Annotated in this window: 56 protein-coding genes and 1 tRNA gene (2 of these 57 cut by a window edge); 23 read left to right on the plus strand and 34 right to left on the minus strand. The window is 56.8% G+C overall.

Features of this window, described 5'->3' with window-relative positions:
• The 6 genes from O2N63_RS13220 to O2N63_RS13245 form a co-directional block, all read right to left on the minus strand.
• Positions 1-656 carry the 5' portion of a DMT family transporter gene (locus O2N63_RS13220; RefSeq protein ID WP_271054753.1) on the minus strand. 232 nt of this gene lie to the left of the window's left edge, so only the first 656 of its 888 coding nucleotides appear in the window; its start codon is at positions 654-656; its stop codon lies beyond the left edge, outside the window.
• A gap of 120 nt (positions 657-776) precedes the next feature.
• Complete coding sequence (locus O2N63_RS13225) at positions 777-1,685, minus strand: DMT family transporter (RefSeq protein ID WP_271054754.1); 909 nt, start codon at positions 1,683-1,685, stop codon at positions 777-779.
• A gap of 158 nt (positions 1,686-1,843) precedes the next feature.
• Positions 1,844-2,131 (minus strand): HU family DNA-binding protein, encoded by a 288-nt coding sequence (locus O2N63_RS13230; protein ID WP_271054755.1) that lies wholly within the window; start codon positions 2,129-2,131, stop codon positions 1,844-1,846.
• Between the two features lie 249 nt (positions 2,132-2,380).
• A complete protein-coding gene (locus O2N63_RS13235) occupies positions 2,381-3,859 on the minus strand; it encodes an AMP nucleosidase (RefSeq protein WP_271054756.1) in 1,479 nt (492 codons plus the stop codon).
• A gap of 9 nt (positions 3,860-3,868) precedes the next feature.
• Positions 3,869-5,692, minus strand: coding sequence for an adenine deaminase (gene ade, locus O2N63_RS13240; RefSeq protein ID WP_271054757.1), 1,824 nt, complete (start codon positions 5,690-5,692; stop codon positions 3,869-3,871).
• Positions 5,693-5,756: 64 nt separating this feature from the next.
• Positions 5,757-6,671: a GlxA family transcriptional regulator gene (locus O2N63_RS13245; RefSeq protein ID WP_271054758.1), complete on the minus strand. Its 915-nt coding sequence runs from the start codon at positions 6,669-6,671 to the stop codon at positions 5,757-5,759.
• Positions 6,672-6,775: 104 nt separating this feature from the next.
• On the opposite strand from O2N63_RS13245, the gene O2N63_RS13250 reads away from it, so the two are divergent.
• The 5 genes from O2N63_RS13250 to O2N63_RS13270 all read left to right on the plus strand — a co-directional run bounded on the left by O2N63_RS13250 (position 6,776) and on the right by O2N63_RS13270 (position 12,252).
• Positions 6,776-7,936 carry an acyl-CoA dehydrogenase family protein gene (locus O2N63_RS13250; protein ID WP_271054759.1) on the plus strand — a complete coding sequence of 387 codons (1,161 nt, stop codon included), beginning with the start codon at positions 6,776-6,778 and terminating at the stop codon, positions 7,934-7,936.
• 15 nt (positions 7,937-7,951) lie between these two features.
• Complete coding sequence (locus O2N63_RS13255) at positions 7,952-8,260, plus strand: SelT/SelW/SelH family protein (RefSeq protein WP_271054760.1); 309 nt, start codon at positions 7,952-7,954, stop codon at positions 8,258-8,260.
• 260 nt (positions 8,261-8,520) lie between these two features.
• On the plus strand, positions 8,521-10,548 hold the full coding sequence (locus O2N63_RS13260; protein ID WP_271054761.1) for an acetate--CoA ligase family protein: 2,028 nt from the start codon (positions 8,521-8,523) through the stop codon (positions 10,546-10,548).
• Complete coding sequence (locus O2N63_RS13265) at positions 10,535-11,350, plus strand: carnitinyl-CoA dehydratase (RefSeq protein ID WP_271054762.1); 816 nt, start codon at positions 10,535-10,537, stop codon at positions 11,348-11,350. Before O2N63_RS13260 ends, O2N63_RS13265 begins: the two co-directional genes overlap by 14 nt.
• 65 nt (positions 11,351-11,415) lie before the next feature.
• Complete coding sequence (locus O2N63_RS13270; protein ID WP_271054763.1) at positions 11,416-12,252, plus strand: SDR family oxidoreductase; 837 nt, start codon at positions 11,416-11,418, stop codon at positions 12,250-12,252.
• A 144-nt stretch (positions 12,253-12,396) separates the two neighbouring features.
• Here the strand turns inward: O2N63_RS13270 and dxs are convergent, their stop codons facing one another.
• The 6 genes from dxs to O2N63_RS13300 all read right to left on the minus strand — a co-directional run bounded on the left by dxs (position 12,397) and on the right by O2N63_RS13300 (position 17,785).
• On the minus strand, positions 12,397-14,325 hold the full coding sequence (gene dxs / locus O2N63_RS13275; protein ID WP_271054764.1) for a 1-deoxy-D-xylulose-5-phosphate synthase: 1,929 nt from the start codon (positions 14,323-14,325) through the stop codon (positions 12,397-12,399).
• Positions 14,326-14,349: 24 nt separating this feature from the next.
• Positions 14,350-15,204: a polyprenyl synthetase family protein gene (locus tag O2N63_RS13280; RefSeq protein WP_271054765.1), complete on the minus strand. Its 855-nt coding sequence runs from the start codon at positions 15,202-15,204 to the stop codon at positions 14,350-14,352.
• Positions 15,205-15,447, minus strand: coding sequence for an exodeoxyribonuclease VII small subunit (locus O2N63_RS13285; protein ID WP_271054766.1), 243 nt, complete (start codon positions 15,445-15,447; stop codon positions 15,205-15,207). It abuts the gene before it with no gap.
• Positions 15,444-16,379 carry a histone deacetylase family protein gene (locus O2N63_RS13290; RefSeq protein WP_271054767.1) on the minus strand — a complete coding sequence of 312 codons (936 nt, stop codon included), beginning with the start codon at positions 16,377-16,379 and terminating at the stop codon, positions 15,444-15,446. The genes O2N63_RS13285 and O2N63_RS13290 overlap by 4 nt, the downstream gene beginning before the upstream one ends.
• A gap of 199 nt (positions 16,380-16,578) precedes the next feature.
• On the minus strand, positions 16,579-17,277 hold the full coding sequence (locus tag O2N63_RS13295; RefSeq protein WP_271054768.1) for a response regulator: 699 nt from the start codon (positions 17,275-17,277) through the stop codon (positions 16,579-16,581).
• Positions 17,270-17,785 carry a MarR family winged helix-turn-helix transcriptional regulator gene (locus O2N63_RS13300; RefSeq protein WP_271054769.1) on the minus strand — a complete coding sequence of 172 codons (516 nt, stop codon included), beginning with the start codon at positions 17,783-17,785 and terminating at the stop codon, positions 17,270-17,272. Before O2N63_RS13300 ends, O2N63_RS13295 begins: the two co-directional genes overlap by 8 nt.
• Before the next feature lie 250 nt (positions 17,786-18,035).
• Between O2N63_RS13300 and O2N63_RS13305 the strand changes: the two genes are divergently transcribed.
• The 3 genes from O2N63_RS13305 (at position 18,036) to O2N63_RS13315 (ending at position 19,901) form a co-directional block, all read left to right on the plus strand.
• Positions 18,036-18,902: a branched-chain amino acid aminotransferase gene (locus tag O2N63_RS13305; RefSeq protein ID WP_271054770.1), complete on the plus strand. Its 867-nt coding sequence runs from the start codon at positions 18,036-18,038 to the stop codon at positions 18,900-18,902.
• Positions 18,903-19,040: 138 nt separating this feature from the next.
• A complete protein-coding gene (locus O2N63_RS13310; protein WP_271054771.1) occupies positions 19,041-19,469 on the plus strand; it encodes a hypothetical protein in 429 nt (142 codons plus the stop codon).
• A 3-nt stretch (positions 19,470-19,472) separates the two neighbouring features.
• A complete protein-coding gene (locus tag O2N63_RS13315; protein WP_271054772.1) occupies positions 19,473-19,901 on the plus strand; it encodes a hypothetical protein in 429 nt (142 codons plus the stop codon).
• Between the two features lie 2 nt (positions 19,902-19,903).
• Here O2N63_RS13315 and queG read toward each other — a convergent pair whose 3' ends face one another.
• The 5 genes from queG to O2N63_RS13340 form a co-directional block, all read right to left on the minus strand.
• The gene (gene queG, locus O2N63_RS13320) at positions 19,904-20,986 is read right to left on the minus strand and encodes a tRNA epoxyqueuosine(34) reductase QueG (RefSeq protein ID WP_271054835.1); all 1,083 of its coding nucleotides are present in this window, start codon (positions 20,984-20,986) and stop codon (positions 19,904-19,906) included.
• A gap of 14 nt (positions 20,987-21,000) precedes the next feature.
• Positions 21,001-21,666: an FtsZ-binding protein FzlA gene (gene fzlA / locus O2N63_RS13325; RefSeq protein ID WP_271054773.1), complete on the minus strand. Its 666-nt coding sequence runs from the start codon at positions 21,664-21,666 to the stop codon at positions 21,001-21,003.
• A gap of 60 nt (positions 21,667-21,726) precedes the next feature.
• Entirely contained in the window at positions 21,727-22,401 is a 675-nt protein-coding gene (mtgA, locus tag O2N63_RS13330; RefSeq protein WP_271054836.1) for a monofunctional biosynthetic peptidoglycan transglycosylase, read from the minus strand.
• A gap of 237 nt (positions 22,402-22,638) precedes the next feature.
• On the minus strand, positions 22,639-27,177 hold the full coding sequence (gene gltB, locus O2N63_RS13335) for a glutamate synthase large subunit (protein WP_271054774.1): 4,539 nt from the start codon (positions 27,175-27,177) through the stop codon (positions 22,639-22,641).
• Between the two features lie 70 nt (positions 27,178-27,247).
• Positions 27,248-28,681 carry an NAD(P)-dependent oxidoreductase gene (locus O2N63_RS13340; RefSeq protein WP_271054775.1) on the minus strand — a complete coding sequence of 478 codons (1,434 nt, stop codon included), beginning with the start codon at positions 28,679-28,681 and terminating at the stop codon, positions 27,248-27,250.
• A gap of 244 nt (positions 28,682-28,925) precedes the next feature.
• Here O2N63_RS13340 and O2N63_RS13345 point away from each other — a divergent pair, with 244 nt between their 5' ends.
• Complete coding sequence (locus tag O2N63_RS13345; protein WP_271054837.1) at positions 28,926-29,729, plus strand: undecaprenyl-diphosphate phosphatase; 804 nt, start codon at positions 28,926-28,928, stop codon at positions 29,727-29,729.
• 66 nt (positions 29,730-29,795) lie between these two features.
• On the opposite strand, the gene O2N63_RS13350 is transcribed toward O2N63_RS13345, so the two are convergent.
• Positions 29,796-30,776, minus strand: a complete 981-nt coding sequence (locus O2N63_RS13350; protein ID WP_271054776.1) for a complex I NDUFA9 subunit family protein — start codon at positions 30,774-30,776, stop codon at positions 29,796-29,798.
• Between the two features lie 164 nt (positions 30,777-30,940).
• Between O2N63_RS13350 and O2N63_RS13355 the strand changes: the two genes are divergently transcribed.
• From O2N63_RS13355 to O2N63_RS13380, 7 genes are all read left to right on the plus strand, one after another.
• Positions 30,941-31,027: transfer RNA gene (locus tag O2N63_RS13355), tRNA-Leu, on the plus strand.
• A gap of 97 nt (positions 31,028-31,124) precedes the next feature.
• The gene (locus O2N63_RS17580; RefSeq protein ID WP_408629819.1) at positions 31,125-31,460 is read left to right on the plus strand and encodes a DUF6538 domain-containing protein; all 336 of its coding nucleotides are present in this window, start codon (positions 31,125-31,127) and stop codon (positions 31,458-31,460) included.
• A complete protein-coding gene (locus O2N63_RS13360; protein ID WP_271054777.1) occupies positions 31,447-31,983 on the plus strand; it encodes a hypothetical protein in 537 nt (178 codons plus the stop codon). Before O2N63_RS17580 ends, O2N63_RS13360 begins: the two co-directional genes overlap by 14 nt.
• 285 nt (positions 31,984-32,268) lie before the next feature.
• Positions 32,269-32,916 carry an RluA family pseudouridine synthase gene (locus O2N63_RS13365; RefSeq protein WP_271054778.1) on the plus strand — a complete coding sequence of 216 codons (648 nt, stop codon included), beginning with the start codon at positions 32,269-32,271 and terminating at the stop codon, positions 32,914-32,916.
• A 155-nt stretch (positions 32,917-33,071) separates the two neighbouring features.
• Complete coding sequence (locus O2N63_RS13370) at positions 33,072-34,199, plus strand: beta-ketoacyl-ACP synthase III (protein WP_271054779.1); 1,128 nt, start codon at positions 33,072-33,074, stop codon at positions 34,197-34,199.
• A 61-nt stretch (positions 34,200-34,260) separates the two neighbouring features.
• Positions 34,261-34,602, plus strand: coding sequence for a hypothetical protein (locus O2N63_RS13375; protein WP_271054780.1), 342 nt, complete (start codon positions 34,261-34,263; stop codon positions 34,600-34,602).
• A gap of 296 nt (positions 34,603-34,898) precedes the next feature.
• On the plus strand, positions 34,899-35,324 hold the full coding sequence (locus O2N63_RS13380; protein ID WP_271054781.1) for a hypothetical protein: 426 nt from the start codon (positions 34,899-34,901) through the stop codon (positions 35,322-35,324).
• Between the two features lie 87 nt (positions 35,325-35,411).
• Here the strand turns inward: O2N63_RS13380 and O2N63_RS13385 are convergent, their stop codons facing one another.
• The gene (locus tag O2N63_RS13385; RefSeq protein ID WP_271054782.1) at positions 35,412-36,305 is read right to left on the minus strand and encodes a LysR family transcriptional regulator; all 894 of its coding nucleotides are present in this window, start codon (positions 36,303-36,305) and stop codon (positions 35,412-35,414) included.
• A 156-nt stretch (positions 36,306-36,461) separates the two neighbouring features.
• Between O2N63_RS13385 and O2N63_RS13390 the strand changes: the two genes are divergently transcribed.
• Positions 36,462-36,932 (plus strand): ester cyclase, encoded by a 471-nt coding sequence (locus O2N63_RS13390; RefSeq protein ID WP_271054783.1) that lies wholly within the window; start codon positions 36,462-36,464, stop codon positions 36,930-36,932.
• 207 nt (positions 36,933-37,139) lie between these two features.
• Here O2N63_RS13390 and O2N63_RS13395 read toward each other — a convergent pair whose 3' ends face one another.
• From O2N63_RS13395 to O2N63_RS13410, 4 genes are all read right to left on the minus strand, one after another.
• Entirely contained in the window at positions 37,140-38,579 is a 1,440-nt protein-coding gene (locus tag O2N63_RS13395; RefSeq protein WP_271054784.1) for an aldehyde dehydrogenase family protein, read from the minus strand.
• Positions 38,580-38,878: 299 nt separating this feature from the next.
• Positions 38,879-39,076, minus strand: a complete 198-nt coding sequence (locus O2N63_RS13400; protein ID WP_271054785.1) for a DUF2783 domain-containing protein — start codon at positions 39,074-39,076, stop codon at positions 38,879-38,881.
• A 5-nt stretch (positions 39,077-39,081) separates the two neighbouring features.
• Positions 39,082-40,692, minus strand: coding sequence for an FAD-dependent oxidoreductase (locus O2N63_RS13405; RefSeq protein ID WP_271054786.1), 1,611 nt, complete (start codon positions 40,690-40,692; stop codon positions 39,082-39,084).
• Between the two features lie 158 nt (positions 40,693-40,850).
• Positions 40,851-41,801, minus strand: coding sequence for an MBL fold metallo-hydrolase (locus O2N63_RS13410; RefSeq protein ID WP_271054787.1), 951 nt, complete (start codon positions 41,799-41,801; stop codon positions 40,851-40,853).
• 52 nt (positions 41,802-41,853) lie between these two features.
• On the opposite strand from O2N63_RS13410, the gene O2N63_RS13415 reads away from it, so the two are divergent.
• Complete coding sequence (locus O2N63_RS13415; RefSeq protein ID WP_271054788.1) at positions 41,854-42,420, plus strand: DUF2585 family protein; 567 nt, start codon at positions 41,854-41,856, stop codon at positions 42,418-42,420.
• A 43-nt stretch (positions 42,421-42,463) separates the two neighbouring features.
• On the opposite strand, the gene fahA is transcribed toward O2N63_RS13415, so the two are convergent.
• From fahA to hmgA, 3 genes are read right to left on the minus strand one after another with little or no spacing between them, the layout of a single operon-like run.
• Positions 42,464-43,723, minus strand: coding sequence for a fumarylacetoacetase (gene fahA / locus O2N63_RS13420; RefSeq protein WP_271054789.1), 1,260 nt, complete (start codon positions 43,721-43,723; stop codon positions 42,464-42,466).
• Positions 43,724-43,729: 6 nt separating this feature from the next.
• Positions 43,730-44,368 (minus strand): maleylacetoacetate isomerase, encoded by a 639-nt coding sequence (gene maiA / locus O2N63_RS13425; RefSeq protein ID WP_271054790.1) that lies wholly within the window; start codon positions 44,366-44,368, stop codon positions 43,730-43,732.
• A 16-nt stretch (positions 44,369-44,384) separates the two neighbouring features.
• The gene (gene hmgA, locus O2N63_RS13430; RefSeq protein ID WP_408629820.1) at positions 44,385-45,737 is read right to left on the minus strand and encodes a homogentisate 1,2-dioxygenase; all 1,353 of its coding nucleotides are present in this window, start codon (positions 45,735-45,737) and stop codon (positions 44,385-44,387) included.
• Between the two features lie 209 nt (positions 45,738-45,946).
• On the opposite strand from hmgA, the gene O2N63_RS13435 reads away from it, so the two are divergent.
• The 5 genes from O2N63_RS13435 (at position 45,947) to O2N63_RS13455 (ending at position 51,826) form a co-directional block, all read left to right on the plus strand.
• On the plus strand, positions 45,947-46,783 hold the full coding sequence (locus O2N63_RS13435; RefSeq protein ID WP_271054791.1) for an OmpA/MotB family protein: 837 nt from the start codon (positions 45,947-45,949) through the stop codon (positions 46,781-46,783).
• A gap of 122 nt (positions 46,784-46,905) precedes the next feature.
• Positions 46,906-48,219, plus strand: a complete 1,314-nt coding sequence (locus O2N63_RS13440; protein WP_271054792.1) for a flagellar hook protein FlgE — start codon at positions 46,906-46,908, stop codon at positions 48,217-48,219.
• A 47-nt stretch (positions 48,220-48,266) separates the two neighbouring features.
• Positions 48,267-49,706 carry a flagellar hook-associated protein FlgK gene (flgK, locus tag O2N63_RS13445; RefSeq protein WP_271054839.1) on the plus strand — a complete coding sequence of 480 codons (1,440 nt, stop codon included), beginning with the start codon at positions 48,267-48,269 and terminating at the stop codon, positions 49,704-49,706.
• A 12-nt stretch (positions 49,707-49,718) separates the two neighbouring features.
• On the plus strand, positions 49,719-50,726 hold the full coding sequence (locus O2N63_RS13450) for a flagellin (RefSeq protein WP_271054793.1): 1,008 nt from the start codon (positions 49,719-49,721) through the stop codon (positions 50,724-50,726).
• Positions 50,723-51,826, plus strand: a complete 1,104-nt coding sequence (locus O2N63_RS13455; protein ID WP_271054794.1) for a flagellar basal body P-ring protein FlgI — start codon at positions 50,723-50,725, stop codon at positions 51,824-51,826. Before O2N63_RS13450 ends, O2N63_RS13455 begins: the two co-directional genes overlap by 4 nt.
• Positions 51,827-52,094: 268 nt before the next feature.
• Here O2N63_RS13455 and O2N63_RS13460 read toward each other — a convergent pair whose 3' ends face one another.
• The 8 genes in view from O2N63_RS13460 to flgC are tightly spaced (at most 13 nt apart) and all read right to left on the minus strand, a layout consistent with a single transcriptional unit that may run on beyond the window.
• The gene (locus O2N63_RS13460; RefSeq protein WP_271054795.1) at positions 52,095-52,601 is read right to left on the minus strand and encodes a flagellar basal body-associated FliL family protein; all 507 of its coding nucleotides are present in this window, start codon (positions 52,599-52,601) and stop codon (positions 52,095-52,097) included.
• A 13-nt stretch (positions 52,602-52,614) separates the two neighbouring features.
• A complete protein-coding gene (gene flgH / locus O2N63_RS13465) occupies positions 52,615-53,343 on the minus strand; it encodes a flagellar basal body L-ring protein FlgH (protein ID WP_271054796.1) in 729 nt (242 codons plus the stop codon).
• Between the two features lie 8 nt (positions 53,344-53,351).
• Positions 53,352-53,789 carry a flagellar basal body P-ring formation chaperone FlgA gene (flgA, locus tag O2N63_RS13470; RefSeq protein ID WP_271054797.1) on the minus strand — a complete coding sequence of 146 codons (438 nt, stop codon included), beginning with the start codon at positions 53,787-53,789 and terminating at the stop codon, positions 53,352-53,354.
• Positions 53,789-54,574 (minus strand): flagellar basal-body rod protein FlgG, encoded by a 786-nt coding sequence (gene flgG / locus O2N63_RS13475; RefSeq protein ID WP_271054798.1) that lies wholly within the window; start codon positions 54,572-54,574, stop codon positions 53,789-53,791. Before flgG ends, flgA begins: the two co-directional genes overlap by 1 nt.
• Positions 54,575-54,583: 9 nt before the next feature.
• Positions 54,584-55,303, minus strand: coding sequence for a flagellar hook-basal body complex protein (locus O2N63_RS13480; RefSeq protein ID WP_271054799.1), 720 nt, complete (start codon positions 55,301-55,303; stop codon positions 54,584-54,586).
• A gap of 1 nt (position 55,304) precedes the next feature.
• Positions 55,305-55,574 carry a flagellar biosynthetic protein FliQ gene (locus tag O2N63_RS13485; protein ID WP_271054800.1) on the minus strand — a complete coding sequence of 90 codons (270 nt, stop codon included), beginning with the start codon at positions 55,572-55,574 and terminating at the stop codon, positions 55,305-55,307.
• Complete coding sequence (fliE, locus tag O2N63_RS13490) at positions 55,571-55,861, minus strand: flagellar hook-basal body complex protein FliE (protein ID WP_271054801.1); 291 nt, start codon at positions 55,859-55,861, stop codon at positions 55,571-55,573. The genes O2N63_RS13485 and fliE overlap by 4 nt, the downstream gene beginning before the upstream one ends.
• 11 nt (positions 55,862-55,872) lie before the next feature.
• On the minus strand, positions 55,873-55,892 hold the 3' portion of the coding sequence (gene flgC / locus O2N63_RS13495) for a flagellar basal body rod protein FlgC (protein WP_271054802.1). The gene runs 373 nt beyond the window's last position; only the last 20 of its 393 coding nucleotides appear in the window; its start codon lies off the right edge, out of view; it ends in the stop codon at positions 55,873-55,875.

Below are 55,892 nucleotides of genomic sequence, written 5' to 3' on the forward strand. Positions count from 1 at the left end.
ACCAAAACCGTATAGCTGAACGCGGCGGCAAGGCGCAGGCTGGGGGTGAAGCTTGGGCTTTCAAGAAAGAGTGCACAGGCGAAGAGTACAAACGACCCGACGAACATCTGGAGCCCCACAATCATCATCAAGTTGCCACCTGCACTGGCCTGACGCACCGCAAGCGTGGCCACGGTCAGGGCAGCCGCTCCGATGAAACACAGGGCTACACCAACCAGGTCGACCCCACCGGACATTCGCACACCCATGATCAGTGCGACGCCGACGACACCCGCCAGCAGGCCAAGCGCGGTCATCGGGCGCAGGCGGTCACCAAACAGCGCCCAACCTGCAAAGGCCACCATCAAGGGCATGGTCGAGGCAATGATCGCGGCAAGGCTTGCCTCGATCCATTGCATCGCTACGAAGTTCAGTCCGAGGTAAAGCGCGTTCTGGCAGATCCCAAAGACCAACACGGCCTTCCATTGCCCGCGGGTCAGGCGCCAGTTTTGACCAAGTGCTTTGGCGATTGCGACGCCAATCAAGCCCGATATGAAGAACCGCAAAGCCAATGAGTAAAGCGGCGGGGCGTCGGCGACAATGATCCGCGCCGAGGTGAAGGCCGACGACCACATCAAGGCAAAAGCCAATCCCATGAAAATCGCGCGTATGTCCATCTGCCCTCGTCTCAATGCTCTTCCGCGCGTTTTGGCGGATGGTCCGACCATAGGCGGGGGGTGGGCAACTGCGCAATGACCCGCCGCATCTGATGAGGTTGAATTTTTTGACCCGTCTGATCAGGAGGGATTAACCGTGTGGCGCTGAAAAAGCCGACCATCGGTGACCGCAAGCCCCAAGGCGATCACGGCAAAACCAGCCCAGGCCGACGCTGGCAGGCGCTCGCCCAGAAACAGGGCGCCAAGGGCGATGGCAAATGGGGGGATCAACAACGTGACCAGCATCAGATTGGCCGCCCCAGCGCGGGTGAGAATGGCAAAATACAGCACATAGGCAAGCGAGGTGGACAGGGCGGCAACACCAATCAACGCCCCCCATGTCGCGGGCAAAAGAGAAAGCGTGGGGGTGCCGTCGACCAGCAGCACAATCGACACCATAAGAATGACGCTCCCCATCAACATTCCGGCGGCGTTCATCATTGGCGGCTGTCCGGCCAAAGTGGTCTTTCCCCAGACGCTGGCCAGCGCATAAGAGATCGCTGCGCCGAGAATGGCAAGCTGGGCGAGATTTCTGGGATCAAACCCGGTCAGCACATCGGGACCCATAATGATTGCCACTCCAAATAGGCCCAGCCCGGCGCCCAGCATCTTGTTTCGGGTTAGTGGTTCATCTTTCAACAACACACCTGCCACCACGGCCCCGAACATCGCGGTGGTGCCATTGAGGATCGAGGCCAGCCCGCTGTCGATCTGCATCTGTCCCCAGAAGATCAGCGAAAACGGGATCGCGTTGTTCAGCGCGCCCATGACCAGATAAGCGCCCCAGATGCGGGGGGCACCGGGCAGGGGGATTTGGCGAATTCGCAGAATGACCAAGAGGATCGGAACCGCCCAGATCACTCGATGCAGAGTGATGGTGAGGGGCGGCAGCTCGCGCAGGGCGATCTCGGCAAAGAAGAACGACCCGCCCCAGACGGCGGCAAGGGCAATCAGCATCACGGCAGCGGGCAAGTCAAAACGATTGGTCATGGTGGATCCTGTGCGGGTTTTGCTCAATGTCTCAGTTCATCGCTGCCCAGACGATCCGTTTCCTGCCCAATCATATGCTCTGGTCTGGAGCGGCAAAAGAAAAGGGCCGCCGGTTGGCGACCCTTTCCGAAACTTGCTGGTCCAGAGACCGTGAAGGCTTAGCCGTTCACGCTGTCTTTCAGAGCCTTGGCAATGGTCATTTTCACAACCTTATCGGCTTCTTTCTGGATCTGTTCGCCGGTGGCGGGGTTGCGAACGGTGCGCGCCGGACGCTCGCGGCAATAGATTTTGCCAACACCCGGCAGGGTCACAGCACCACCGCCGGACACTTCTTTGGTGATGATGCCCACCATGGCTTCGAGAGCGGAGCCGGCGGTCTTCTTATCAGCACCCATTTCTTCGGCCAGGGCAGCAACCAGTTGGGTCTTAGTCATCGGTTTCGACATGTATTTACACTCCTCAAATCGCCCATTGCTTGGGCTTCATTGGCGGCATTTAACTGTATGTAGAGGGACGACACAACGATTTGTTGTAGGAAAAAAAGGGGAAATATGCTGTTTTTTGCCTTTTTCTGTTTGGTCAAAGCGGATCTGCATCAACTTAAAGGACAATCGGGCGAAACGCTGCGGAATGTTCCGTAACGTTAACCGTTTTACAGTGTCGAGGTGAATCGCAGATGCCGCTGCGCAGCATTTCTACAGGAATGCGGTTTCCTCAAAGCTGCGCAATTTCCGGGAATGGATACGCTCAAGTGGCATGCCACGCAGAATCTCCATCGCGCGGATCCCGATCAGAAGGTGGCGCCCCACCTGATCCTTGTAGAAATCAGACGCCATGCCAGGCAGTTTCAACTCGCCATGCAGGGGTTTGTCCGACACACATAAGAGCGTCCCGTAAGGAACCCGAAAGCGAAAACCATTTGCAGCAATTGTTGCGCTTTCCATATCCAGTGCGATGGCGCGGGATTGGCTGAGGCGCTGCACCGGGCCGGTCTGGTCTCGAAGCTCCCAATTGCGGTTGTCAAGCGAAGCCACGGTGCCGGTCCGCATGATGCGTTTAAGCTCATACCCCTCCAGTTTCGTTACACCGGCCACGGCTTGTTCCAGAGCAATCTGGATTTCGGCCAAGGGTGGGATCGGCACCCAAATTGGCAGGTCGGCATCCAACACCTTGTCCTCACGCAGATAGGCATGGGCCAGCACAAAATCCCCCAACCGCTGCGAGTTCCTCAGCCCGGCGCAATGCCCGACCATCAGCCAGGCGTGGGGCCGCAGCACCGCAATATGGTCGGTGGCGGTTTTCGCATTGGATGGCCCGACCCCAATATTGACCAGCGTGATCCCCTGCCCATCGGGCCGGGTCAGGTGATAGCTGGGCATTTGCGGCAGTTTCGCGGGGGTGGGCAAATCTTCATCCGGTTTGGTGATCCGGTGATAACCCGGACCGACAAACCCGTCATAGCCACTGTCGGGATCGGCCAGCATCTTGCGCGCATAGGCCTCGAACTCCTCAACATAGAACTGGTAGTTGGTGAACAGCACATGGTTCTGGAAATCTTCAGGCATGGTCGCGGTGTAATGCGACAGCCGCGCCAGCGAATAATCCACCCGTTGTGCGGTAAACGGGGCCAATGGAGCCAGCCCGCTGTCTTCCCATTCCGCCACCCCGTTCACAATGTCATCATTGGTGGTGTTCAGGTCTGGCACGTCAAACACATCGCGCAGCGGGTATTCCATCGCCCCTTCCTGCGGCACGCTGATATCCGGGTCACGGGCCACGGCGAAATGCACTGGGATCGGTGTCGCTGAAAACCCGATCTCCACCGGCTGCGTGTGGTTTTCCATGATCAGCTTGATCTGCTGTTCAAGGTAATTGGCAAACAGGTCTGGGCGGGTGATTGTGGTGGCATAGGTGCCCGGGGCCGAGACATGCCCAAAGGAAAGCCGCGTATCGCGCTGGGCATGGCTGGTCGTGGTCAGTCGGATTTCGGGGTAGAAAGCGCGAAACCGGCTGTCGGGTTTGGTACCGGAGGCATTTGCTCCGAACTTTTCGCACAGGAACGCGCAGGCAGCGTCATACAGCTCGGTCAGTCGCTTCACTGCGGCGCCCGCGTCGGTGAACACCTCGTGCTCGCCGGTCTCTGGGGTGATGACCGGAATTGTCATATCACTCATTGGCATGGGTCAGTCCTCAAACAGTTCGGTCAATTCAAATTCGTTTACGTCCACCAGCCCAAGATCCGAAATGCGCAGCTCGGGGATGACCACCAGCGCAAGGAACGAGTGCTGGATCGAGGCGTTGTTCAGGGTGCAGCCACAAGACTCCATCGCCTTGACGATCCCTTGTGCCTTGACGGCGACCTCTGAGGCGGGGGCATCAGACATAAGGCCCGCGACGGGCAATTCGACCAGCGCGAGCTCTTTTCCGCCTTGATAGACACACATACCACCGCCGACCTCACCCAGTCGATTGGCGGCCAGCGCCATATCCTCGCGCGAGGTGCCGACCACAATCATATGGTGGCTGTCATGCGCCACGGTCGAGGCCATCGCCATCGGCCCCGTGTAGCCAAATCCGTTCACGAACCCGTTCTGCACCACACCGGTGCCCTTGTGCCGTTCGACCAAGGCCACCTGCGCCACATCCTGCGCCTCGTCCGGTTCGACAATGCCGTCGATCACGCCAAGGTCTCGGGTCAGCGCTTTGGTTGGCGCCTGGTTTTCCACGATGCCAATAACTTTCGCGGTGACTGAATTCTTCCCCTCGGGGGCTTCGATCACAAAGTCCGTGGGGGTGATCTCCTTGCCCATATGCATGGTTGCCTTGGCATGTGCGGGCCAGTCGAGGTGCGGGCAATCGACGGAGATCTTGCCACCCTCGGCCACGATCTGTCCTCGGGCCACCACCCGGTTGATCGGGAGGGTGGTCAGGTCGTCCGTGAAAATCACATCCGCGCGCCGTCCGGGCGCAATAGAGCCTAATTCCCGCTCCAACCCAAAATGGGTGGCAGTGTTGATCGTTGCCATTTGCAGCGCCACGAGGGGATCGCAGCCATAGCTGATCGCATAGCTAAGGGCGCGGTTCATATGGCCTTCTTCGACCAAGGTGCCGGAATGGCAATCATCGGTGCAGAGGATGAAATTGCGCGGATCCAGCCCCTGTTCAGTTACGGCGGTGATCTGCTTTTCCACATCGAACCACGCTGATCCCAGCCGCATCATCGAGCGCATCCCCTGACGCACACGCGCAATCGCATCGGCCTCGCAGGTGCCTTCGTGATCATCCGCCGGGCCGCCTGCGACGTAGGCGTGGAAGTTTGGGCCGAGGTCCGGACTGGCGTAATGCCCGCCAATGGTCTTGCCAGCCGCTTGTGTCGCGGCCATCTCGGCCAGCATCTTTGGATCGCCATGGATCACACCGGGGAAATTCATCATCTCACCCAGACCAATTATGCCCGGCCAGTTCATCGCTTCGGCCACATCCTCGGGGGTGATCTCGTAACCAGTCGTCTCTAATCCGGGGGCAGAAGGGGCACAGCTGGGCATCTGGGTATAGATGTTCACGGGCTGTAACAGAGCCTCATCATGCATCAGGCGCACGCCCTCAAGCCCCAGCACATTGGCGATCTCATGCGGATCGACAAACATGGTCGTGGTGCCATGCGGGATCACCGCGCGTGCAAATTCAGCCGGGGTCAGCATGCCGCTTTCAATATGCATATGACCATCGCAGAGACCGGGGATGAGGTATTGCCCGGCAGCGTCGATGACCTGAGTATCCTCTCCAATGCAATGGCTCGCATCCGGGCCGACATAGGCAAAACGACCCGCCTTGATGGCCACCTGCCAATCGAGCACTTCGCGGGTATGCACATTCACAACACGTCCGCCGGTGATCACCATGTCGGCAGCGGCACGCCCAGCGGCCACCGCAATCAGGTTTGGGGCGCTTTCGGCCCAGGTTTTCAATTCGGGATGGTTGGAATTTGTCGTTGTTCTTTTCTCCATGAAACAATTGTCGACAAATGCGATGTTCGCGCAACCCCCATTTTGATGATGATTTCGTGACGGATCAGCGTCCGGCACGCATCTGTTGTGGTGTGGCGCTAAACTCGTTTTTGAACGCGCGCGTCATCGCCGAGGCGTTTTCATACCCAGCGCGTAGAGCAACCTCTGCAATCGGCAAATTAGTTTCTAATACGCCCTTTCGTGCCGAAATCAGCCGGATCCGCCGATAGATTGCGGAGGGGGGTTCGCCCAGCTCAGTGCGCACCCTTTGTTCAAGCTCTCGAAGAGTGCAGCCTGCGCGGCGGGCGATTTCAGGCAGTGAAACCGGCTCTTCTATTGATGCCCTCATGGCCGACAGCGCACGGCCGACAGTGCGAGATTTGGCAATCGGTGGGGCCACCGAGGGGGCCGCGCCCGGCGCCATGAACAGCATCGCCACTTCCAGCCGCAGGGCCGCACCATGGGCCGCTCCGATCCGGTCGAGTGTCAGATCAAACGCTGCCAGCGCCCCGGTGCAGGTGATCCGGCTGTGATCGGTCACATGACGCTCGCGCACCGCCTCTACCTCTGGAAAAGCCTCTTCGAATGCGCCAAGCTCTTCCCAGTGAATGGTCGCGCGGAACCCATCTAATAGTCCGGCATGGGCAAGAAGCCATGCTCCGGTATCAAACCCTGCCATGACTGGATAGCGTCGCGCAGCTGCCGCGAGAGCTCGGCGACAATCAGGTGTGGCATGGGAGCGATATTCATAGGACGGAAGTGACACCAACATGTCCCCGCGCGCATCTGTCAATCGTTCGTCCGCCGTGACCTGCATCCCCGAGGAGGACCGCACGGTTTTGCCGTCCAATGTGAGAAACCGCCAAGAATAGAGCCTTTTTCCGGTCAGATCATTGGCCGCGCGCAGGGGTTCCACGCTGTTGGCAAGGCAAAGCGCGGAGAAGCGGTCAAACAGGAGGAAGTCTATGATTTCGGACATTGCTGCATGATATGGATGATTGCTGCATGATTAACAGGTGAATTTCGCCTAACGTCAAGGGCAACGCACGGGATCCGCGACGAATCCTTAGAAAGGGAAACGCAATGCACTTTGGTTTGTCCGAAGAACAGGAGATGATCGTCTCCACCGTCCGCAGTTTTGTGGAGAACGAGATTTATCCGCATGAGGCGGAGGTCGAGCGCACTGGGCAGGTACCGTATGAGCTGGGCGAAGAGATCAAGCAGAAATGCATTGATCTGGGCTTTTACGCCTGCAACTTCCCCGAAGAAGTTGGCGGTGCGGGTTTGTCCCACCTCGATTTCACGCTTGTGGAGCGGGAGTTGGGACGCGGGTCCATGGCGCTTACCCATTTCTTTGGCCGCCCGCAGAACATCCTGATGGCCTGCAACGAAGACCAGCGCGAGCGGTACCTGCTGCCCGCCGTGCGTGGCGAACGCATGGATGCGTTGGCGATGACCGAACCGGATGCAGGCTCGGATGTGCGCGGCATGAAATGTCAGGCGCGGCGCGATGGCGGCGACTGGGTGATCAACGGGTCGAAGCATTTCATCTCGGGCGCGGAACACGCGGATTTCTTCATCGTCTTCATTGCGACCGGCGTGGATGAAACTCCAAAAGGCCCCAAAAAACGCATCACCACCTTCCTGGTGGATCGCGGCACGCCGGGGTTCGAGGTGCGCGATGGGTATAATTCGGTGAGCCATAAGGGCTACAAGAACTGCATCCTGACCTTTGACGATTGCCGCCTGCCCGATGCGCAGGTTCTGGGCGAGGTCGATGGCGGCTTTGCCGTGATGAATGAATGGCTCTATGCCACGCGGATCACGGTTGCGGCCTTCAGCGTTGGGCGTGCACGTCGCTGTTTCGACTATGCGCTAAATTATGCAGCCGAGCGCAAACAGTTCGGCCAGCCGATTGGCAAGTTCCAAGGCATCGGCTTCCAGATTGCCGACATGATCACCGAGATCGACGCCGCCGACTGGCTGACACTCGCGGCCGCCTGGCGGCTGGATCAAGGCCTGCCGTCCAACCGCGAGATTGCGTCCGCCAAGCTCTATGCGTCCGAGGCGCTTGCTCGTGTAACTGACACCACACTACAGATTTTTGGTGGCATGGGATTGATGGATGACTTCCCGATCGAACGTTTCTGGCGCGATGCCCGGGTTGAGCGCATCTGGGACGGGACAAGTGAGATTCAACGCCATATCATTTCCCGAGATCTACTGCGCCCACTTGGCGCCTAACCCGGGAGACCCGCCATGACCAACCCCGCCAAGAACAAACCAACCGTCACAATTACCTATTGCACCGGCTGCAACTGGCTCTTGCGCGCCGCCTGGCTTGGGCAGGAGCTTTTGCAGACCTTCTCGACTGATCTGGGCGGCGTGACGCTGATCCCCGGTGAGATGGGTGGAATTTTTGAAGTGACGGTGGATGGGGAATTGATCTGGGAACGCAAGCGCGATGGCGGTTTTCCCGAAGCGAAAGAGCTGAAGGCCCGCCTGCGTGACCGGATCGATCCAGAACGGGACCTTGGTCATATCGATCGAAGCAGTGAAGGAGCATGATCCCGGCCTGAACTTTTGCCGCCGAGGTCATGCAAAGTTTTCTTGCCTTCGGCGAGGATATTTAAGGTCAGAAGAAAAGGGGAAGCCCGAGTTCACCTCATGCCTCCCCGTGAAGAGTTGCCTCTTCTCCTGACGCGGTCATCGGCGTCCCCGCCTGTACCGCAAAGATGAGGAAAGCAGATCATGGTTAAGAAATGGTTTCTTCTTCTGACCCAAAATATCCCCGCCGGAGGCACAAAGTTGAATGCGGAACAGTAGACATGACACGTGACCTCTCGCGTTTGTTGCAGCCAAAATCCATCGCCGTGATTGGTGGCGGGGCATGGTGTGCAGCAATCATTGACCAGTGCAATAAGATGGGCTTTGCCGGAGAAATCTGGCGGGTTCATCCCAAAGGTGGGGATGGCGTCTTTCCGCATATCGAAGATTTGCCCCATGCCCCGGATGCGGCCTTTATCGGCATCAACCGTTTTGCCACAATCGAGGCGGTGGCGGTGTTGTCGAAAATCGGCACTGGTGGCGCGGTCTGTTTTGCCAGCGGGTTTTCTGAAGCGGCTTCCGAAGATGCCAGTGGGGCGGAATTACAAGCAGAACTGTTGCAGGCCGCAGGTGACATGCCGATCCTTGGCCCCAATTGCTACGGGTTCATAAATGCCCTCGACGGTGCGCTTCTCTGGCCCGATCAGCACGGGGCGGAGCGGGTCGCAAAAGGAGTCGCGATCCTGACGCAGAGCTCCAACATCTCGATCAATCTAACCATGCAGTCCCGCGCTCTGCCGATTGCCTATATGGTGACCTGTGGGAACATGGCGCAAACCAGTCAGGCGCAGATTGCCGCAGCGCTTCTGGATGATCCACGCGTCACCGCGATTGGGGTGCATATCGAGGGGTTTGGCGACCTGAGCCACTGGGAAGACTTGGCTGAAAAGGCGCGCGCACGCGGGGTGCGGATCGTTGCCATCAAGGTTGGGCGCTCCGATCAGGCACAGGCCGCGACCATATCCCATACGGCGTCACTGGCTGGTGGGGATACGGGTGCGCAGGCGGTTCTGGACAGGTTAGGTATCGCGCGTCTCGACAGCTTGCCTGCTTTTCTCGAAACCCTGAAACTGTTGCATGTCACCGGGGGGCTGGTATCGAACCGGATCGCGTCGATCAGCTGTTCCGGAGGCGAGGCGAGCCTTGCTGCTGATACCGCCCATGGCCGCAACGTAGTGTTCCCATCGCTCAATGATCGGCAAAGGCGCGATCTGGCGGCGGCGCTGGGCCCGATGGTGGCTTTGGCCAATCCGCTGGACTACCACACTTATATCTGGCGTGATCAAGAGGTGATGACGCAGGCATGGTCGGGGATTGTGGATCCTCAGATTGCGCTCACCTTGGTGATCCTCGACATCCCGCGCGGGGATCGGTGCGATCCGTCAGAATGGGATATTGCGCTGGATGCGGCGGTTGCCGTGCATGAGCAGACCGGAGGGCAGGTGGCCGTGGTCGCCACGTTGCCAGAGCTGCTGCCGGAAGCGGTGGCAGATCGGTTGATGGCGTCTGGTGTCGTGCCGCTGAACGGTCTGGAAGATGCGATGCAAGCAGTTGAAGCCGCTGCATTGGACGTGCCCGCATTGCAGGCTCCGCTGCTGGTAGCGGCAGGAACAGAGCGGGAGGGCGTTGTTCTCAGTGAAGCAGAGGCCAAGATGCGGCTGGCGAAACATGGCGTGGTGATCCCGAAATCCGCGCGTGGATCTGACCCCAATTCTCTGGCTGAAACCGTCGGTTTTCCACTGGTTCTGAAGGGGGAAGGTATTGCCCACAAAACCGAGGCTGGGGCGATTGCTTTGGGTCTGGAAACTGTAAATGCAGTGTCTATTGCGGCGCAAAACATGCCATGTGACAATTTCCTCGCCGAAGAAATGATTGAGGGGGTGGCGGCGGAACTGCTGGTCGGTGTCACCCGCGACCCTGCTCATGGTTTTGTACTGACACTGGCGGCTGGCGGGGTCATGACGGAATTGCTTGAGGATAGTCAAAGCCTGCTGATCCCTGCTAAGCGTGAGGATATTAAGCGGTCTCTCGCGCGGTTGAAATGGGCCAAACTGATCGCCGGTTTCAGAGGTAAACCAGCTGCAAATAACGAAGCCATTCTGGACGCTGTGATGGCGGTTCAAGATTATGTGGTCGCCAATGTCGACCGGACTTTGGAAGTCGAGATTAACCCGCTCCTCTGCACGCCTGACCGGGCGGTGGCAGCGGATGCGCTTATTAAGGAGGTGCCCGCAGATGGCGCAGTTTGAAGATCTGAGTGCAGATATCACAGAGGGGCCGATCCGTACCCGGCGCGAAGGCGCGGTGCTCGAGGTGACACTGGACCGTCCCAAAGCCAATGCGATTGATCTCGCGACCTCGCTCATCATGGGGGACGTCTTTGCCGCCTTCCGTGATGATCCAGATCTTCGGGTGGCGATCCTGCGCGCAGAAGGGGACAAGTTCTTCTGTCCTGGCTGGGATCTGAAGGCCGCCGCTGATGGTGATGCCGTCGATGGTGACTACGGCGTGGGTGGTTTTGGCGGCTTGCAGGAATTGCGTGACATGAACAAGCCGGTGATTGTCGCGGTGAACGGAATTTGCTGTGGCGGTGGTCTGGAACTTGCCATTTCCGGCGACATGATCCTGGCCGCCGAGGAGGCCACTTTTGCCCTGCCAGAAATTCGCTCCGGTACCGTGGCGGACGCCGCCAGCGTGAAACTGCCCAAACGTATCCCCTATCATATCGCGATGGAGCTGCTGTTGACCGGCCGATGGTTCGATGCCGAGGAAGGGCATCGTTGGGGGCTGATCAATGAGGTGCTGCCCGCCAATCAACTTCTGGATCGCGCTTGGGAGCTTGCCCGCCTGCTCGCCTCTGGTCCGCCACTGGTATACGCGGCGATCAAGGAAGTGGTGCGGGATGCTGAAGACAGCAAGTTCCAAGATGCCATGAACAGGATCACCCAGCGCCAGTTGCGCACGGTGGATGTGCTCTATGGCAGCGAGGATCAGCTTGAGGGCGCCCGCGCTTTTGCCGAGAAACGTGATCCGGTTTGGAAAGGTAAGTAACGCCAGATCAGTCTGGTTTTGAACCGGGCCTTTCCCTGCGGATGCAGTGACGCTACATGTGGCACATGGAAAAGACGTTATTCATCTTCGGATATGGCTATTCGGCGCAGGCATTGGCGCGCGTGTTGAAGCCTCAGGGCTGGACGGTTATCGGAACCTCGCGTGAAGGTCGCGAGAGGACGATCCTCTGGCCGGGCGAAGATCTCTCGGAGGCGCTGGGCCGCGCCACTCATCTGCTGATTTCGGCAGGGCCGGACGCCGAGGGTGATCCCACGTTGCGTGGAGCGCACGAACAAATCATTGCCGCCGCGCCGCATCTGGATTGGGTTGGGTATCTCTCGACCACTGGCGTCTATGGCGACCATGATGGCGGATGGGTGGACGAAAATACTCCGCTGACCCCGGCCACCAAACGGGGCCAGATGCGCGTCACTGCGGAAGCCGCCTGGCAGGATCTGGCGTCCAAAACCGGTCTGCCCCTGCATATATTCCGACTGGCAGGGATCTACGGCCCTGGACGTGGGCCATTTGCCAAGGTGCGCAAAGGCACCGCGCGGCGGATCATCAAGAAAAATCAGGTTTTCTCGCGCATCCATGTAGAGGATATCGCTCAGGTTCTCGCGGCCTCAATTGCACAGCCCAATCCCGGGGCGATTTACAACGTTTGTGATGATATCGCCGCCCCGCCCGAAGATGTTCTGGCCCATGCCGCCGAACTCCTGGGCCTTCCAGTGCCCCCGGCAGAAGATTTCAACACGGCTGAGATGACCCCAATGGCGCGCAGTTTTTACGCGGAATCAAAACGGGTGCGCAATGATCGCATCAAGAATGAGCTGGGCGTGAAGCTTCTTTACCCCGATTACCAGACTGGGCTGGCTGCTCTTCTGAACGCTGGTGAATGACACCGTCCTCCCATCGGGCAACGCTCATCTTCTGACCGGAAATATCCCGGGGTGAGCGCATAGCGCGAGGGGCAGCGCCCCTAGGATCACAAAGTGAGCCACGTCCAAGCCTGTCGAACCGAAGGAAGAAAAGGCGCGGGAGCGTTACGCCCGCTTTTCGCCAATCTGCGCGACCCCCAGAACATCAAGCACTTTGGCCTCGATGTCTTTCGCCGACAGACAAGCTTCTTCATACATGCGTGCGGGGTTTGCATGGTCGATGAACGTGTCTGGCAGCACCATCGAACGGAATTTGAGCCCGGTGTCGAATATGGCTTCATTTGCAAGAAGCTGCGCCACATGGCTGCCAAACCCGCCAACGGCGCCTTCTTCGATGGTGATCAGTGCTTCGTGATCCGCGGCCAGATCCAGGATCAGATCCCGGTCCAGTGGTTTGGCAAAACGGGCGTCCGCAATGGTCGGCGTGATGCCTTTGGCAGCAAGCGCTTCGGCGGCCTTCTCCACCTCGGCAAGGCGTGTGCCGAAGGACAGGATCGCCACACGCGCGCCTTGCTGGATCATCCGGCCCTTGCCGATCTCAAGCACTTCACCCTTTTCCGGCAGCTCAACCCCGACCCCTTCGCCTCGCGGGTAGCGGAACGCAGAAGGACGGTCGTTGATGCTGTGCGCGGTGGCAACCATATGCATCAGTTCCGCCTCATCGGCGGCGGCCATCACCACCATTTCGGGCAGGTTGGCCATGAAGGCAATGTCAAAGCTTCCGGCATGGGTCGCCCCATCGGCCCCCACCAGCCCGGCGCGGTCGATGGCGAAACGTACAGGAAGGCGTTGCACGGCCACATCATGCACCACCTGATCGTACCCACGTTGCAGAAAGGTCGAATACATCGCGCAGAAGGGTTTCATGCCGCCCGCAGCCAAGGCTGCGGCAAAGGTCACACCATGCTGTTCGGCGATGCCCACATCAAAGCAACGGGACGGATAGCGTTCCGCAATCAGGTTCAGGCCCGTCCCATCCGGCATCGCGGCGGTCACGGCACAGACCTTGTCGTCCTCTCCGGCCAGTTCCACCAGCGCTTTGCCAAACACGGAAGTATAGCTCGGCGCATTGGACGGCGCCTTGTGTTGCTTGCCGGTAGGAACGTCAAACTTAGCGGTGGCGTGCCCCCGGTCACGGGCAGCCTCGGCAGGGGCATAACCCTTACCCTTCTTGGTGATGACGTGGATCAGCATCGGCCCGGTGGCACGGTCGTGTACCGTTCGCAGCACCGATAGCAGACTTTCCATATCATGCCCGTCGATGGGACCGACATAGGAAAAACCCAGCTCTTCAAACAATGTGCCGCCGACGGTCATGGTCTTGACCATTTCCTTGGCGCGGCGCGCACCTTCCTGGAACGGTTCGGGCAGCAGGCTGACAGCACCCTTCGCGGCGGCTTTCAACTCCTGAAACGGCTCACCTGCATAGAGGCGCGACAGATAGCTCGACAAAGCACCGACAGGCGGTGCGATCGACATTTCATTGTCGTTGAGGATGACAAACAGGCGGCGGTTCAGGTGGCCCGCGTTGTTCATCGCTTCAAACGCCATGCCGGCTGACATCGACCCATCACCGATTACCGCAATCGCATCGCCAATCCCGTGTTCCGGCGCGCCCCCCAGATCACGGGCCACGGCAAAGCCAAGCGCCGCTGAAATCGAGGTGGAGCTATGCCCTGCGCCAAACGGATCAAACGGGCTTTCGGATCGTTTGGTGAAGCCAGACAGCCCGCCTTTGGCGCGCAAGGTGCGGATCCGGTCGCGTCGTCCAGTCAGGATCTTATGCGGGTAACACTGATGGCCCACATCCCAGACAAGACGGTCGCGCGGCGTGTCAAACACCGCATGTAACGCAACGGACAGCTCCACCACGCCCAGACCTGCCCCCAGATGCCCGCCGGTTTCAGACACCGCAGACACGGTTTCGGCCCGCACCTCATCTGCCAGCTGGCACAGCTCATCATCCGACAGGGTTTTCATGTCGGCGGGCCGCGAAATGAGGTCGAGCAGTGGCGTATGCGGGCGCTGGGACATTTGTATTCCTTGGCTACCTTGGGTTTACCTATCGCGCTGGATAACGAAGCGGGCGGCCTCTCGCAAGGTGTCTGCCCGCTCACCATAGGGCGACAGCGCGTCACAGGCATTGGTGATGAGGTCCTCTGCGCGGGTCTTTGCCGCTTCCAATCCGAGAAGAGAGACGAATGTGGCCTTGCCCGCATCGGCGTCCTTGCCAACGGCTTTGCCCACTGCAGCGGCATCACCTTCCACGTCCAGAACGTCGTCCCAGATCTGGAACGCCAGCCCTAGCGCGGTTGCGTAATCGGTCATGGGTTGCGTGTCCGCCCCGGCCAACACCGCACCCGCCTCGGCCGACCAGCAAATCAGCGCACCGGTTTTGCCCGCTTGCAGGTGGGTGATCTCATCAAGCGTCAACGGGACTTTGGCAGTTTCCGCCGCAATATCCAGCGCCTGCCCATGCACCATGCCCAACTGGCCTGCCGCCACGGTCAACGAGCGGATCAGCGGGATCCGCGCGTCTGCGATAGCGCCGTGAGTGAGGAGCTCAAACGCCAGTGTCTGAAGCGCATCTCCGACCAGTACCGCAGTCGCCTCATCCCATTTCTTATGCACGGTGGGCAGTCCGCGGCGCAGATCGTCATCATCCATGCAGGGCATATCATCATGGACAAGTGAATAGGCATGTACCGCCTCGATTGTCGCTGCAACCCAGACCGAACGGCCATCCGGCACCCCATGCAGGTGGGCGCTTTCCATTACCAGAAAACCGCGCAGCCCCTTGCCGCCGCCGGTCGCATATTTCATCGGCTCTGCCAGCGCGCCCTTGCGGCTGATCTCACCATGCAGGCAAGCGCGTGCCGCCTGCGAGGTGGCATCCAGACGTGACTTGAACATTTATGCGCTTTCGACCGGGGTGGTGCCGGTGGGCGCGCCATTTTGATCCAGCGTGATCGCGGCCACTTTTTCTTCGGCTTCCTTGAGCTTCTTTTCGCAACGCGCCTTCAACTCGGCCCCGCGCTCATAAAGCTTGATCGAAGCGTCCAGTGCCACGTCGCCGCGTTCCAACTGGCCGACGACGGCCTCCAGTTCGCGCATCGCTTCTTCGAAACTCATTTCAGCCACAGGTGTGTCGCTCATCCGCCCCGCTCCATCATCACTTCAATATAGGCGCTGACACTCTCGCCCAGCGCGTCGAGATCATAGCCACCTTCCAGAGAAGAGACCACCCGCCCCGAGCAGGTTTCATCCGCCAGATCGCAGATCCGACGGGCCAGCCAGGCGAAATCATCGGTGGACCAGTTCAGCCCCGCCAACGGGTCGGCGCGATGGGCGTCAAACCCGGCGGAGACAAGGATCAGTTCCGGCTCATATCGGGTCAGGGCCGTGTCGATCACCCGGTCCCAGGTCTCACGCATTTTCACACTGCCGGATCCGCCTTCGAGCGGTTTGTTCAGGATCTGCCCATGGGCGCCCTGCTCATTACGCCCGCCGGTGCCGGGGTAAAGCGGGCTTTGGTGGCTGGACACAAACAACACCCGGTCCTCGTTCCACAACACATCCTGAGTGCCATTGCCGTGATGCACGTCGAAATCCAACACTGCGATGCGCGAAAGCCCATGTGTTTCCGCCGCATATCGCGCCGCAATGCCCACGGTTGAGAATAAGCAGAACCCCATTGGCGTTTCGGTTTCGGCGTGATGTCCCGGAGGGCGGCAGGCGACAAAAGCGTTCTGCGCTTCCCCGGCCATCACCGCGTCGATGGCGGCCAGGTTGCCACCAATCGCACGCATCGCGGCCTCAAGAGACCCCGGTGTCATGTATGTATCCCCATCCAACTGCCACCAACCGTCCTGCGGTTCGGCCGCAGCGATTCGGTCGTAATGGCTGCGCGGATGGCACAATTCAATCTTGTCCGGCGTGGCCATCGGGGCGTCACGCCGATCAAGCGCGGCAAATTGCGGTGCTGCAAGAGCGGAGTCAATCGACACCAGTCGCGCTACCTGTTCCGGATGACCGGGCGGCGTAACGTGGTTATGGCAGGCGGGATGGGTGTAAAGCTGCGTTGTCATATCGCGAGGCTAGGGCAGGTTGCCCCTTATCTCAAGGTCTCACTCCGCAACCTATGAGGTGATGGCATCCAAGAGAGATTTACGCCAGACAAGGTCAGACAGAAGCCTTCCGGACCTGACAGGGTTGCCAATCCACCTCTTCTTTTTTCTTGCCAGAAATACCTCGGGGGTCTGGGGGCAGCGCTCCCAGCCACCAGCCTCAATCCGGCGCGAGCATATATCCCGCCCCGCGCACGGTTTGCAGGTAACGCGGTTGCTTCGGGTCGGCCTCCAGCTTGCGGCGCAGGCGCGTGATCTGCACATCCACCGCTCGTTCCTGCGATTGGCCTTCATCTCGTCCCAGCTGCTCGACCAAGGATCCACGCGACACCGGTTCACCAGGTTGGGCGGAAAAGATCTTCATCAACTGGCTTTCTGTTGCGGTCAGGCGGATCAACTCCTCACCCGACCACAGTTCGCCACGCTCGATATCATACCGCAACGCGCCCAAGCCCAGAGTGGTCGGGGCCACCTCGACCGCCGCAGGCACGCGGCGCAAGATCGCATTGATGCGCAACAAGAGCTCTTTGGGTTCAAAGGGTTTGGCGAGATAGTCGTCGGCACCGGCTTCCAGGCCACGAATCCGGTCCTCTGTCTCGCCTTTGGCTGTGAGCAACAGGATTGGCGTCGTCATCGTCTCGCGCAATGAACGGGTCAGTTCCACCCCATCTTCACCGGGCATCATCACGTCGCAGATGATCATGTCGAAATCCAGCCCCGACAAGATTTTGCGGGCATGTTGCGCATCCCGTGCGGCTGTAACCCAGAACCCCTGGCGGATCAGAAACTTGCGCAACAAAGAGCGAATCCGCTCATCATCGTCAATGATCAACAAGTGGGCGTCGGCCAGATCAACCATCTTGCGCCTCCTTCAATCGATTGAAATGACGTCTTAGTTCTGGGTCCATCATGGCCTCCAAGACGGCGCGAAAACCTTGCACCGCTTCGGGTCCGGCCTCGCGGTAGGCCGCCCGCATCCTTGTGCGTTGGGCATCTGAAAGCTCGCGCTCCAACGCTTCCCCGACATCGGTCAGAAATAAATGACGTTCCCGCTTGTCACGGGTTCCCACGCGACTTTCAACCAACCCATCTTCTATGAGTGTTCTTAACACACGGTTGAGCGATTGCTTGGTCACACCAAGGATCGAAAGAAGATTGTTCACCGTGGTGCCAGGGCTGCGTGAGATAAAGTGAATGGCCCGGTGATGCGCACGGCCATAGGATTTCTCTTCGAGAATTCGGTCTGGATCAGCGGTAAACCCGCGATAGGCAAAAAACATCGCCTCAATCCCTTTTCGCAGCTGCTCATCAGTGAGAAACAGCAATGACTGCCCGCCGGGCAGTGCAGAAGGTCGCGTCTCGGTCATAGCGAAATCCTTTTCATTTCAAAGCACCACCGGTCAAGCCCATCACGAAAAATGTTACAGTTTCTGATTTTATGTCAGTGTTGTTGACTTTCCAAGAATCAATTGTTAGCGATGTTCAGTTTTTGCGCAACATTATGTCCGGTACGGACCTATTTGGCGCAACAATCGAAAATCTAACTCAAGAAAGTCGGGCAATTCTGACTTTGGGCGCGCTGTTTTCCGCGTTGCCCGTAACACAAAGGAACGGACCATGAGCGGATATGACGACCGCGACGGCAAAATCTGGATGGATGGCCAGCTGATCGACTGGCGCGACGCGAATGTCCACATCCTGACCCATGCACTTCACTATGCCTCGTCGGTGTTTGAGGGCGAGCGTCTCTATGAGGGCAAGATCTTCCTCTCACGCAAGCACTCGGAACGGCTGTTGAAGTCCGGTGAGATGATGGACATGCCCATCCCCTACACCGTAGACGAGATCGAAGCAGCCAAACAGGCGGTCGTCGAAGCCAACAACCTCACCAATGCCTATATTCGCGTGGTGGCGTGGCGTGGCGCTGGTGAAGACATGGGTGTCTCATCAGCACGTAACCCGGTTCGCATGGCGGTCGCTGCTTGGGCTTGGGGTGACTATTATGGTGACGCCAAGATGAAGGGTGCCAAGCTCGACATCGCTAAGTGGAAACGCCCGTCGCCCGAGACCATCCCGACCTCAGCAAAAGCCGCAGGTCTTTACATGATCTGCACCATGTCGAAACACGCGGCTGAGGCCAAAGGCTGCTCGGACGCTCTGTTCATGGACTATCGCGGTTATGTGGCCGAAGCGACCGGCGCCAACGTCTTCTTCGTAAAAGATAGCGACGTACACACGCCGCTTCCCGATGCGATCCTCAATGGCCTGACCCGTCAGACCGTGATCGGAATGCTGAAGGACAAGGGCGTCACTGTGCATGAACGTCACATCATGCCGGAAGAGCTGGCCGATTTTGAACAATGCTGGCTGACCGGATCCGCCGCCGAAGTGACCCCGGTGGGGCAGATCGGCGAGCACACCTTTGAGGTTGGCGCGCTGACCCGTGAGATTGCTGAAGACTACGAGAAGCTCGTGCGCAGCTGACCTCGATATTCAGAACAGATAAAAGTCCGGTGCCGTTGCGCCGGGCTTTTTTGTTGGTTGCTTGCGTTTTAACCAATCCTGAACCCGTCGCGGCTATCCTGCGCAGACCACAAGTGTGAATTTGGAAAGGGTCGCAGGATGCGAAAGGTCGCGACAGCTCGGGTGCTCGGGGCGCTTATTCTGGCACTGTCTCTGCCCACGTTCCTGTCATTGTTGTGGCACCGCCTGTCCGGTGATCCAACGATGCGCCCCTTGGGCATCACAAAAGAAGCCTTGCAGGATGAAAGCGGTGAAGGACTGATCATTCAGGCCCATGTGAATTGGGGTACAATTGAACAAAGCGCCGCGTCACAGCAGGAACTCGCGCGTGCGCTCATACGGGGGTTTTCTGCAAAAGGTGTGGTGGTAGAGGTGCAGTCCTTTTCTTCTCAAGCACCCAATCCCACAGTCACCTATCAGGTTGGCCCTTCGACAATCGGACCTTTTCCGGCGTTCAGCGCCGCACAGGGGATCAATGCAGCGGTTGAGGCCTATCGGATGAATGTTCCGTTCATCGCTCAAGAATAGTAAATGCGAGATTATCCCATGTATCAAATGTTCCAATACGTCTTTGCCATTGTCGCAGTGGTTGTCATCCCTACCGTATCAATGCTGAGCTACTATGCCTGGACCGGGGATCCGTCCCTTCGCCCGCTCGCGGCATCGGTGGACAGGTTGCGCGGTTACTTCGTGGGCAGTGATGATATCTTGATCGAAGTCTATTGGGGAGAACACGTGCGTTCGGTCGTGAGCCAGAGCGACGTGAAGCACAAATTGCGATCCGCCTTCCTGTCAAAGGGGATCAATGCCCATGTTGTCATCCGCCCCCACTCAGGGTCATCCGGCATCCAGGTGTCCTACAGGGTGGGTATGTCTGAATTCGGGCCAATGCACCTCACCGAAACACCTCGCGCGGTGCAAAGCGTGGTAGAAGCGTATCGGATGGCGCAGAAATCGTGACTTCAGTTGGATGAAGCCGCGTTTAATCTTTGCAAAGCCCAGCGTGCCGCATCTGCAACTGCCTCATCCTCTGAGGCAATATGATTTCGGGCAAACCGTGCCAGCTCATTTTGCCCGGAATTGCCGATTGCATAGAGCACATTGCGCATGAAGCGCCCCCAACCGATCCGCTTGATTGGGCTGCCTGAAAATTTTGTGCGAAATTCGGTATCGTCCAACTGTGCCAACTCGGCCAGATCCGGCGCAATCAAATCAACCCGTGCTGCGTATCGAAGCTCTTGTGCTTCGGCGGCAAATTTGTTCCACGGGCAGGCGGCAAGGCAATCATCGCATCCATAGATATGGTTGCCCAGCTTGCCACGAAGCGCGTCGTCCACCGGTCCTTTGTGCTCGATGGTGAGATAGGAAATGCAGCGCCGCGCATCGACCTGAAAAGGTGCGGGGAACGCATCGGTGGGGCAGACATCGAGGCACGCCCGGCAAGACCCGCAGTTCTCGCGTCCCGGTTCATCAACCGGCAGTTCCAATGTGGTGAAGATCGCGCCCAGAAAAAACCAGTTGCCCAGCTCGCGCGACAGTAGGTTGGAATGTTTGCCCTGCCAGCCCAGCCCAGCCGCCGCTGCCAATGGTTTCTCCATGACCGGGGCCGTGTCCACGAACACTTTGATCTCGCAGCCATATTCTTCGACCATCCAGCGCCCGACACGCTTCAGACGTTTTTTTACGATGTCATGGTAGTCGCGATTTTGTGCGTAGACAGAGATTGCACCTTTGTCCGGTTGCCCCAGAACCTCCAGCGGATTGTGCGCTGGCGTATAGGGTTCCGCCAACATGATCACCGACCGCGCTTCGGGCCACAGGGCCGCTGCGCTGCCGCGCCAATGCATCCGTTCTTCCATCCAGCCCATGTCGCCATGTCGCCCTTCGGCCACAAACTGCGCAAGACGCTCTGCTGTCTCGGGCGTGGCATCCGGGCGGCAGACACCAAAGGCCGCGAACCCCTCAGCCAGAGCTTTGGCCTCGATTGCGCCTTTCCTCTTGCTGGAAATATCCTCGGGGGGGGTGGGGGGCAGACAGCCCCCCATGTCCGACGGTTCACTCAAAAGTCGAGATCCGCATAATGCGCAGGAGGCGGAAATCCGGAAACCTGATCGGCAAGGATGGAGCGGAAAGCGGGGCGGGATTTAATCTTGGAATACCACTCACGCACGTTCTCGTTTCGGTTCCAATCGACGTCCGAAATGTAGTCCAGCGCCGAGAGATGCGCCGCCGCTGCGAAATCCGCCAACGTCATCGTATCCCCCGCCAGCCAACGGCGCTGATCCAAAAGCCAGCCCATATAATCGAGGTGGTATTTGATTGCCTTGGCCCCGGCTTTGACACGCGAACTTTCCGGGTATCCGGCCCCCATGACTTTCTTGTTCACCCGCTCATAGAGCAGGTTCGAGGTGACTTCATTGTGAAACTTATCATCAAACCAGCTGACCAGGCGGCGCACCTCATGCCGGGCATCTGCATCTTTCGGCATCAGGGAAGGCGTCGGATGTGACTCTTCGATATATTCGCAGATTGCCGCGCTTTCGGTCAGGAACTTTCCACCCATCTTCAGGACCGGCACCTTGCCCGCTGGATTGCGGCGCAGGAAGTCGGTGCTTTTCTCCCAATACCGTTCCTCGACCAGCTCCACTTCCAGTTTCTTTTCGGCCAGCGACAGGCGCACCTTGCGGCAGAACGGGGAGAGGGGCACGTGAAATAGTCGGATCATGTCAGGTCGCGTATTCTCTAGAAGGGTCTGTTTCCGTATTGCCCGCTTTGGGCCAAGGGATCAATCCTCGAAACACGAAGCGCGCCCATCTCGGCGGATCGTAGCGGCCCCGTCCAAGATCTGTACGGCCCGTTTGCGCAGCGCGGTTGACGGTTTGGAGGCCGAGCGTTCCTTGGGGTTGGGCAGCACAGCCGCCAGACGCGCGGCCTGCACAGCGGTGAGCTTGTCCGGCCCGACATCGAAATAGTGTCGACTGGCAGCTTCCACCCCAAACACCCCTTTATCGAACTCGGCCACATTCAAATAGACTTCGATGATCCGTCGTTTTGTCCAGACCAGTTCGACCGCAGGGGTCAGAGCTGCTTCCAGTGCCTTGCGCAGCCATGACCGCCCTTGCCAGAGATAGGTGTTCTTGACCACTTGCTGACTGATTGTCGAAGCTCCGCGTGCACCGCCATCATCTATTGCCGCCCGGATGGCGGACATGTCAAAACCCCAATGCAGGCAATAGTTTGCATCTTCGGCAGCGACCACGGATCGTGCCATGACTGGCGCGATTTCATCCATGTCCACCCACTGATGATCGACCCAGCCAATACGCATTTTTTCGGAGATCATATAGGGCGTGGTCGGAGGATTCATCAGCGCATATGCCACAACAAAAATGGCAATCAAGGCAATCGCTCCAAATAGAACACGGCGCATCCACCGCCTCAACCAAAGGATTGGGTGAATGCCAGACCTTTTTTTGGCCTTGCCTGTTTTACCCTTCGCGGGTTTTTTGCTCTGCTTTTTCTTTGCCACGGTGAATTTTCCCACAGGGGGGGCAGGGGGTCAACCGATCGAATTATGAGGGGCGCTGCCCCTCGCGAGGCAAGCTCACTCACCCCGGGATATTTGGAGCAAGAGGAAGGGATGAAATGACAACGCCCGCAGCGGAGGCGGGCGTTGTATCATTTGTTTGCAGCTGAATTACTCAGCAGGGACTGCCTCGGCCTCGTACGACAAGGGCACGGGCAATTTGTCGAGCATCTCTTTCGGGCAAACTTGCACGAAATTGGCTTTCTCGCTGTCCCAGTGGCGCAGGATTTCGGTTGCTTTGACGGATCCGGTCTCAGCCACGTGGCGCTCGATCAGCTCTTTCAGTTCTGCTTCCCAGTGATCTACGGCGACCGGGCCGGTGACCAGCGTTTCCATGTTCATCACGCGAGCAGTTTCGCCTTCCGGGTCATAGAGATACGCCATGCCGCCGGTCATGCCCGCCCCGAAGTTGGCGCCGATGGATCCGAGGATCACGGCAATGCCGCCAGTCATGTATTCACACCCGTTTGAGCCGCAGCCTTCGATCACCACCTTGGCACCTGAGTTGCGCACGGCAAAGCGTTCGCCAGCACGGCCCGCAGCAAAGAGGTACCCATCGGTCGCGCCGTAAAGCACGGTGTTGCCGATAATGGTGTTCTCAGCCGCCACAAGGGGGCTTGCCATTGGTGGGCGCACGGCCACAGTTCCGCCGGACAAGCCTTTGCCCACATAGTCATTGGCATCCCCCGACACTTCGATCTTCAGGCCAGGAGCTGCGAAGGCACCCAATGCCTGACCGGCAGAACCCGTCAGCTTAACGGTCAGGTGGTCAGGTTGCAGGTTGTTCCGCATCCCGAATTTCTGAACGATATGTGACGAGGTGCGGGTGCCCACGGTGCGGTGCGTGTTTTGCACGGCATAGCTGAGCTGCATTTTCTCGCCATCTTCAAGGAAGCGGGCAGCGTCACGCACGATCTCTGCATCCAGAGTGTCCGGCACGGCGTTGCGTGGGCGATCCCGGTCATAGGTGATCTGATCCGCACCATCCACAGTCAGGAGGAGTGGGTTCAGGTCGAGGTCGTCAAGATGGGCCGAGCCACGCGATACCTGTGACAGAAGGTCGGCGCGGCCAATGACTTCATCCAGCGAACGCGCGCCGATTGAGGCAAGGATTTCCCGCACTTCCTGAGCGTAGAAAGTGATGAGGTTCACCACTTTATCGGCAGATCCAGTGAACTTGGCGCGCAGGTCGTCGTCTTGCGTACAGACGCCCACCGGGCAGGTGTTCGACTGGCACTGACGCACCATGATGCAACCCATGGCGATCAGGGCGGCGGTGCCGATGCCGTATTCCTCAGCCCCCATCATCGCGGCCATCACGATGTCGCGTCCAGTGCGCAGCCCACCGTCGGTGCGCAGCGTCACACGTTCGCGCAGATTGTTCATGGCGAGCACCTGATGGGCCTCGGTCAGGCCCATTTCCCACGGCAGACCTGCGAATTTGATCGAGGTTGCAGGCGAGGCCCCGGTGCCACCATTGTGGCCCGAGATCAAGATGATGTCGGCTTCGGCCTTGGCCACACCGGCGGCGATGGTGCCAACACCGGAGGACGCCACCAGCTTCACCGTCACCTTGCAGCGTGGGTTGATCTGCTTGAGGTCGTAGATCAACTGCGCCAGATCTTCGATCGAGTAGATATCGTGGTGTGGCGGTGGTGAAATCAGTGTCACGCCTTTGGTCGAGTGGCGTAGCTTGGCGATGAGGTCGGTGACCTTCATACCGGGCAACTGACCGCCCTCGCCGGGCTTTGCGCCCTGCGCCACTTTGATCTCAAGCTCTTCACAATGCAGCAGGTATTCGGCGGTTACACCAAAGCGACCCGATGCCACCTGTTTGATCTTGGCGGATGCGTTATCGCCATTGGGTTCTGGGGTGAAATCCTCGGGGCTTTCGCCGCCTTCACCCGAATCCGACTTGGCGCCAATGCGGTTCATGGCAATTGACAGGGTGCGGTGTGCCTCGGGCGACAGCGCGCCCAGCGACATGCCGGGGGTCACAAAGCGTTTGCGGATCGCGGTGATGCTTTCCACCTCTTCAATCGGCACCGGATTGCCAATTGGCTTGATCGCCAAAAGGTCACGTAGGTGGATTGGTGGCATGGATTGCAGACGCTTGGAATACTGCTGCCACATCGCGTAAGACGCGCGGTCACAGGCGTTTTGCAGAAGGTGCATGGATTGCGCTTCCCAGGCGTGGGTCTCACCGGACTTACGCGCCTTATAGAAGCCACCCACCGGCAGCACTTTGTTGCCCGTGCCAAAGCCCGCAGCGTGCACGTCTTCCAGTTTCTTCTGGATGCCCGAGACACCAATGCCTGAAATGCGGCTGATCATGCCGGGGAAATACTCGGCCACCATGGCGCGCGACAGGCCAACGGCTTCGAAGTTCAGACCGCCACGGTAGGATGAGATCACCGAGATCCCCATCTTTGCCATGATCTTCAGAAGGCCCTGGTCAATCGCGTTGCGATAGCGGCGCACAGCTTCGGTCAGCGAGCAATCAAGCAGGCCCCGGTCAATACGGTCGGCAAGGCTGTCCTCGGCCAGATAGGCGTTGACCGTGGTCGCACCCGAACCCACCAGAACCGCGAAGTAATGCGGGTCGAGACATTCAGCCGAGCGCACGTTGAGCGAGGTAAAGGTCCGCAGACCTTTGCGCACCAGCCAGCTGTGGATGGCAGATGTGGCCAGGATCATCGGCATTGCAATCCGATCTTCGCCTTGCGCCTGATCTGTCAGCACAAGGTGGCCCGCACCGGATTGGATCGCTTCTTCAGCTTGGGCGCGGATCTCGGCGAGAGCCGTTTGCAGCGCGCCGTCGCCGCCATCTGCTTGGAAGGTACAATCAATCTCGACCATCGGCGCTTCGAACGCCTTGGTCATGGCGACAAATTGCTCGTTGCCAACAAACGGGCTTTCCAGCGAGATGATCTCGGTCTGGCCACCGTTTTCATCCAGCACGTTTTTCAGGTTGCCGAACCGGGTCTTGAGCGACATCACGCGGAATTCGCGCAAGCTGTCGATCGGCGGGTTGGTCACCTGAGAGAAGTTTTGGCGGAAGAAATGGCTGAGTGGGCGATATTGGGTCGACAGAACGGCCGACGGCGTGTCATCGCCCATCGAGGCCAGCGCCTCTTTGCCATCCTCTGCCATCGGTGCGAGGATCTGCTCCAGCTCTTCCAGCGTGTAACCAGCAGCCACTTGACGGCGGCGCAACTCATCACCCGAAAAGAGCGGTTTTTCTTCGATGTCTGACAGGTCTTCTTCGAGGTCATGGATTTTGTTTACCCATTCGCCGAAGGGCTGGGCGGTAGACATTTTATCCTTGATTTCAGTGTCGTGGTAAAGCTTGCCCTCTTTCATGTCCACGGCCAGAAGCTGCCCCGGACCAAGCGCGCCTTTTTCTACGACAGTTGATTCGTCGGTGGGCACCATGCCCGCCTCGGACCCCGCAATCAGCAGCCCGTCGCCGGTCACGACATAGCGCATCGGGCGCAGCCCGTTGCGGTCAAGACCCGCGCAGACCCAGCGACCATCGGTCATGGCAAGGGCCGCAGGGCCATCCCAGGGTTCCATCACCGAGTTGCAGTAGGAATACATGTCTTTCCACGCCTGCGGCAGTTCAACTGCCTGCTTCGACCAGCTTTCCGGCACCAACATGGTTTTTGCCATAGGAGCCGAGCGACCCGCACGGACCAGAACTTCGAACACCGCGTCAAGGGCCGCGGAGTCGGATGATCCGCCCGGCACAATCGGTTTGATGTCTTCAGCCAGTTCACCAAAGAAGGACGAGGCCATGCGGATCTCGTGCGACTTCATCCAGTTCATGTTGCCCTTCAGCGTGTTGATCTCGCCGTTATGGGCCAGCATGCGGAAGGGTTGGGCCAGCCACCATTGCGGGAAGGTGTTGGTCGAGTAGCGTTGGTGATAGATCGCAAAGGACGATTTGAACTGCTCGTCCATCAGGTCCGGGTAGAACACGGCCACCTGTTCGGCCAGCATCATGCCTTTGTAGATGATCGACCGGCAGGAGAGCGACGCGATATAGAGGCCGGCAATATTGGCTTGGGCAGCCGCTTTTTCGATCCGGCGACGGATCACGTAAAGCTCGCGTTCAAAGGTGTCTTCATCCACGCCTTTCGAATTCGAGATCATGATCTGCTCGATCTCGGGGCGCGTGGCGTTGGCTTTTTCACCAAGGCAGGAGATGTCTACTGGGACGTGGCGCCAGCCATAGATGTAATAGCCCATGCGCAGAATCTCGGTTTCCACGATGGTCCGGCAGGCTTCCTGCGCGCCAAAATCGGTACGGGGCAGGAAGACTTGGCCAACGGCAACCAGCTGGTCCTGGCGCGGCTCGTGGCCAGTGCGTTTGATCTGGTCATAGAAGAAGGGAACCGGGATCTGCACGTGGATGCCAGCGCCATCACCGGTTTTGCCATCGGCGTCAACGGCGCCGCGGTGCCAGATGGCTTTCAGCGCATCGATGCCTGCTTCAACCACCTGACGGGTGGGTTTACCATCGGTGGCGACCACAAGCCCGACACCACAAGAGCTGTGCTCGTCTTCGTCACGATAGAGGCTGTGCTCGCTCATATACGCGCGCTTAGCTTCTTCGCGGGCGACCCAGTTTTCATCATATTTCGTCATATTCTGTCTCCTCATGGGGCGTGGGCGGCACAGTTTTGATGTGGCCCGGCATGCCCCTGATATGTCCTGATTATTCGGCGGCGAGTGCAGCTTTTGTGGCCAAGGTCTCGACGATATTGGCGCCCGCTTCGCGGCCGTCACGGATCGCCCAAACGACCAGAGACGCCCCGCGCACGATGTCACCCACAGCCCAGACGTCATCCATGTCGGTTTGGTGGGTGCCAAAGGCGGCCTTGACGGTGCCCCAGCGAGTGACCGGCAGGTCCGGCTGATCCCAAAGTGTTGGCAGGTCTTCCGGTTCAAATCCGAGCGCCTTGATCACCAGATCTGCTTCTTCTGTGTAGTCTGATCCTTCGATCACTTCGGGGCTGCGACGGCCCGAGGCGTCGGGTGCGCCGAGGCGCATCTTTTGTACGATCACGCCATTCACCGGTTCGCCGGTGAAGCCTTTTGGTGCAGCCAGCCAGACAAATTCCACGCCTTCCTCTTCTGCGTTCTGCGTTTCGCGTTGTGAACCGGGCATGTTGGCGCGGTCGCGGCGATAGAGACATTTGACCGAAGTCGCACCCTGACGGATGGCTGTGCGCACACAGTCCATGGCGGTGTCGCCACCACCGATCACGATGACTTTCTTACCTTTGGCATTCAGCTCACCGCTTTCAAATTCAGCCACGGTGTCACCGAAATCGGTTTTGTTCGAGCAGGTGAGGTAATCGATGGCCCGCACAATGCCGGTCGCGCCCGCACCCGGTCCTTGCAGGTCGCGGGTCTTGTAAACGCCAGTGGCGATCAGCACTGCGTCATGCTCTGCGTGGATGTCTGCAAACGTGACGTCTTTGCCGATATCCGTGTTCAGGGTGAAGGTGACACCTGCGCGCTCCAAGAGTTCTACCCGGCGCATCACCACGTCTTTTTCCAGCTTGAAGCCGGGGATGCCATAGGTCAGCAGGCCGCCCGCGCGATCATGACGATCGTAAACTGTGACGGCATGACCTGCGCGCACCAGCACGTCAGCCGCAGCCAGACCACCCGGACCCGCGCCGATGATGGCCGCGCTTTGACCGGTGGCGGGACCAACGGCAATTTCTTCGACCCAGCCTTGTTCCCATGCGGTGTCGGTGATGTATTTCTCAACCGCGCCGATGGTGACGGTGCCGTGGCCGGATTGTTCGATCACGCAATTGCCTTCACACAGTCGGTCCTGCGGGCAGATGCGGCCGCAGATTTCCGGAAAAGTGTTGGTGGATTGCGAAAGTTCGTAAGCCTCTTGCAAGCGTCCGGTAGCGGTCATGCGCAGCCAATCGGGGATGTTGTTGTGCAGCGGGCAATGGGACTGACAATAGGGCACACCACATTGGCTGCATCGGCTGGCCTGCTCAGCGGCCTTTGCGGTGGCGAACTCGGCATAGATTTCCTGAAAATCTTCTTTGCGAGTTTCAGCCGAACGCTTTTCGGGCATATCGCGGTCGACATTCACAAATTTCAACATCGGCTGTTTGGCCATTCTTTGCTCTCCGTCACTAGAGCGTTTCGCGGATGAAACGCGGGCTGGGTGTGCCCTTGTAAATAAGGCCGGAGAAAATGAAAAGTCAATAATGCTTACCTATATGTCGCTTTTTGTAATTTATTTCACCAAAAAGTTCGCAGGTTCAGTAAAAATAGGTCAGAAAGGGTGATATATATTTCCACTTCCCTTTCCTGTCAGGGAGTTTAGCTTGCCTATAATCAACGAAAACAGGCTTTTCCCCATGTCTCTCGCCCATCTGTTCCTTGTTGCGATCATACAGGGAATCACCGAATTCCTTCCAGTGTCCTCGTCCGGGCATCTGGTTTTGGTGCCAGTACTGACCGGATATCCCGATCAAGGGCAGGTGATTGATGTGGCAGTCCATCTGGGCACGCTGATGGCGGTGATAATGTTTTTCTGGCGCGATGTGAGCATGGGGCTTGCGGGTGTTCCGCGTATGCTCACCGGGCGGATCGATACGCCGGGGGCAAAGCTCGCATTTCTGTTGATGATCGCCACGATCCCTGCCGTGCTGTTTGGCTTGATGCTGAAATTGACGGGGCTGGATGACGCGATGCGTTCGGTCAAGGTGATCGCCTGGACCATGCTGGGGTTTGGTATCGTTCTTTATGTGGTGGACCAAAGGGGAGCAGAGACCAAGACTGCCGGGGATTGGTCGCTCAGGGATGCCATCATCATGGGGCTGTGGCAGGCCGTGGCGCTTATACCCGGTTCGTCGCGGTCCGGTGTGACCATCACCGGCGCGCGCGCGCTGGGATATCAGCGGTCAGATGGGGCGAAGCTTGCCATGCTGATGTCAATTCCGACAATTTTTGCCTCGGGTGTGCTGTTGGGCGCAGAGGTGATTGCCGATGCCAATATCCAGGCGGCCAAGGATGGAGCCATCGCTGCGGGGCTCTCTTTTGTTTCAGCACTCCTCGCGCTCAGTTTGATGATGCGTCTGCTGCGGTCGGTCAGTTTCACGCCCTACGTGATCTATCGCGTGGTGCTGGGGCTGGGGCTCTTGCTCTTCGCCTATAGCTGACGGATCGTCGGCAATAAAAAAGGCGCAACCCAAGCTGCGCCTTTTTTGAATGTATGTTGCGTGATCTCAGGTTTTGAGGTTCTTCGCAGAAGCCGTGATGTCGGCATATTGGCCGCTGTCGCGGAAACGCCAGAGATAGTCCGGCAAAATGGCGTCCATCGCTTTCGGCTCAATCTTAAGATCGGCAAACGACTTCGCCCCTTCACTGACCACATTGTCCACGCCAAGGTTTTTAACCTGATCGCGCGACAGAAGCGATGGTACGAGGCCGCCTGTTACAGTCTGCACCATATCAAAGGCCCAGGCCTGAACGCGCGCCACGACTGGCGGAAGGTTCAAGACGAGTCGGCGGCGCTGGATGTGATCCAGCATGCGCTGCATCAACTCGCGGAAGCTTTCCACATTCGGTCCGCCCAGTTCATATATGCCAGCTTCGGCTTCGCCCAGAATGCCTTTTTCGACCGCAGCGGCCACGTCATCAACATGGACAGGCTGAAACTTAGTGTCTGCGCCAACGATGGGCAAAACCGGACCAAAACGAGTCATTCCGGCAAAGCGGTTGAAGAAATTGTCCTCTTGTCCGAACACGATTGAGGGGCGCAGGATCACCGCCCCCGGATATGCGGCCTGTACAGCAGCTTCGCCAGCGGCTTTGGTGCGGCCGTATTCGCTGGGGCTTTCCGGATCGGCACCGATGGCCGAGATGTGCACCAGTTGGTTCACACCCTCTTCGGTGGCAATCTTGGCCACGCGCCCGGCACCTTCGGCGTGCACGGCATCAAAGCTGTTCTTGCCAATTGACAGAAGAACGCCCACGCAGTTCACAACTGCATCAGCCCCCTGCATTGCAGCGCGTACCGATGCGTCATCTCGGATGTTGCACAGGATCGGTTCAACCTGTCCGACGGCTCCGTAAGGTTTGACAAACAGCGCCTCGTTCGGGCGACGCACGGCAACGCGCACGCGCCAGCCCTGCTTGGCCATGCGACGCGCCACATAGCGCCCCACAAACCCGGATCCGCCATAAATGGTCACTAGCTTGGACATCGAAGTCCTCCTTGCAAATCTCGCGCAGATGCATATCGCATATCTCGCGCAAATGAATAGCTTTCCGAGACCGGATGAGCAAGGCAGAATGCTTTTTCTGAGAATCCGACATTATCCGCTTGACGCCCCCCTCAACACCCATTAAATCGCCCCTCACCAACCGTGCCCAGATGGCGGAATTGGTAGACGCGCTAGCTTCAGGTGCTAGTGTCCGTATGGACGTGGAGGTTCGAGTCCTCTTCTGGGCACCATTAAATCCCGATAAGATATTGTAGTTAAACGAAAAGCTGTTTCGCGGGAGTCGAACCGTAGAACAAATCGTTGAACAATTCCTTCAAATACACATTCATGAAGTCCGGCATCTATTACTTCGTGCGCCGGGTGCCGAAACATCTTTCAGATCATTACATAACTAATAAGATTAGCTTTTCCCTGAGAGCCAAATCAGAATTCTTAGCCAAAAAGCGAGCGCAGAAATTCGCTGAACAACTGGATGATCATTGGTTCGCAATGGGCGTCGACAATGATCCCACTTTCAGTCGTTATCTGTCTGTTGCGATTCCTACACCCACCGGAGCGACCCTCAGGAGGCCCTACATTTCGCCTTCGCGATTGGTTGGTTTGTGCGTATTATATAGAGCATCGAGCAATATGATTTTGAGAAGTTTAGATGAACGAGATTAACAGCAGAGATCATGTCAAACATGATCCCTTTCTGACATGGGAACTATACGCGATCATTGGCCGGATAATGTTCCTGTGGTCATCGACCGAGAAGGACCTGCGAAGGGAGATTAGCCGCCTGCACCCCGCCGTCGAAAAAAAGAAAACACATCAGATTTCCCGGTTAATAAAGCTTTGGAAAGCTCTACTTTTAGAAAGCGCAGTGGAAGGTCCAGCGCATGAAGAAATCATTGAAGCGGCATACCTTCGGCTGAACAAAGCTCTTGATGTCAGAAATCGACTAACACATGGCCTGACGGGTTTGGAGGGCAGTCAGGAAGGCTGCAAAGAAACCGCGTATTTGTACACGGAGCTAAATGGCAAGAAGCAGAAAATCTCACTCACGGAACTGGAAGAAACCGCCGACAGCCTGAACAAAGTTTATAGCTATATGACTACCGTTTACTTTTGGACCCAAAAACCAATCCAGCCTTATGAAGAGATTGCCTACAACGAATTTCGAAATCGGATTGTTATTCGTTGAGCTAAGGCCGATGTTCTACAGCCGATGAAGAAAACTGCATGCTGATGCTGTAGAACAAACCGTAGAACTAAAAGCACAATGTAACCAATTTCCCCAGATCAGTGTTTTACCGTCTTACAGTAACTTATGAGATCACCACACGGAGATGATGGGTCTTCTGGGCACCACATCTTTATCGAATATGGTAATGATACATCACTCGAAAGATCGGGTGATTTTGCGATTTGGATTCGCATCCCAATGCTTCCCTTGCCACATCTGCCACTCCCCGCTATCCCGCCATACATGAGTGACACCTACGCGCCACCGCAAGACCCCTTGGTGATTCTGCACCACGACCATGAATTGCTTGTGGTCGATAAGCCCTCAGGGCTCTTGTCTGTACCGGGCAAGGGTGAGCATCTGGCCGATTGCCTAATTGCTCGCATTCAGGCGGTGTTTCCCGAAGCCCTTCTGGTGCACCGGCTCGACAGGGATACTTCAGGTGTGATGGTCTTTGCACTCACTCCCCACGCGCAGCGCCATCTGGGTTTGCAATTTGAAAAGCGGCAGATGAAGAAAACCTATGTGGCGCGCGTCTGGGGCGAAATGGCCGAGAAAGAAGGCACGGTGGATCTGCCGCTGATCGTCGACTGGCCCAACCGCCCGAAACAGCATGTGAATTTCGAAACCGGCAAACCCGCGCAGACCGACTGGAAGGTGATGCGCTATGAAAATGGCAACACCCGCGTACGCCTTTTTCCCAAGACCGGCCGCAGCCACCAGCTTCGCGTGCATATGCTCGAGCTTGGCCACCCGATCCTCGGAGATCCGTTTTACGCCACCGGTGGGGCCCTGAACGCCCCCCGATTGATGCTGCACGCCGAAAGCCTGCGCCTGCGTCACCCGGATGGCGGCAGGGGTATGAATTTCCGTGCCAAAACCCCGTTCTGATCCAACTTTCCTCTTGCTGAAAATATCCCGGGGTTCAAGGGGCAGAGCCCCTTGCGTGTTGTGACTGGTGAAAACGTCAGTTGACGAAACGTCACCCTCCTTGCCCTTTCCCCCCTTATTTGATTGAGTGATTGGACCCATCAAGAGAGGTCCAGATGTTCCAACCCGTCATCACCGGTACCGGTGTCTTCACCCCTACCGAAACCATTTCGAACGCCGAGCTGGTTCAAGCCTTCAACGCTTATGCCGACCGGGTGAATGCCGAAAACGCCGATGCGATCGCGGCGGGGGAAATGGAGCCGATTGGCCACTCGAGCGAAGAGTTCATCGTCAATGCTTCGGGCATTCACCAGCGCTATGTGATGGATAAGACCGGTGTGCTGGACCCTGCGGTGATGCATCCCAAGCTGCGTGAACGTGCCGACAACGAGCCGGGGATCATGACTGAGATGGCGTTGGGTGCCTGCAATCAGGCGCTTGCCAAGTCCGGGGTCTCGGCGGATGAGATCGATCTCGTGATCTGTGCCGCCTCGAACCACGAGCGCGCCTATCCCGCCATCGCGGTCGAAATCCAGCAGGCGCTGGGCGCGGGGGGGTTTGGGTTTGACATGAATGTTGCCTGCTCTTCGGCCACCTTCGGCATTCAGGCCGCCGCTGACATGATCCGCTCTGGCTCGGTGAAAAAGGCGCTGGTGGTCAACCCTGAGATCTGCTCGGCCCATCTGGAATGGCGCGACCGGGATTGTCACTTCATCTTTGGCGATGTCTGCACCGCGACCGTGCTGGAGCGTAAAGAGGACGCCAAGGGCGCGCATTTCGAGATCCTTGGCACCAAATGCCTGACCCAGTTTTCCAACAATATCCGCAACAACAACGGTTTCCTGCGCCGGACCCGCGAAGAGGGAAGCGAGCTGCCGGATCGCCGCGACATGCAGTTCATGCAGAATGGCCGCAAAGTGTTCAAAGAAGTGCTGCCGATCGTGTCGAAACACATCCTCGGCCAAATGGAAGAGCTGGGTGTGGGGCAGGGTGATCTGAAACGGATCTGGCTGCATCAGGCCAACAAAACCATGAATGATTTTATCGGGAAGAAAGTGATGGGTCGCGTGCCGGAAGAGGGCGAGCAACCCAACATCCTGCAAGACTACGCCAACACGTCCTCGGCCGGGTCAATCATCGCATTTTCCAAATACTCCGACGATCTGGCGCCCGGTGACACCGGGGTGATCTGTTCGTTTGGCGCGGGTTATTCTGTGGGGTCGGTTGTGGTGCGGCGGGGGTAAGTGACAGTTTGCTCAACGAAAACCAAGATACTGACCCAGCCAAACACATGTGAGGCAACATATGCCATTGCTTGATCTACCATTGACACCTCCACCAAAGATTAAACTGTCGCGCTTGCGTGATATCGGGTGGTCGATTTGGGACCCAATTGGTTTGCTTCGTTCGGAGCAAAAATGGGACGATAAAGAGTGTCTTACCTTTGCAGATGAGTACGATGGGTATCTTGTACAAGCGGCAGGTCAGTTACGGCGCGGTGCGCCAGATTCTGACGTTGTAGACTATCTCGTTCAGATCGAATCTGAGCATATGGGCTTGGGCACGGGCAATGGTGCATTGAATCGCGCCAAAAGGGTCGTCGACGCAATTCACGCAGACAAGGAACTTTGGACTTATCCGGAGTAGTACTTTTGTTTGTTGAGACAAAAAGAGCCCGCAAAACGCGAGTCGTTTTGTATGTCTAATGACCGGGATCACCCATTGAACCAACCCGACACGGCTTTCACTTCTAAGAAATCCTCTCCCCTTCGGCACGCTGATATTGCTGTATACCCCGCAGCGTGAAACCCTCAATTTGAGTGGGTTTTACAGATTTTGGCTGGGCGCTTGGCCCCCGCAGCATTTGGTGGTTCCGCACGGTGTTCTTGTAATGATGGCGGGTATGCGCTCAACTAAGTGCAGAAAAGAAAAAGGGGGATGAGATGTCGCTAGCAAATGATTTGGCGCTGACGGTTCATATTCTGGGCTTGTTCATGGGTGGGGCTTCGGCCTTTGGATTACCGGTCATCGGGGCGCTTGCCGCCAAGGCTGAGCTTGAACACAAACCTGTCTTGGGGCGGGCGGTCAAACCGCTCAAAATGATTGGCCATATTGGTCTTGGATTGATCCTGGTCACAGGCATCCTGATGGCAACTGCCGGGGGTGTATGGAGTTCCGGGCCGTTCATATTCTGGATAAAACTGGTAGCGGTAGGAGCTTTGATTGCAGGGATTGTCGTTGCCGGAAAAACCGGTGCGCTTGCCATGGCCGGTGATGCCGAGGCGGCTGCGAAGATGCCGAAGCTTAGTATGTTCAACATTGGCATGGGTGTCTTGGTCGTACTGTTTGCAGTGCTTGCGTTTAACTAAAACGTTCGGCGTACTCACTGGGGTCACAATCACATTGCTTCTTCATTTGGCTGACGTTGGCTTCGACCATGCCGGAGCGTATTTAGCCTAATGCGCAAGCCGTTTCCCGTGATCGAGAAAGAAGTCGATCAGACGTCGGGTCAGCATCTTCTGCGGACCGGCATCAGGCCAGACCGCGTAGATACCGAGAAGTGGGAGGCTCCAATCGGGCAGCACCCGGACAAGGTCGCCTGACGCCAGTTCGCCCTCGACTTCGCTGAGCGGAAGTTGCCTGATGCCGAGGCTCGCGATGACCGCGGATTTCGCCGCCGTGACGGAGTTGACCTCGATAGGTACCTTTCTCGGTGTGAGTGAGACACTCTCGCCATCGCTTTCCAGGTTTATATCGTTTACGAATTGGGAAATCGCGACAAAGGCATGATCCGAAAGATCATCCGGAGTTTTAATACGAGCGTGTGATGCCAGATAGTCCGGTGAGGCCACGAGAACCCGTTGAAAATTGGCAACGCGGCGGCTTTTAAGGCTGCTGTCGGCCAGCCTCCCAAGCCGAATCGCTAGGTCGAACCCTTCTTTGACAATATCGACGGGGTGGTCGCTTCCGTGGAGGGTTATGGTGACCCGCGGGTGCTCAACCGCGAATTTCCACAAGACCCGTCGCAACGGCGAGCGTTCACCAAAAGCGGGCATCGTAATGCGCAGCTTGCCCACAGGTTCCGCACTTTCTGCACCAGCGACACCAAGTGCCTCTTCACCCGCTGCGACCATGCGGCGCGCGGGGTCCAGCGCCAGGTGGCCTTCTGGTGTAAGAGACATCGAGCGCGTGGATCGAAAGAACAGCGTGACGCCGAGTTTCTCTTCGAGGCGCGACAAGTGGTGGCTCACGACCGAAGTCGACAGCTTCAACCGCTTTCCGGCGGCGGTCAGGCTGCCTGCATCGGCAACGGTCACGAACACGGCAAGGCCTCGGTAGTCGTCGATCATCTTTCTACTTTCTGAAACAATCATTGCGGCAATTCATGGATAATCAAAAAGGCGCAGTGGGTCTATCTGGTTTGGCAGCAGACCAAACCATGGCGGTGGTTGTCGGTCCGCAGGCAACACGCCTTCAATCTTGAACCCGATGAAAGGGAGACGAACATGACCTTCAGAACTCTGGCTGCAGCGGCCACCCTTGCCACTTTTGCCACCAACGCGCTGGCTGACGATACCGGCACCGTTCAGATCTTCTATGACCTGCTCAGCAACCCCGGCTCGCAAGAGCACGTCGCTACCTTCCAAGAAGCCACTTCGGAGAACTGGGAAAGCCTTGGCGACTATTCCGGCGAAAACAAAAGCCGCGAGGCCTTCCTTGGTCAGATGGGTGGTTTCGCCAAGCTGATCCCCGACCTCAATTGGGACGTCCAGGCAATGCATCAAGATGGCAATTTTGTCACTGTCCGCAGCCGCGCAACCGGCACGCCGGTCGCCCCGTTTTTCGGCGTTGATGGCGAGGGTCGCAGCTTTGATATCATGACGATCGATATCCATGAACTGGAGGACGGCAAGATCATCCGGTCCTACCATGTCGAGGACTGGGCTGGGGCGCTGCAGCAGCTCTCTGGTCGGTAAGAACCACAATCATAAGGCGCGTGCCGGCATCTTTGGTGTCGGCGCTCTAGTTTTCAAAGTGGCTTGAGGGCAAGCTGCCTATTGAGAAACGGGCGGGTCGGAGAGATGACAGCTTCGCCCGCATTGCCAAGGTTTATCGCAACCAATTTTCCCTCAAGAAAAAGGGCCCGCAAATCGCGAGCCCTTTTGTGTTTCTTGTGACCGGGATCACCCGTTGAACCATCCCGAAACGGATTTCACTTCGAGGAAGTCCTCGATGCCCAGCTCGCCGCCTTCGCGGCCGATACCGGATTGTTTGTAGCCACCAAAGGGCGAGCCTCCGGCGCGCGAGGTGCCGTTGGCTTCGACCATGCCGGACCGCATCTGGCGGATCACGCGGTTCAGGCGTTCGCCGTTCTGGGTTTGCACATAGTTGGTCAGGCCATAGACCGTGTCATTGGCGATCTCGACCGCTTCTTCTTCGGTGTCGAACGGGATCATGGTCAGGACCGGGCCAAAGATCTCCTCGCGGGCGATGGTCATCTGGTTGTTGGCGTCGGCAAAGACGGTGGGTTTAACGAAATAGCCTTTGTTCAGACCCTCAGGGCGACCAAGACCACCGGCGACAAGACGCGCACCTTCGTCGATGCCAACCTTGATCAGGTCCTGGATCTTGTTCCACTGCAATTCGCTGACCACCGGCCCGACATGGTGGCCTTCTTTCGACGCTACATCCACGGCGGTTTTCTCAGCGGCTTCACGAGCAATCTCGACCGCCTGATCGTAGACCCCGCGCTGAACCAGCATCCGCGACGGTGCATTACAGCTTTGGCCGGTGTTCTGCATCATGTGGCGTACACCGCGCTTAACGGCCTTGTCGTCGGCATCGTCAAAGATGATGTTCGCACCTTTGCCGCCCAGTTCCAGCGCCACGCGTTTGATCGAATCTGCTGCGGATTTCGAGATGGCAATGCCTGCGCGTGTGGAGCCAGTGAAGCTGATCATGTCCACATCCGGGTGCGAAGTGAGCTGTGATCCCACGCCCATGCCGTCGCCATTGACCATGTTATAAACGCCAGCTGGCACGCCCGCCTCGTCCATGATTTCAGTCCAGATAATGGATGAAAGCGGAGCGATTTCCGACGGTTTCAATACCATGGTACAGCCTGCGGCAAGTGCTGCGATTACTTTCAGCGCCACCTGATTCATTGGCCAGTTCCATGGGGTGATCAGCGCGGTTACACCAATCGGTTCGTACAGAAGGCGGTCATTGGGGGCATGATCCCCCAGCATCCGGTCGAACTCGAACTCTTTGAAAGCTCTGATGAAATTCTTGATGTGTGAGCTTCCCGACGTGGCTTGGCTGTTACGTGCCAGCTCAATGGGCGCACCCATTTCCATGCTCATTGCCTGTGCCAGGTCTTCGTTCCGGCTCTTGTAGACCTCAAGAATGTTTTCAATCAGCGCGAGGCGTTCCTCTTTGGATGTGACACTCCATGTCTTGAACGCCTCTTTGGCCGCGGCAACGGCAGCATCGGTGTCAGCCTGATCGCCGAGAGAGATCACGGCGCAGACCTCTTCGGTCGACGGGTCAATCACCTCAAAATCATTTGCTTTGGCCGGGGCGACCCACTGGCCGTTGATGTAAAAGTCGCGTTTCTCGATCATATTCCTGACTCCATGGACGGATTTGGCTGCACTCTTGCACCGCTTTTATACATGTACAAGAGCATAGTCCAATAATTTGATCAAATTATCCCGTAAGGCATGGCGATTGCCAGAATTTGCTGCACAATTTCAGAAGTTAGCCAATGGCCACGTGTTTGAAGAATGCATCCACCTGAGCTGATTGGGGCAATGTTTGCGAAATCACGGGACGAAACGCGGCGCCGGGCATCTGCGGGGTGACAGAGATTCTTTAGTGCTGCAATAGCAAGAGGCGCCCGATGGCGCCTCTTGTTGACATGTTATTTCAGCGCGGCTTTTGCAGCTTTTAAGGCAGCTGTCAAAATGCTGCGGTCCCCGACATGGTTGGCCAGAACCAAAAGAAGACGAGCATTCAAAGCATCGCTTTTTTCTTTCGTCAGGTCCTCATGGGCGGCCAGTAGTTCGGCATAGAAATCATCCGCGCCATCAATATTTGGGGTCAGGATCAGGTCGGACATATCGATTACTCCTTGCCAGTGGCGCGGCGGATGGCTGCGCGCATAAGGTTTTCATCATAGTTGGGTCGACGCGCGGCCACGTGCTGATCGGGGCGGATCAGGTAGACGGCACTGTCCGCCTCTCCCAGATAACGTTCCTTAAGAGCGCCGGTTTTGTCATCCTTGACCGAAAGGGCAAGCCGGGTGACCTCAATCCCGTCTTCCTCAAGACTTTCTGGCGCATCCGCATCAATTGTCAGGAGGGTAAATTTGCCCCCAAGCTTGGGCAACAGGAACTCATCCCCCAGTGGTGCATCCGGACAGGCAGACCCGGGTCGGGTGCGGGCGGGACCAATGAGGGCATCTGATGAGTTGAGCGGTGATCCGTCATAGGTGCAGGGCACGGACAGGCGACCGGAGTTGACCAGCGGGCGGGCAAATTCGAACTGTTCCGAAAGGTCGAGGACTGCATCCCGCAGAATGCGGCTCGTTTCGGATTTCGGTGTGATGAAATCGGTGGAGCGGGTTGAGTTCATGATGTTCTCATCCGCGCCATGGATCCGTTCAATACTATAGCTGTCCAGCAAGCTCTCGGGCGCTTTACCTTCCATCACCAGCTTCAGTTTCCAGCCCAAGTTGTCAGTGTCCTGCAACCCGGAGTTCGCCCCCCGTGCGCCAAAGGGCGAAACTTGGTGGGCGGCGTCGCCCGCAAAGAGCACACGGCCATAACGGAACTGCTCCATCCGGCGGCATTGGAAGGTGTAGATCGAGACCCACTCCAGCTCGAATTTCACATCCTCACCGAGCATCGCCTTGAGGCGCGGAATGACGTTTTCCGGCTTTTTCTCTACTTCCGTGTCAATGTCCCAGCCTAGTTGCAGGTCAATGCGCCAGACATTGTCAGGCTGCTTGTGCAGAAGAGCGGATTGGCCGCGATTGAAGGGAGGATCGAACCAGAACCAGCGTTCGGTTGGGAAATCCGCCTCCATGATCACATCTGCAATCAGGAAGTTGTCTTCGAACACGCGACCCGCAAAATCGAGCCCCAGCATCTTGCGTGCAGGTGAGCCTGCACCGTCACAAGGCACAACCCACTCTGCCTCTAGATTGTAGGGCCCCTCGGGCGTATCTATTTCAAGCGTCACATGATCGTCATGCACACCAATTGCAGTGACTTTGTTGTTGCCACGGATCTCGATCGGAGCGCCAGCCGCCTCGAGCTCGCGCACGCGGTTCACGAGGTATTCTTCGAAGTAGTATTGTTGAAGATTGATGAAAGCCGGTCGTTCATGCCCGACCTCGGGCAGCAGATTGAACTGATATACCTCCCGGTCGTCGAAAAAGACCTTGCCAACATCCCATTCGACCCCCTTGTCGACCATCGGTTGGCCGCAGCCCAGACGGTCAAGGATTTCCAGCGGGCGTTTTGCAAAACAGATGGCACGCGATCCAAATGACACCTTGTCATTGTCATCAAGGATCACCACCTCAATGCCCTCCTGGGCCATTTCAATACCCATAGCGAGGCCAATTGGGCCAGCGCCGATCACCACGACTTTGCGCCGCACCGAGATATCGGTGTCCTGATCGGGACTCCGCTTATAGGCATAAAGCGGGACTTCAAAAATTTTCGTCATGTCGTTCCTCCTCCGACAAGGGGCCGGACAGATATCCGGTTAAGGGTTCGGCGCGTCTCTCGCGGACCAGCACCCCCTCCTGAATGCGGGTCCGCTTTGTTGTGTTTGTTGCCTCCGGCGGGAATTGTCGGACCAATGATGACCCGATGCCGAAGGAATTAGCCCTGCAATGCCTCCCACATGTCCAGATCGCGTTGGGCGGTCCAGATGCGAGGAGTGTCGATGCCGCGGGCTTCGTCATAGGCACGGGCGACGTTGAAAGGCAGGCAGTGTTCGTAGATCGCGTAGTCGGCGAATTTCGGATCACATTCTGCGCGCACGGCGTCCCAGGCTTCTTTCAGTGTACCATTGCGGGCGGCCACTTTGGCGGCGGGGCGATAGGTGCTTTCGACAAAATCGCGGGTGTTTTCGATGGCTGCGTTCACCATCTCTTTGCCGACCAGCGCATCGCCACGACCGGGTGCAATCGCATCCACGTCAAACGCGGCGATGTTATCGAGCGTATCACCCCAATCGCTGAAATGCCCGTCACCACAGTAACACGCTGAGTGGTATTCGACGATGTCACCGGTGAACATCACGTTTTCATCCGGCACATGGATCACGATGTCGCCTGCGGTATGGGCGCGGCCCAGATGCATCAGGTCGATGCGGCGGTTGCCGAGATAGACGGTCATGTCATCCGAGAAGGTGGTGGTCGGCCAAGTCAGGCCGGGAATGCTCTCGTGGCCTTCAAACAGGCGCGGGAAGCGCTGGAACTCGCTGTCCCAATCTTCCTGCCCACGTTCCACCACCATTGCGCGGGCAGTATCGCCCATGATGATCTGATCTGCTCCAAAGGCAGACGCACCCAGCACGCGCACCGCGTGATAGTGGGTCAGCACCACATGAGAGATCGGCTTGTCGGTCACCGAACGCACGCATTCGATCACCTTGTTTGCAAGGCGCGGCGTGGCCTGTGCCTCGACGATCATCACGCTGTCATCGCCAATGATCACGCCCGAGTTCGGGTCACCTTCAGCGGTGAAGGCATAGATGTCCTTGCCCACCTCTTCAAAGGTGATCTTCTTCTCACTCATGTCCCCTTGGGACGCGAAAGCTTTTGCCATGGTTGGGTTTTCCTTCCTAGACGCAGGTAGAATAACGTGATTCTGTTCCTGCATGTTTGATCGACGTCATATGCCCTATTGGGCCGTTTTCGTTGTATTTGCCGGCTCTCTGGTGGTTTTGTTGGCAATGGGGCGGAACCTCTATTGCCCTTGTGGCTATGTGTTGCCCTGGTATTCCGGTGATGACAGCGGGCAGGGCTCGCAACATCTTCTGGACTGGTATGCGCCCAGCCATTTGATCCACGGTATCCTGTTTTATGGGATCACCTTCCTGACCATGCGCCGCTTTGCGCTGGGCTGGCGGCTGCTGGTCGCGACCGTGATCGAATGCGCGTGGGAGATTGCCGAGAACACCGAAGCCGTGATCAACCGTTACCGCGAATTCACCGTTTCGGGTGAATATTGGGGGGATGCGGTGATCAACTCGGGCGCCGACATTCTGGCAATGTTTCTGGGCTTCTGGATGGCGCTTCGCTTGCCGATCTGGGCCTCCGTTGCCATTATCATCGGCTTTGAAACACTGACCACTTACCTGATCCGGGATGGGCTGGCTCTCAATATCATCATGCTTTTGGTGCCCTCCGAGGCAATCCTCGAATGGCAAAGTGCGGCAGGGTGAACCTGCCGCTAGCTGGTGATATGAATGCCGTTTCATCTTCGGATCAACGTTTGAACGGGTCGTCCAGCGCGGGCAGGATCATTCCCGAGCAGTCGCCAAACCCGATCTGATAGCCGTCACCCTTGGCCGCCCCTTTCAGGGTCAGCGTATCGCCATCCTCAAGAAAGCTCCGCTCGTCGCCCGTTTCCAGCGTAATCGGCTCTTTGGCGCCCCATGAAAGCTCCAAAAGCGAACCACGGCTGTCCTTGGTCGGGCCGGAAATGGTGCCGGAGCCCAAGAGGTCACCCACGGTCATGGCGCAGCCCGAGGTGGTGTGGTGGCAGGCCTGCTGTGCAGGGGAATAGTACATCTGGTTGTAATTTGTCCGTGCGATGGTGCTTTCCGCTTTCCCTTCCGGGGTCAGTGTGACCTCAAGGTCGATGTCATAGAGCATCGGGCCGGGCTCGGTCAGGTAGGGCAGCAGGTCCTTCTCGCGCTCGGGTGTCGAGGTGCGGAAGGGTTCCAGCGCCGGTTTGGTCACGATCCACGGGGAAATCGAGGTGGCCGTGGCCTTGGCCTGAAACGGCCCAAGCGGCTGGTATTCCCAAGCCTGGATATCGCGTGCGGACCAGTCATTCAGGAGCACATAGCCAAATATCGCGTCATCCGCTTCCTGTACGGTGATCGGGCCGTCGGTGTTCTGGCCGATGATCGCACCCATCTCAAGCTCAAGGTCAAAGCGCGCACAGGGGGCAAAGCGTGGCATCTCATCATTCGGGCCTTTGAGCTGCCCCCACGGGCGACGCACATCGGTGCCGGATACCACCACCGATGAAGCACGACCGTTATATCCGATCGGAATGTGCAGCCAGTTCGGCGGCAGCGCGTTCTCAGGGCCGCGAAACATCGTGCCCACGTTGAAGGCGTGGTTCTTGCCTGCATAGAAATCGGTGTATTCCGATACGAGGAACGGCATGTGCATGGTGGCATCTGCCTGCGCGACCAAGAGCGGTTCAACGGCCTCTTGTTCGCCGGAGTTTTCGCCCAGCAATTGCTCCATACGGGTGCGTAGGGTTGCCCATGCGTCGGACCCCAGTTCCATCACCTCGTTCCAGAATGGCACATCAAATACAGGATCGTCGCTGATCTCGACCAGACCCGCTTCTTCGGCGGCGGCCATGTCGAGGATCATGTTGCCAATGGCAACACCGCAGCGCGGTTCCTCGTCACCGACGGAGAAAACGCCATAAGGCAAGTTGTTCAGTGGAAAAGGCGTGTCAGCGGAGTTGGCGCTTTCTACCCAGGATTTTTTCAGTTGGCTCATGATCTCTCACTCTGCATCAAATTGGGCCTCGGGCGCGGCATTGGCAAATGCTGGCAGCGCGAGGCAGGTTTTTTCGATTTCGGTCAAGCGCGGATAGGGGGACAGGTCCAGCCCCCAGCGTCGTGCATTGTAATACTGCGGTACAAGGCAGATATCGGCCAGTGTCGGTGCGTCGCCAAAGGCAAATTTCGTGTCTTTCTGCACCAGCTGCTCAAGGGCCTCAAAGCCCTTCTCCATCCAGTAACACATCCATTCTTTTTTAGCATCCGCATCTGCTCCGAACATGTCACCGAGGTGATTGGTGACGCGCAGATTGTTCACAGGATGGATGTCCATGGCGATGACATGGGCGGCGGCCAAGACTTTGGCACGCAAAACCGGATCAGTTGGCAGCAATGCGGGGGCAGGATTGAGTGCTTCAAGATAGTCGATGATGGCAAGCGATTGGGTCAGCACCGTACCATCTTCCAACTCCAGCGTGGGCACCAGATGGGAAGGATTTTTAGTAGCATACGCTAGCGTATGTTGCTGCCCGCCATCCTTGACCAGATGCACAGGGATCATCTCAGCCTCAATCTGCTTCAGATTCAGGGCAATCCGAACCCGATAGGCCGCGGATGAGCGCCAATAAGTATAGAGTTTCATGCTCATTTCTCACCCATCATTTTTTACCGGGCAAGCCGTCGAATTTCTTTTCAAGGCTGTCCCAGCAATCGATATATGCGTCTTGCAAGGGCGCCTCTTTTGCAGCGAATTCGGTTAGGTGCTGCGGAAAGCGGGTTTCGAACATGAACGACATGGTGTTGTCGAGCTTTTCTGCCTCAAGGTCCGCATTCGACGCGCCTTCAAACGCATCACGGTCCGGTCCGTGTGGCAGCATCATGTTATGCAGGCTCACGCCCCCCGGAACAAAGCCCTGCGGTTTCGCGTCATACTGGCCATAGATGTTGCCCATCAGCTCGGACATGATGTTCTTGTGGTACCACGGCGGGCGGAAGGTATTTTCCGCCACCATCCAGCGTTCGCGGAACAGCACAAAGTCGATGTTCGCAGTGCCAGGATGACCCGAGGGTGCAGTCAAAACAGTGAAAATCGACGGGTCTGGATGATCAAACAGGATCGCACCGACCGGGCAATAGGTGCGTAGATCGTATTTAAAAGGTGCGTAATTGCCGTGCCAGGCGACCACGTCCAGCGGCGACTGGCCGATCTTGGTCTTATGGAACTGCCCGCACCATTTGATGGTGATGGTCGAGGGCACTTCACGATCTTCAAATGCCGCGACCGGCGCCTTGAAGTCACGCGGGTTGGCCATGCAGTTCGCGCCAATCGGCCCGCGTCCTGGAAGTTCGAATTTCTGACCATAGTTCTCGCAGACAAATCCGCGCGCAGGCCCGTCAACCAGTTCCACCCGATAGACCAGACCACGGGGAATAATACCGATCTCTTTCGGTTCCAAATCGATCACGCCAAGTTCGGTATAAAACCGCAGCCTGCCATCCTGCGGAACAACCAAAAGTTCACTGTCGGCCGAGAAGAAATAGTCGTCGACCATCGATTCCGTGACCAGATAGATATGGCTGGCCATGCCTACCTGCGTGTTCACGTCACCCGCCGTGGTCATGGTGCGCATCCCGGTGATCCAGTTGAGCCCCTCTTTAGTGGGCACCGGATCCCAGCGATATTGACCAAGAGAAATCACGTCCGGATCCACGCACGGCGCGGACTTCCAGTACGGCATATCTACCTTGCTATAGCGCGCCGAGTGTTTCACCGATGGGCGGATGCGATAGCACCATGTGCGTTCTGGCGGGTTGGCGGTAAAGGCCGTGCCTGAGAGCTGCTCGCCATACAGTCCATAATTGCAGCGTTGCGGGCTGTTCATGCCCTGCGGCAAGGCTCCGGGCAGCGCTTCGGTTTCAAAATCATTCGCCCATCCGGGCATATATTCCACATCCGTGCCAACATTAGACACCGCGCGCTGCATCTCGCGCTGATCGCGTTCCTTGTTCATGTTGTTTCCCTGTTTCTGCCGCCAAACAAGCAATACGCTACGGCGGATCCTTTCGCTGGTTAAATAATATTGTTGCATTTGCAATGAAGTCAAGAAAAACAGGCCCGATGGTCGGTTTTGTAGGAAGTGATGACAATTTGAGAGGTTAAGCGGGTATAAACGCCTCTCTGCTATCCACATTTCTGGGTGAATAGAAATGAGGTGGTGGGATGCGTGCTGATGGGCAAGCGCCAATAATAATCATCAAGAAAATAAAGAAGAGTGGTGGCGATGGTCACCACGGGGGGGCCTGGAAAGTGGCCTATGCGGATTTCGTAACTGCCATGATGGCGTTTTTTCTCTTGATGTGGCTTTTGAATGCAACAACGGAAAAACAACGCAAAGGGATTGCGGATTATTTCAGTCCGACCATCCCTGTGAACCGTGTGTCTGGTGGAGGGGCCGGCTCGTTTGGCGGAGATTCGGTTTTTACCGAAGAAACTCTGGCACAATCCGGAAATGGGGGGCTGCCGCGCAACCCGACAGAGAATAACGATGGTGAACATTCGGGCGGGCGCCAGGCCGATGAAGCGGCAGAAGACATAAGAGCGTTGGAAGAAGTCGAAGAGTTGTTAAACGGGAAGTCTGGCGAAAGCATGGTAAGCGATGACAGTCGTCGCCACATCATCACGCGTGTCACGGATGAGGGTTTGCTGATCGAGCTATTTGACATCGAGGGCGAGCCATTATTCGAGCCAAACACCAAAGTCCCGACCGCTGTGACGATTGAACTTGCAGGTGTCATGACACGCATCTTTTCCTTGGTTAAAAACGGCGTTTCTGTTGAAGGGCATGTGCGATCTCAACCTGTCGTGGTTGCCGTAAATACCGCTTGGAAACTGTCTGGAGATCGCGCGAGTGTCATGCGCGAGTTGCTTGAAGAGCAGGGTTTGGAAGGGGGACGCATTCGCCGGGTTGCCGGTCATGCAGACCGGAAACCGGCCGCACGAAATCCGATGGCATTGCGCAATAATCGCATAGAATTGATCCTTTTGCGCAGGCGTTAAAACAGGCTTGGGGATCCTCTGGAAGACATCAAACCAATTCGGATTTTAGTTGTTAGGCTGCTGTTAAGAGGTCGACGGCTAAGGTCCGGATTGAAAATATTGATGCAGCAGAAAGGCGCACCATGACTATTTCTTCCTCTTTGAGTGCCGGCGTCGCCGGGCTGTCCGCAAATGCAACCAAACTTGCGACAATCTCCGACAATATCGCAAACTCATCGACCTTTGGCTACAAACGCACAATAGCCGACTTTCAAAGCATGGTCATTGGCGGGAATGCTGGTGCGGGAACCTATTCCGCAGGGGGCGTCGGTGTCTCTACACAACGGCTTATTGATGAGCATGGCCCCCTTATTTCGACCTCCAACCCGTTGGATATCGCAGTTGGTGGTCGCGGCATGTTGCCGGTGACACAGGAAGTGTTTCTGGGCTCAGGCTCTGGTGACCGGCCCATGATGATGACCACTACGGGGTCGTTTCGCACGGATAGCGAAGGGGTGCTGAAAACAGAAACCGGACTTGTCCTTCTTGGTTGGCCCGCAGATGCCGATGGGAATGTCGGAACCTTCCCGCGTGATACGTCTGCCGGACTTGAACCCGTAGTGATCAATGCCAACCAGACCGCAGGCGACCCGACAACGCGGCTGAAATTGGGGATCAATTTGCCAGCAGTTGATACCGAAGTTGGAGCGCCCGGTGATACCCTTCCCTTGGCGGTGGAATATTTTGGCAATCTTGGGACGTCAGAATCCCTCAGCATCGCATTCACGCCATCAGTCCCCACCACAGGGATTGCACCCTCTAACGCATGGACAATGGTGATCCGTGATAGTGCTGGTGGCAATAATGTGGTCGGTGAATACACGCTGACATTTGACGATAGTCGCGCCGATGGCGGGACATTGGCGTCGGTGAGTGTGGTTTCGGGTGGTGCCTATGATGCTGCCACTGGTGAATTGGCCCTGACCGTCGATGGTGGCCCTTTGACCCTGACAATCGGCAAGATTGGGGATCCGAATGGGCTGACGCAATTATCAGACAGCTTTGCCCCGACCTCAATCACCAAAGATGGTTCACCAGTAGGGAACCTGACTGCGGTCGAAATTGATGAGCACGGATACATCAAGGCGACCTACGATACGGGCTTTACGCGCACAATCTATCAAGTGCCTCTGGTGGATATCCCCAACCCAAATGGACTGAGATCTCTGTCAAACCAAGCCTATCAGGTCTCACCGCAATCCGGGTCATTTTTCATGTGGGATGCTGGGGATGGTCCAACAGGCGAAATCATTGGGTTCGCACGTGAAGGGTCTACAACAGATGTGGCAGGGGAGTTGACTTCACTGATCCAAACGCAACGCGCGTATAGTTCCAATGCCAAGGTCATCCAGACTGTGGATGAAATGTTGCAGGAAACGACCAACATCAAACGATAACTTCCGGGGTGGGTATTGGAGGTTAAATCATGGGCATTTCAAGCTCAATGTACAACGCCCTGTCGGGATTAAACGCAGCATCCCGCGCGGCCACATTAGTGTCATCCAATGTCGCAAATGCCATGACAGAGGGATACGCGCCGCGTTCGCTTGAACTGTCTTCCCGCTCCCTCGCGGGGACCGGATCAGGTGTCTTCGTTGAAGGCGTGACGCGACATACCGATGATGTTCTTCTGGGGGATCGCCGCCTGAGCGATGCCATGGTCGGATATGACAGCACCAAAGCTGACTTTTTTAATAGTTTAGAGAGCTTGATCGGAACGCCCGATCAGCCCGGATCATTGTCTGGTCGCATCGCCAGCCTCGACGCCGCCCTGATCGAAGCGGCAGCCCATCCGGAAAGCAATGCCAGGTTGTCTGCGGTGAATACTGCCGCGAACAACATCACGGACCATCTCAATTCGACCTCCAAAGCAATCCAATCTGCGCGCTTGGAGGCAGATCAGGCGATTGCACATCAGGTGCAGAGGTTGAACACAGGTCTAAAGCAAGTCGAAGAACTCAACGTTAAGATCCAGGAGGCGCAGGCGCGGGGAGTCGATCCGTCAGGCCTGATGGATCTGCGACAACAGACAATCGATGGTATTTCGCCAATCTTACCGCTCAAGCAGCTGCCCAGAGAGAACGGAAGGGTGGCGTTGATCACCACAGGCGGCGCCGTCGTTTTGGACGGAAAAGCGGCCCAATTCGAATTTACATCGGTCAATATGATCGTGCCCGAAATGACTCAGGCCAGCGGTGCACTTTCCGGTTTGAGTATGAATGGCCAATCGCTCCAAACCGGTGGTGAACGAAGCCCCATTGCCGGTGGATCACTGGCCGCGCAATTCGAAGTAAGAGACGAATTGGCGGGCGAGGCGCAGAAGCGCCTGGACGGATTTTCGCGGGACCTGATTGAACGATTTGCAGATCCCGCATTGGATCCAACTCGGGCATCTGGTGAACCGGGATTCTTTACAGATAATGGCAGCAGTTTCGATCCCACCTTTGAAATCGGGCTGTCGTCGCGCATTTCGGTCAATGCCGCAGTAGACCCCGCAAAAGGAGGGCAAACTCGGCGCATTCGGGACGGCCTTGGAGCAAGCGTGCCCGGCGCTGTTGGCAACGCACAGTTAATCAATGATCTAGCGGATGCTTTGGGAAAATCCAGGGTGCCGGCATCCGGAGGATATGGTGGAGCCGCCCGATCCTCTTCTGATTTGGCTGCCGACTTGTTGTCATCGGTCAGCGCTGATCTGGCCGATGCCGAAACGCAGCGCAGCTTTTCCATGTCCCAATACAACACCCTGAAACAGATGGAACTTTCGAAGGGTGTGGATACCGACGCAGAGATGCAGAAGCTGATGTTGATTGAACAAGCATTCGCGGCCAACGCGCGGGTCATCACTGTTGCGGATGAAATGATCCAAACACTCATGAGCATTTGATGGAGGCGGATGATGTTTAGCACATTTGGAGATCTTGCCAGCACATTCCATGCTCGCACATTCAGTGCGCAATTGAAGTCTAATATGACGCGGCTGGGGGGCGAGTTGACAACCGGACTCAAGGCGGACCTTTCGTCCGCCGTTTCTAGAGATTTTGGCCCTCTGGCCAGTATCGAGCACAGTTTAAAAACACTTGAAGCCTACAGGACTGCCACCAACGAAGCTGCGACCATCGCCTCTGCGGCCCAGTTTTCGATGGGTGCCATTCAAACACAAAGCGAAGAACTCTACATGGGCATGATCTCAGCCAGCACCACCGGCAATGTCACCTTGATCGACACAACAGCCTTTGACGCCCGCCAAAAATTTATCGGAGCAGTATCGCAATTGAATACAAGTGCGATGGGCAGGACCTTGTTTGCAGGAGCAGCAACCGATGGTCCTGCGTTGATGAGGGGCGAAGATATGCTGGACGCGATCAAGCTTGAGATTGCCGGTGCTGGTACCGCTGCCGATGTCTCCATGCGTATTGATACCTGGTTTGATGATCCTGCTGGAGGATTCGCGACCTCGGGATATCTTGGTGCTGATACGACTATGGGACCACTTCGACTGGGAAATGGTGAATCCGGTGAGATGGGTCTGCGGGCGGATGATCCCGCCATCAAAAATGTTCTCAAAGCCATGGTGAAATCCGCTGTGATTGCAGAGGGTGCTCTAAATGGGGATGTAGAGCAACAGACGCGTTTGGTGGAACAATCTTCGAACGAGCTGTTGAGCGCGAATGGTAAATTCACCGTGGCACGTGCCGCTGTTGGGAGCCTCGAAGCCCGTATCGAAGATGCGCAAACCCGAAACGGCGCAGAAAAATCGTCGTTGGAGATATCGCGCAACGAGCTGCGTTCCGCAGATCCATATGATACAGCGGCGGAACTTCACGCAGTTCAGGGTCAGCTTGAAAGCCTTTATACGGTCACGGCTTTTCTTTCGAAACTTTCGTTCACGGATTATATGCGATGAAAACTCTGATCGCGGCGGTTGCTCTTTTTCTCATGCTGTTTGGGTCGGCGCTGGCCAATAGCATTCGTATCAAAGATTTGGTCGAATTTGATGGCGTGCGAGGGAATGACCTGATTGGGTATGGGCTTGTTGTCGGTCTGAATGGAACGGGGGACGGCATTCGCAATGCGCCGTTTACAGAAGATATCATGTCTAACATCCTCGAACGGCTTGGAGTGAATATCACGGGTGAGCAATTTCGACCCAAAAACGTTGCAGCGGTATTTGTGACTGCAACCCTTCCCCCGTTTGCACGATCCGGATCACGAATTGATGTCACTGTTTCTGCGATTGGAGATGCGAAAAGCTTGCTTGGTGGCACTTTGATAATGACACCGCTGAACGCCGCCGATGGCGAGATTTATGCGGTCAGCCAAGGCACCGTAATTGCAGGGGGGGCTTCGGCCGAAGGTGAGGGTGCAGCTGTCATTCAAGGCGTTCCGACAAGTGGAGTAATTCCTTCAGGCGCTCGGGTCGAGCGTGAGTTGGAGTTCGATTTCACCAAACTGAAGTCGATCCGCCTGGCGTTGCGAACACCTGACTTTACGACGGCGGAACGTATTGAGAGTGCAATTAACCAAAATTTCGGTCGAGTGGTTTCACGGATGCTGGATAGTGGAACGGTGCTGGTGGACATTATGGCCACGAAGGCGCTTTCTCCGGCGCACGCGCTTGGTGATATTGAAAACTTACGGGTAGCCCCAGAGCGCAAGGCAAGGGTTGTGGTTGATCAGAGGTCGGGAACCATAGTCATGGGAGAGGATGTTCGTATTAGCCGTGTAGCTGTTTCTCAGGGAAATCTGACACTTCGTATTCAGGAACAGCCACTGGTGGTGCAACCCAATCCATTTACAGATGGCGAAGCAATAGTGGTGCCGCGAACCGATGTCGCCATCCATGAAGAGCCGGGAACCGGCCTGGCGGAAGTCAGCGGAGGGACTTCTCTTTCAGAGGTAATTGCTGGTTTGAATGCGCTAGGCGTTTCGCCACGTGATATGATTGATATTCTTAAAAGTATTAAAGCCGCAGGAGCACTGCATGCAGATTTTGTGGTCAGGTGAACGCGCAACGCGGTATGGAAACTCTTTTCTTTCTCACTATCTCACCGCTTCCCGATATTGTTCCACATTGCGAAAATGGCCAAACTAAATACGCTGAAATACCGAGGCTTGAAGGATCCTCGATTGCTCTGGAGCAAACGCAGAAAGATCTTCAGCGGAAACATGCAGGCACAAATTCATTGATATAGCTTGTTGGGTATTTAATGCGAACGAGGTGCCAGGACTGCGCCAGCGTCAGTTTAACCCCACGATTAATTTGACGGGGCTTTTACATATCTTGGCGAACAATGTCTGTAACCAAGACATCATATACCGCGCTACCCATGATTTTTGTGGCGACTTCTTCAAGCCCCATCCTCAGGCTTGAAAGCTTTACGGAATCGGTAAAAACTCCGTCGAATCCACCCAGATTTGCGTGATCAAAAAGCACCTGCAAGAACGCGTCCCGTAACTTCGGTTCCTTCTGATAAAACTCTTCACTGCTGCCAGCAGCGATTTCCAGACTGAGAGACAGGGCAACCAAAGATCGGACCTGCCCTTGTCCCACGACGGGAATGACGAATTGATTGTTCATTTTCACGAAATCGCGGTTAAGGTTTTCTTCGGCATCATGAGCGCTTTCGGAATGTGGTGCGTTCGCAGCATGCGAGGAGCTTTCCAGCTCCCCACATGGATTGATCTCAACGATTTCGGGCTCGGGGCGCAACATGAACCCAGCGCCAGCACCTCCACCTAAGCCAATGAACGCTAACAGGATTGGTAGTATTTTTCCCATTTTAGTCTCCCGCTCAGAAGGGCAGAACAATATCTGCGATTTGCTGTCCAATGCGGGGTTGCTGGACATCCGAAATTGCTCCGCGACCACCATAGGAGATCCGGGCGGAAGCGATCTTGTCATAGGGGATTTCATTTTTGCGAGAGATATCTTCAGGCCGAACAAATCCCGTAACCAGCAGCTCACGCAGCTCATAGTTCACGCGAACCTCTTGTGTCCCTTGAATTTGCAATACCCCATTGGGCAAGGTTCCCGTTACGGTTGCCGCCACGCGAAGTTGCAGTTTTTCATTGCGCCGGATCGTGCCTTTTCCACCAGAAGAGCTGCTGGAGCTTAAATCCACGGATGACGCCATAGAGGCTCCATCGGGGAGAGATTTGTCAATATTCTGTGGGATTCCAAACAAGGATGGGATGGCCATTTTCTCCGATCCATCGCGGGATCGCGAAGAGTTGTTTGAGAACTCTGCCCGGTCGTTGATTTCGATGACCACAGTCAAAATATCTCCCGCTTGCTGTGCGCGTCGATCACCAAGCAAAGACTGCCTGCCGCGGCTCCAGGTGGATGCATGCGCGACTGGGGTGACTGCAAGCTTTTGCCGGGGCAAGGGTGTGGTTGCCATGGCTTGATGTTCCTGATTGATCTCAATCGGGCTTAAGGATGGTGCTTTGCCAACCTGTTCCAGACGGGAGCAGCCCGAGATTGTGGTTGCCAAGGTTAAAGAAATTACAAGGAGACGCATGTTTACCTCTAGGATCCGGGAATCTGTGGTGGAGCGACAGTGACACTTCCGTCCGGGCGGACCGTGCCGGTGATGGTTGAACGTGAGGACAGATTCATGACGCGAATCCTGTCCCCCACCCCCCCGCGGGAAAGGGATCGACCCTCTGCTGCAATCTGCAGGCCCCCTGTGTTGTAAAGCAGACGGACAATCTGATTACGATCGATCAAAGCGGGTGGGCCAACATCTCCGATGCGAATGGGCCGCCCTGCATACAGCACCACCCGCGTTTCCATTCCCACCAGCTCGTCAACTGATATGTAAGAGCCGGGAACATCGCCGGGCGAGAGTTTCAGGTCGGCTTCGGTGAGCACGCTATGCGCCCGCATTGTCCTGCCAGCCAGCACCGTATCGGCATGGGCGGGCGGCGTTAAAATCGCCAGAAAGATCGCGAACAGGTATTTCATCACCGCACCTGTGTTGTTGCCGCGAGCATCTGGTCGGCTGCGGTGATAACCTTGGAATTGAGTTCATAACCACGCTGCGCAGAGATCAACTCGGTCACCTCGCGAACAGCATCGACGCTGCTGCTTTCCAGATAGCTCTGTCGAATGGTTCCAAGACCGTCTTCTCCTGGGACTGATGTCAGGGGAGCACCCGAGGCGGTGGTTTCCAGATACAAATTGGAGCCAATCGCCTCCAGACCTTTCTCATTCGTAAATCCAGTCAGTGTGAACGCACCTGCGAGTTCTGGTTCCACCACGTCCTTGAAATAGACGTAGACCTCGCCTTGAGCGTTGATGGAAATGGAGCGGGCGTCATTCGGTATGGTGATTCCCGGCGCAACAGGATGGCCGTCAGAATTCACGATTTGCCCATCTGGAGAAAGCTTCAACGCCCCATCCCGTGTATAGGCGGATACCCCTGACGGCAGGGTAACTTCGATGTAACCTTTGCCCTCAATCGCAATATCAAGCTCGCCTCCCGTTTGGGACAAGCTGCCCTGCTGTACTATCATTGTAACCGAAGAGGGGCGCACCCCCAGTCCAAGTTGGACACCGGTCGGAAGTACAGTGCCGTCCGAAGCGGCGATGGTGCCCGGACGTGAAGATTGTTGATAATGTAGATCGGCAAACTCGGCACGGCGCGCGTTGTAGCCGGTGGTATTCATGTTAGCGAGGTTGTTTGAAATGGTTTCAACCCGCATTTGTTGGGCCAACATTCCTGTGGCGGCGATTTGCAAAGAACGCATGTTACCTCCTTACTTCACGACAGTTTTGAGGACAGCGCGGATGCGTTCATCCTCTTTTTCCATGAAGTTCTGGCCCAACTCATAGCTGCGCTGAACTTCGATTATACGGCTGATTTCCTGGATGGGATTGACGTTTGAACCTTCGACAAACCCCTGCAAAATGGTCGCGCCTTCCAGCACGGGTTCCGTTCCGCCGGGCGCAGAAAATCGCACACCTTCTTGATGCTTCAAATCATTCACATCGGTTGGTAGGAACAAGCCGATCTGCGTAAGTGGTCGCCCATCAGCGGAGAGCGTGCCGTCAACAGCCAGCGAGATGGACTTTGCGTCCGGCGGGGCGAATATTGGGGCGCCACCTGCATCCAGAAGGCGCAGTCCGTCAGCCGTAACAAGCTCTCCCTCCGAGGAGGGGGTAAAGCTGCCAGCCCGGGTCAACAGGGGGCCGTCGGCTCCTTCGAGCATAAAGAACCCATCGCCTTCGATAGCGAAATCAAATGTGCCGTTGGTTTGGGTCAGCGCGCCTTGCTGCAGGTCGATCAGGCGTGCATTGGCCGCTCCCATCGACAAACTGTCATCCCCGGCTGAAAGCTTTTGAATAAATTCTGAGAAGACAATGCCTTCTCGGCGATACCCGCTCGTCGAGGCGTTCGCTATGTTGTTGGCAACGCTCTGCATTTCACGCATGAGGCCAGATTGGCGGGTGAGGGATGTGTAGCCGATGTTGTCCATGTCAGCTGCCCGCAATCAGTGGGATGATTTGGTTCTGGAAAAAGCCGGTCAACGTTTCAGTCATGAAACTCATGGACACCCAGAACACGATGAGAATGGCCGCGAGTTTGGGCACAAAAGTCAGGGTCATTTCCTGGATCGAAGTTAGCGCCTGAAACAAACCGACAACGACGCCTGCGACCAGTGCAACCGCCAAAATGGGAGTGGAGATCAGCACGGCATTCCACAATCCTGCCCGCAAAGTGTCGTAGAAGATCACATCGTTCATCATACCGGCATCCTCAAAATCTCCTGATATGCCTCGACGACTTTGTCGCGAATGGTAACTGCTGTTTCCACGGCCAGTTCCGTCTGCGCCAATGCTTGAACCAATGCGTGCGGATCGGCGTTGCCAGACATGGCAGCCACCGCAGTTTGTTCACCTTGTTTGACCGCGGCGGCAAAGTCGTTTGCCAAATTGGCGAAACTATCCGCCGCACCTTCCGCCCGCGCCTTTGGCTGCGTGGCTGGACGGGTGGCGGCGTAGCCTTGAGCCGCGATAGAGGATTTAACATCCATTCTGGAGTCTCCTATCTGCGTAGAAGTTCGA

This window comes from Aliiroseovarius salicola (genome assembly GCF_027891095.1).
Lineage (GTDB): Bacteria > Pseudomonadota > Alphaproteobacteria > Rhodobacterales > Rhodobacteraceae > Aliiroseovarius > Aliiroseovarius salicola.

Excerpts from the sequence above, each read along its gene's own strand:
- flgK (WP_271054839.1), top strand. The coding sequence starts at position 48,267 with ATGTACAACGCCCTGTCGGGATTAAACGCAGCATCCCGCGCGGCCACA.
- O2N63_RS13315 (WP_271054772.1), top strand. The coding sequence starts at position 19,473 with ATGCGAGATTATCCCATGTATCAAATGTTCCAATACGTCTTTGCCATT.
- flgG (WP_271054798.1), bottom strand. The coding sequence starts at position 54,574 with ATGCGTTCTTTGCAAATCGCCGCCACAGGAATGTTGGCCCAACAAATG.
- O2N63_RS13480 (WP_271054799.1), bottom strand. The coding sequence starts at position 55,303 with ATGGACAACATCGGCTACACATCCCTCACCCGCCAATCTGGCCTCATG.
- flgA (WP_271054797.1), bottom strand. The coding sequence starts at position 53,789 with ATGAAATACCTGTTCGCGATCTTTCTGGCGATTTTAACGCCGCCCGCC.
- O2N63_RS13265 (WP_271054762.1), top strand. The coding sequence starts at position 10,535 with ATGGCGCAGTTTGAAGATCTGAGTGCAGATATCACAGAGGGGCCGATC.
- O2N63_RS13250 (WP_271054759.1), top strand. The coding sequence starts at position 6,776 with ATGCACTTTGGTTTGTCCGAAGAACAGGAGATGATCGTCTCCACCGTC.
- maiA (WP_271054790.1), bottom strand. The coding sequence starts at position 44,368 with ATGAAACTCTATACTTATTGGCGCTCATCCGCGGCCTATCGGGTTCGG.
- fliE (WP_271054801.1), bottom strand. The coding sequence starts at position 55,861 with ATGGATGTTAAATCCTCTATCGCGGCTCAAGGCTACGCCGCCACCCGT.
- O2N63_RS13230 (WP_271054755.1), bottom strand. The coding sequence starts at position 2,131 with ATGTCGAAACCGATGACTAAGACCCAACTGGTTGCTGCCCTGGCCGAA.
- O2N63_RS13375 (WP_271054780.1), top strand. The coding sequence starts at position 34,261 with ATGCCATTGCTTGATCTACCATTGACACCTCCACCAAAGATTAAACTG.
- fzlA (WP_271054773.1), bottom strand. The coding sequence starts at position 21,666 with ATGATCCGACTATTTCACGTGCCCCTCTCCCCGTTCTGCCGCAAGGTG.
- O2N63_RS13435 (WP_271054791.1), top strand. The coding sequence starts at position 45,947 with ATGCGTGCTGATGGGCAAGCGCCAATAATAATCATCAAGAAAATAAAG.
- O2N63_RS13365 (WP_271054778.1), top strand. The coding sequence starts at position 32,269 with ATGAGTGACACCTACGCGCCACCGCAAGACCCCTTGGTGATTCTGCAC.
- O2N63_RS13290 (WP_271054767.1), bottom strand. The coding sequence starts at position 16,379 with ATGACAACGCAGCTTTACACCCATCCCGCCTGCCATAACCACGTTACG.
- queG (WP_271054835.1), bottom strand. The coding sequence starts at position 20,986 with ATGGGGGGCTGTCTGCCCCCCACCCCCCCCGAGGATATTTCCAGCAAG.
- gltB (WP_271054774.1), bottom strand. The coding sequence starts at position 27,177 with ATGACGAAATATGATGAAAACTGGGTCGCCCGCGAAGAAGCTAAGCGC.
- O2N63_RS13395 (WP_271054784.1), bottom strand. The coding sequence starts at position 38,579 with ATGATCGAGAAACGCGACTTTTACATCAACGGCCAGTGGGTCGCCCCG.
- O2N63_RS13440 (WP_271054792.1), top strand. The coding sequence starts at position 46,906 with ATGACTATTTCTTCCTCTTTGAGTGCCGGCGTCGCCGGGCTGTCCGCA.
- O2N63_RS13285 (WP_271054766.1), bottom strand. The coding sequence starts at position 15,447 with ATGAGCGACACACCTGTGGCTGAAATGAGTTTCGAAGAAGCGATGCGC.
- O2N63_RS13255 (WP_271054760.1), top strand. The coding sequence starts at position 7,952 with ATGACCAACCCCGCCAAGAACAAACCAACCGTCACAATTACCTATTGC.
- O2N63_RS13270 (WP_271054763.1), top strand. The coding sequence starts at position 11,416 with ATGGAAAAGACGTTATTCATCTTCGGATATGGCTATTCGGCGCAGGCA.
- O2N63_RS13380 (WP_271054781.1), top strand. The coding sequence starts at position 34,899 with ATGTCGCTAGCAAATGATTTGGCGCTGACGGTTCATATTCTGGGCTTG.
- O2N63_RS13245 (WP_271054758.1), bottom strand. The coding sequence starts at position 6,671 with ATGTCCGAAATCATAGACTTCCTCCTGTTTGACCGCTTCTCCGCGCTT.
- ade (WP_271054757.1), bottom strand. The coding sequence starts at position 5,692 with ATGGAGAAAAGAACAACGACAAATTCCAACCATCCCGAATTGAAAACC.
- O2N63_RS13455 (WP_271054794.1), top strand. The coding sequence starts at position 50,723 with ATGAAAACTCTGATCGCGGCGGTTGCTCTTTTTCTCATGCTGTTTGGG.
- O2N63_RS13385 (WP_271054782.1), bottom strand. The coding sequence starts at position 36,305 with ATGATCGACGACTACCGAGGCCTTGCCGTGTTCGTGACCGTTGCCGAT.
- O2N63_RS13350 (WP_271054776.1), bottom strand. The coding sequence starts at position 30,776 with ATGTCCAAGCTAGTGACCATTTATGGCGGATCCGGGTTTGTGGGGCGC.
- O2N63_RS13370 (WP_271054779.1), top strand. The coding sequence starts at position 33,072 with ATGTTCCAACCCGTCATCACCGGTACCGGTGTCTTCACCCCTACCGAA.
- O2N63_RS13235 (WP_271054756.1), bottom strand. The coding sequence starts at position 3,859 with ATGAGTGATATGACAATTCCGGTCATCACCCCAGAGACCGGCGAGCAC.
- flgH (WP_271054796.1), bottom strand. The coding sequence starts at position 53,343 with ATGCGTCTCCTTGTAATTTCTTTAACCTTGGCAACCACAATCTCGGGC.
- fahA (WP_271054789.1), bottom strand. The coding sequence starts at position 43,723 with ATGAGCCAACTGAAAAAATCCTGGGTAGAAAGCGCCAACTCCGCTGAC.
- O2N63_RS13415 (WP_271054788.1), top strand. The coding sequence starts at position 41,854 with ATGTTTGATCGACGTCATATGCCCTATTGGGCCGTTTTCGTTGTATTT.
- dxs (WP_271054764.1), bottom strand. The coding sequence starts at position 14,325 with ATGTCCCAGCGCCCGCATACGCCACTGCTCGACCTCATTTCGCGGCCC.
- O2N63_RS13410 (WP_271054787.1), bottom strand. The coding sequence starts at position 41,801 with ATGGCAAAAGCTTTCGCGTCCCAAGGGGACATGAGTGAGAAGAAGATC.
- O2N63_RS13345 (WP_271054837.1), top strand. The coding sequence starts at position 28,926 with ATGTCTCTCGCCCATCTGTTCCTTGTTGCGATCATACAGGGAATCACC.
- O2N63_RS13225 (WP_271054754.1), bottom strand. The coding sequence starts at position 1,685 with ATGACCAATCGTTTTGACTTGCCCGCTGCCGTGATGCTGATTGCCCTT.
- O2N63_RS13295 (WP_271054768.1), bottom strand. The coding sequence starts at position 17,277 with ATGGTTGATCTGGCCGACGCCCACTTGTTGATCATTGACGATGATGAG.
- O2N63_RS17580 (WP_408629819.1), top strand. The coding sequence starts at position 31,125 with ATGAAGTCCGGCATCTATTACTTCGTGCGCCGGGTGCCGAAACATCTT.
- O2N63_RS13400 (WP_271054785.1), bottom strand. The coding sequence starts at position 39,076 with ATGTCCGACCTGATCCTGACCCCAAATATTGATGGCGCGGATGATTTC.
- O2N63_RS13260 (WP_271054761.1), top strand. The coding sequence starts at position 8,521 with ATGACACGTGACCTCTCGCGTTTGTTGCAGCCAAAATCCATCGCCGTG.
- O2N63_RS13340 (WP_271054775.1), bottom strand. The coding sequence starts at position 28,681 with ATGGCCAAACAGCCGATGTTGAAATTTGTGAATGTCGACCGCGATATG.
- O2N63_RS13305 (WP_271054770.1), top strand. The coding sequence starts at position 18,036 with ATGAGCGGATATGACGACCGCGACGGCAAAATCTGGATGGATGGCCAG.
- O2N63_RS13280 (WP_271054765.1), bottom strand. The coding sequence starts at position 15,204 with ATGTTCAAGTCACGTCTGGATGCCACCTCGCAGGCGGCACGCGCTTGC.
- O2N63_RS13310 (WP_271054771.1), top strand. The coding sequence starts at position 19,041 with ATGCGAAAGGTCGCGACAGCTCGGGTGCTCGGGGCGCTTATTCTGGCA.
- O2N63_RS13460 (WP_271054795.1), bottom strand. The coding sequence starts at position 52,601 with ATGGGAAAAATACTACCAATCCTGTTAGCGTTCATTGGCTTAGGTGGA.
- O2N63_RS13300 (WP_271054769.1), bottom strand. The coding sequence starts at position 17,785 with ATGACCGAGACGCGACCTTCTGCACTGCCCGGCGGGCAGTCATTGCTG.
- O2N63_RS13450 (WP_271054793.1), top strand. The coding sequence starts at position 49,719 with ATGTTTAGCACATTTGGAGATCTTGCCAGCACATTCCATGCTCGCACA.
- O2N63_RS13360 (WP_271054777.1), top strand. The coding sequence starts at position 31,447 with ATGAACGAGATTAACAGCAGAGATCATGTCAAACATGATCCCTTTCTG.
- hmgA (WP_408629820.1), bottom strand. The coding sequence starts at position 45,737 with ATGAACAAGGAACGCGATCAGCGCGAGATGCAGCGCGCGGTGTCTAAT.
- O2N63_RS13485 (WP_271054800.1), bottom strand. The coding sequence starts at position 55,574 with ATGATGAACGATGTGATCTTCTACGACACTTTGCGGGCAGGATTGTGG.
- O2N63_RS13390 (WP_271054783.1), top strand. The coding sequence starts at position 36,462 with ATGACCTTCAGAACTCTGGCTGCAGCGGCCACCCTTGCCACTTTTGCC.
- O2N63_RS13405 (WP_271054786.1), bottom strand. The coding sequence starts at position 40,692 with ATGACGAAAATTTTTGAAGTCCCGCTTTATGCCTATAAGCGGAGTCCC.